The 42,244-nt window shown below is 31.1% G+C and carries 25 protein-coding genes (1 of these 25 running past the window's edge); 8 read left to right on the top strand and 17 right to left on the bottom strand.

The window, feature by feature from the left end; all coding sequences use genetic code 11:
• The 8 genes from ACTG3V_RS04355 to uxuA all read left to right on the top strand — a co-directional run.
• Positions 1–529: SDR family oxidoreductase (locus tag ACTG3V_RS04355; protein ID WP_439130916.1), on the top strand; the 529-nt coding region annotated here is incomplete at its 5' end.
• Between the two features lie 85 nt (positions 530–614).
• Positions 615–1,895 (top strand): sugar isomerase, encoded by a 1,281-nt coding sequence (locus tag ACTG3V_RS04350; RefSeq protein ID WP_439130915.1) that lies wholly within the window; start codon positions 615–617, stop codon positions 1,893–1,895.
• 10 nt (positions 1,896–1,905) lie between these two features.
• Positions 1,906–3,279, top strand: a complete 1,374-nt coding sequence (locus tag ACTG3V_RS04345; protein ID WP_439130914.1) for an FGGY-family carbohydrate kinase — start codon at positions 1,906–1,908, stop codon at positions 3,277–3,279.
• A gap of 1 nt (position 3,280) precedes the next feature.
• The gene (locus ACTG3V_RS04340; protein WP_439130913.1) at positions 3,281–4,570 is read left to right on the top strand and encodes a class II aldolase/adducin family protein; all 1,290 of its coding nucleotides are present in this window, start codon (positions 3,281–3,283) and stop codon (positions 4,568–4,570) included.
• 13 nt (positions 4,571–4,583) lie between these two features.
• Positions 4,584–5,729 (top strand): alpha-hydroxy acid oxidase, encoded by a 1,146-nt coding sequence (locus ACTG3V_RS04335; protein WP_439130912.1) that lies wholly within the window; start codon positions 4,584–4,586, stop codon positions 5,727–5,729.
• 19 nt (positions 5,730–5,748) lie between these two features.
• Positions 5,749–7,167 (top strand): purine-cytosine permease family protein, encoded by a 1,419-nt coding sequence (locus tag ACTG3V_RS04330; RefSeq protein WP_439130911.1) that lies wholly within the window; start codon positions 5,749–5,751, stop codon positions 7,165–7,167.
• A gap of 413 nt (positions 7,168–7,580) precedes the next feature.
• On the top strand, positions 7,581–8,408 hold the full coding sequence (locus ACTG3V_RS04325; protein WP_439130910.1) for an SDR family oxidoreductase: 828 nt from the start codon (positions 7,581–7,583) through the stop codon (positions 8,406–8,408).
• Between the two features lie 35 nt (positions 8,409–8,443).
• A complete protein-coding gene (uxuA, locus tag ACTG3V_RS04320; protein ID WP_439130909.1) occupies positions 8,444–9,631 on the top strand; it encodes a mannonate dehydratase in 1,188 nt (395 codons plus the stop codon).
• Between the two features lie 507 nt (positions 9,632–10,138).
• On the opposite strand, the gene ACTG3V_RS04315 is transcribed toward uxuA, so the two are convergent.
• From ACTG3V_RS04315 to ACTG3V_RS04235, 17 genes are all read right to left on the bottom strand, one after another.
• The gene (locus tag ACTG3V_RS04315) at positions 10,139–10,390 is read right to left on the bottom strand and encodes a DUF7222 domain-containing protein (protein ID WP_439130908.1); all 252 of its coding nucleotides are present in this window, start codon (positions 10,388–10,390) and stop codon (positions 10,139–10,141) included.
• Positions 10,391–11,338: 948 nt separating this feature from the next.
• Entirely contained in the window at positions 11,339–11,518 is a 180-nt protein-coding gene (locus tag ACTG3V_RS04310; protein ID WP_439130907.1) for a hypothetical protein, read from the bottom strand.
• A gap of 29 nt (positions 11,519–11,547) precedes the next feature.
• Positions 11,548–14,091: a T9SS type A sorting domain-containing protein gene (locus tag ACTG3V_RS04305; protein ID WP_439130906.1), complete on the bottom strand. Its 2,544-nt coding sequence runs from the start codon at positions 14,089–14,091 to the stop codon at positions 11,548–11,550.
• A 272-nt stretch (positions 14,092–14,363) separates the two neighbouring features.
• A complete protein-coding gene (locus ACTG3V_RS04300; protein WP_439130905.1) occupies positions 14,364–15,863 on the bottom strand; it encodes a T9SS type A sorting domain-containing protein in 1,500 nt (499 codons plus the stop codon).
• Between the two features lie 3 nt (positions 15,864–15,866).
• Positions 15,867–16,202 (bottom strand): hypothetical protein, encoded by a 336-nt coding sequence (locus ACTG3V_RS04295; RefSeq protein WP_439130904.1) that lies wholly within the window; start codon positions 16,200–16,202, stop codon positions 15,867–15,869.
• Positions 16,203–16,357: 155 nt separating this feature from the next.
• A complete protein-coding gene (locus tag ACTG3V_RS04290; protein ID WP_439130903.1) occupies positions 16,358–17,194 on the bottom strand; it encodes an alpha/beta hydrolase in 837 nt (278 codons plus the stop codon).
• Between the two features lie 4 nt (positions 17,195–17,198).
• A complete protein-coding gene (locus tag ACTG3V_RS04285; RefSeq protein ID WP_439130902.1) occupies positions 17,199–19,025 on the bottom strand; it encodes a sulfatase family protein in 1,827 nt (608 codons plus the stop codon).
• Positions 19,025–20,614: a RagB/SusD family nutrient uptake outer membrane protein gene (locus tag ACTG3V_RS04280; protein ID WP_439130901.1), complete on the bottom strand. Its 1,590-nt coding sequence runs from the start codon at positions 20,612–20,614 to the stop codon at positions 19,025–19,027. Before ACTG3V_RS04280 ends, ACTG3V_RS04285 begins: the two co-directional genes overlap by 1 nt.
• A gap of 12 nt (positions 20,615–20,626) precedes the next feature.
• A complete protein-coding gene (locus ACTG3V_RS04275) occupies positions 20,627–23,851 on the bottom strand; it encodes a SusC/RagA family TonB-linked outer membrane protein (RefSeq protein WP_439130900.1) in 3,225 nt (1,074 codons plus the stop codon).
• The gene (locus ACTG3V_RS04270; RefSeq protein WP_439130899.1) at positions 23,851–26,307 is read right to left on the bottom strand and encodes a T9SS type A sorting domain-containing protein; all 2,457 of its coding nucleotides are present in this window, start codon (positions 26,305–26,307) and stop codon (positions 23,851–23,853) included. The genes ACTG3V_RS04275 and ACTG3V_RS04270 overlap by 1 nt, the downstream gene beginning before the upstream one ends.
• A gap of 116 nt (positions 26,308–26,423) precedes the next feature.
• The gene (locus ACTG3V_RS04265) at positions 26,424–30,218 is read right to left on the bottom strand and encodes a T9SS type A sorting domain-containing protein (RefSeq protein WP_439130898.1); all 3,795 of its coding nucleotides are present in this window, start codon (positions 30,216–30,218) and stop codon (positions 26,424–26,426) included.
• A gap of 1 nt (position 30,219) precedes the next feature.
• Positions 30,220–31,452, bottom strand: a complete 1,233-nt coding sequence (locus ACTG3V_RS04260; RefSeq protein WP_439130897.1) for a hypothetical protein — start codon at positions 31,450–31,452, stop codon at positions 30,220–30,222.
• A gap of 1 nt (position 31,453) precedes the next feature.
• Positions 31,454–32,737 carry a hypothetical protein gene (locus ACTG3V_RS04255; protein WP_439130896.1) on the bottom strand — a complete coding sequence of 428 codons (1,284 nt, stop codon included), beginning with the start codon at positions 32,735–32,737 and terminating at the stop codon, positions 31,454–31,456.
• A 187-nt stretch (positions 32,738–32,924) separates the two neighbouring features.
• Positions 32,925–35,714 (bottom strand): sulfatase-like hydrolase/transferase, encoded by a 2,790-nt coding sequence (locus tag ACTG3V_RS04250; RefSeq protein WP_439130895.1) that lies wholly within the window; start codon positions 35,712–35,714, stop codon positions 32,925–32,927.
• Positions 35,715–35,831: 117 nt separating this feature from the next.
• On the bottom strand, positions 35,832–39,650 hold the full coding sequence (locus ACTG3V_RS04245) for an ATP-binding protein (protein ID WP_439130894.1): 3,819 nt from the start codon (positions 39,648–39,650) through the stop codon (positions 35,832–35,834).
• A gap of 69 nt (positions 39,651–39,719) precedes the next feature.
• Positions 39,720–41,192 carry a sulfatase family protein gene (locus tag ACTG3V_RS04240; RefSeq protein ID WP_439130893.1) on the bottom strand — a complete coding sequence of 491 codons (1,473 nt, stop codon included), beginning with the start codon at positions 41,190–41,192 and terminating at the stop codon, positions 39,720–39,722.
• A 12-nt stretch (positions 41,193–41,204) separates the two neighbouring features.
• A protein-coding gene (locus tag ACTG3V_RS04235) for a sodium:solute symporter (RefSeq protein ID WP_439130892.1) crosses the window boundary here: on the bottom strand, positions 41,205–42,244 show its 3' portion. 589 nt of this gene lie beyond the right edge of the window; 1,040 of the gene's 1,629 nt are visible here — the last part of the coding sequence; its start codon lies beyond the right edge, outside the window; it ends in the stop codon at positions 41,205–41,207.

Below are 42,244 nucleotides of genomic sequence, written 5' to 3'. Positions count from 1 at the left end.
TGCAGGTTTGGCAATTTCTAAAGCTTTAGAAGACACTACAGATAAAGACTGGAATATTTTACAAAACATATTGGTAAAAGGTCAATTTGACTTAGCCAAACAATCTGCAGCAATTATGCGTAAGCAAGGTTTAGGTGGTAATTATATTGCTATTGCAAGTAAAAACGGATTAGTTGCAGGCCCAAATAACGTAGCTTACGGAACTGCAAAAGCAGCGCAACAACATATGGTACGTTTATTAGCTGCAGAATTAGCAAAAGATAAAATTAGAGTAAATACAGTAAACCCTGATGGTGTTATTGTTGGAAGCAAAATTTGGGAAGGTGCTTGGGCAGAAGGTAGAGCAAAAGCAAACGGAATTACTGTTGAAGAATTACCAGCTTTTTACGCAAAAAGAAACTTACTAAACGAAATAATTAGACCAGAAGATATTGCTAATGGTGTATTCTCTTTAGTAGGAATTTTAGATAAATCTACAGGAAATATTATTAATGTAGATGGTGGAATGGCAAATGCATTTGTAAGATAATTACAAAAATCAATCTTATATTTACGTATAAAACTTCCATAGAGAATGTAAAATTTATGGAAGTTTTTATTTAAAACAATATTTTATGAAACTAAGCAAACAACATATAGAAGACGATAATAAAAAAAATCTTGCTTCACAAAATAAAAATTTTAACTTTTTAGCAGATTCATTGACTTCTAACGGTATTGATGTTCAAAAAATTTTATCAAAATTATCAGAATTTCAAGTAGCCATTCCTAGTTGGGCTTTAGGTGCTGGAGGTACTCGTTTTGGACGTTTTGGGTTTTATGGAGAGCCATCAACTTTAGAACAAAAAATAGAAGATGTTGGTATTTTACATGCTTTAACACAAACTGCTGGAGCTGTTTCGTTACATATTCCTTGGGATATTCCATCAGATTATGCTGCAATTAAAGAAAAGGCAACTGCTCTAAATATAAAATTTGATGCGGTAAACTCAAACACTTTTCAAGACCAGACTAATGCAAAAGAGAGTTATAAATACGGTTCTTTAAGCAATATAAGTAAGGCCGTTCGCGAGCAAGCAATTCAACACAATATTGATGTTATTAAAATTGGAGAAAAATTAGGATCGAAAGCCTTAACAGTTTGGTTGGCAGATGGTTCTTGTTTTCCTGGGCAAAATAATTTTCAAACAGCATTACAAAACACACAAGACAGTTTAAAAGATATCTATAAAGATTTGCCAAATGATTGGAAAATGTTAATAGAATACAAACCTTATGAACCTAACTTTTATAGCACTGTAATACAAGATTGGGGAACATCTTTTATGTTAGCAAATGAATGTGGCGAAAAAGCATTTTCTTTAGTAGATTTAGGCCATCATTTACCAAATAGCAACATTGAGCAAATTGTATCAATTTTAATGTTAAAAGGTAAATTAGGTGGTTTTCATTTTAATGATAGTAAATACGGGGATGATGATTTAACAGTTGGTAGCATTAAACCTTATGCTTTATTTTTAATTTTTAACGAGCTAGTTTACGGAATACAAAACAATCCTCAAAATCCAGATTTAGCGTGGATGATTGATGCAAGTCATAACGTAAAAGATCCTTTAGAAGATTTAATTCAGTCTTTAGAAGCAATCCAAGAAGCCTATGCAAAAGCTTTATTGGTAGACCAAAAAGCATTAAAAGCAGCGCAGTTAGAAAACGATGTTGTAAAATGCCAAGAAATTTTACAAGGTGCTTATAGAACAGATGTAAGACCACTTTTAGCAGCTGCAAGGTTACAAACTGGTGGCGCAATTAGTCCAATACAAAGTTATAGAAATTTAGCAGTAAGAGATGGTTTAATTAAAGAAAGAGGTAAAAATACTGTAGCAACAGGATTGTAAAATTAAAACCATGAAACAAAAAGTAACTGCCGTTTTTGATATCGGGAAAACCAATAAAAAGTTTTTTCTTTTTGATAAAAATTACAAAGAAGTTTACAGAGAATATGCTTCTTTTGATGAAATTAAGGATGAAGATGGTTATCCAACAGAGAATCTAAAAGCTCTACAAACATGGTTAAAAGAACTTTTTAATAAAATTATAAAAAGTGAAGAGTTTACAATAAAAGCAATTAACTTTTCTACTTATGGTGCAAGTTTTGTTCATATTGATGAAAATGGAAACCCGTTAACACCTTTGTATAATTATACAAAAGAAATTGATAAGGATATTGTTGATGGTTTTTATAAAAAATATGGGCCTGAGTTAGAAATTACAAGAACAACAGGCTCACCAAAATCTGGACTTTTAAATTCTGGTATGCAATTGTATTGGATAAAACACACCAAACCAGAAATATTTAAAAAGATTAAATATTCCTTGCATTTACCACAGTATTTAAGCTTTATTTTTACAGGAATTCCTTTTAGCGAATATACAAGTATAGGCTGTCATACATCATTATGGAATTATGAAACCAAAGATTATCATAATTGGGTGTATCAAGAAGAAATTCATAAAGTACTTCCTCCAATTGTTTCTACAGAAACCAGTATAAATATGAATTACAATGGTAAAAGAATTAAAATTGGTGTTGGTATTCATGATAGTTCATCTGCTTTATTGCCTTATGTAAGAAGCATTAAAAAACCTTTTGTTTTAGTTTCTACAGGTACTTGGTCTATTGCTTTAAATCCTTTTTCTGATGTTCCGTTAACGAAAGAAGAAACCATAAATGGCTGCATCAATTACATGAGGATTAATGGAAAACCCGTAAAATCATCAAGATTATTTTTAGGAAACGAGTATAAGCTACAAGTAAAAGAATTATCAGAAAAATTTAATGTAGACAAAGACTACCATAAAGCTGTAGACTTTGATTATGATGCCTATTTTGAAATTATAAAAGAATTTCATTATTGTTTTAGATGGAAATCTTTTTCAGATAAAAATATGCCTGAAAAAACTAAATATTATTACAATAATTTCGAGCATGCCTATCATCAATTAATGATTGAGTTGGTACAGTTACAAGTGCAAAGTATTAAAAGAATTGCAGATACTACAGAAATAGATCGTTTGTATGTAGACGGTGGTTTTACAGATAATGATTTGTATATTAAATTGTTATCTCATTATTTAAGAGGGATGAAATTAAGAACTACAAAAGCTTCTTTAGGATCTGCATTAGGGGCAGCAATTGCAATTTCAGACACAAAATTAAATTCAAAATTCTTAAAAAAGAATTATGCATTAAAAAAACATGTCCCTGTTATAGTTAAATAAAATGTCAAAAAAAATAAATTTAGTTCATCCACGAAATCAGATTACAGAAATTATAGATCGTATTTATAAACGCGGAATGACTACAACATCTGGAGGTAATATTTCTGTAATAGATGGTTATGGAGATATTTGGGTTACACCTTCAGCCATAGATAAAGGTTCTCTAAGAGCATCAGATATTATTTGTGTAAAAAAAGATGGTACTATTATCGGTAAACATAAACCATCGTCGGAATTTCCATTTCATAGAGCAATTTATGAAGCAAGACCAGATATAAAATCTGTTATTCATGCACATCCACCAGCATTAGTCTCTTTTAGTATTGTACGTAAAATACCCAACACCAATATTATATCTCAAGCAAAACATATTTGTGGACCCATAGGTTATGCAAAATATAAATTACCTGGAAGTGAAGATTTAGGAACTGTAATTGCAGATGAATTTAAAAAAGGCTTTAAAGCTATCATCATGGAAAACCATGGCGTTGTTCTTGGTGGAAGTGATTTAACGGATGCCTATGAAAGATTTGAAACGTTAGAGTTCTGTTGTAGAACAATTTTATACGGTTCTCAAATAGGAACACCAAAATACTTAACAGATGCACAAATTGATGAATTTGAAGCACAAGATACCACTGTAAGACCAGAAAAAAAGAAAAATAAATTTCCATCAGATGAAATCGAAAAAAGATTAGAAATTTGCAATATTGTAAAGCGTTCTTGCCAACAAGGTTTAATGATAAGTTCTTACGGAACAGTATCAATGAGATGGAAAAACAATGACTTTTTAATAACACCAACAGATGTAAATCGTTGGGATTTAAAAATTGAAGACATTGTACAAATCAAAAAAGGAAAAAGAGAATTGGGTAAAACACCAAGTAGAGCAACTTATTTGCATGAAGAAATTTATAAAAATAATCCAGATATCAACTCTATAATTATGACTCAATCTCCTTATTTAATGGCTTTTGCAGTTACAGGAGAATATCTAGATGTAAGAACCATTCCAGAAAGTTGGATTTTTTTACAAGATATTCACTCCGTAAAATATGGAACTCATTTTAAGAAAAATACAGATAAAAGTATCACCAAAAACTGCAATACAGCATTAATTATTGAAAATGATTCGGTTATTATTACCGGAGATAAACTATTACAAACGTTTGATTATTTAGAAGTTGCAGAATTCAGTGCAAAATCTATAGTTTTAGGAAATTCTCTAGGAGAAATGATCCCTATTAATGACAATCAGGTTGAAGAATTAAGAGATAAATTTTTATCATAAAAATAAAGAAATTATGGCTTTAAAGTTTGATACAAGGTATCCATCTATTGATGATTTACGAAACAAGGCAAAAAAGAAAATACCAAAATTTGCTTTTGAATATTTAGATGGTGGTTGTAACGAAGATGTAAATTTAATCAGAAATACATCAGAATTAAGAGAGGTGCAATTAAAGCCAAATTATTTAAGAAACCATGGAGGTTCATCAACAAAAACCAAATTATTTGGTATAGAGTATGATGCTCCTTTTGGTATTGCTCCAGTTGGTTTACAAGGATTAATGTGGCCAAACTCACCAGAAATTTTGGCTAAAGCAGCTTTTGAGCATAATATTCCTTTTATTTTAAGTACAGTAACTACAACCAGTATAGAAAGAGCTGCAGAATTAACAGAAGGTAAAGCTTGGTTTCAGTTATATCATCCAACAGAAGATACATTAAGAGACGATATTATCAATAGAGCAGCAACTGCAGAATGTCCTGTTTTGGTTATTTTGTGTGATGTGCCAACATTCGGAATTAGACCAAGAGATATTAGAAATGGTTTGGCAATGCCGCCAAAAATGAATATTTCTAATATTTTACAAGCATTTGGTAGACCTCATTGGAGTTTACAAACCCTAAAACACGGTATACCAAATTTTGCAAATTTATTGCCCTACATGCCTAAAGATTTAGATTTAACCCAATTGGGTAAATTTATGGATCAAACATTTTCTGGTCGATTAAATGAAGAAAAAATTAAACCAATTCGCGATATGTGGAAAGGTAAATTGGTTTTAAAAGGTGTAGCATCTCATTATGATGCAGAACAAGCAATTCGTTTGGGTTTAGACGGAATTATTGTGTCGAATCATGGAGGAAGACAACTTGATGCTGGAGAATCTACCATTAAACCATTAACAACAATTGCGGAAAAATATGGCGATCAAATAGAAGTAATGATGGATAGTGGAATTCGTTCTGGTGTTGATGCTGCAAGAGCATTGGCTTCTGGTGCAAAATTTACGTTTATGGGCAGATCTTTTATGTATGGTGTTTCTGCTTTAGGAAAAAATGGAGGAAATCATACCATATCATTGTTAAAAACAGAATTACAACAAGTAATGGAACAAATTTGCTGCGAACGTGTAGAAGATTTTCCAAATCACTTAATTTAATAAACCAAAAAAGTTATTTATGAGTCAAGTTAGCATAGAGTCAGATCAAATAGAGGAAGTTGCTGGAGGAGAATTTGAAAGAGCACCTGTGCCAAAATCTAAACTAAAAGGGTGGAAAAGTTTTATTGGTATGTACGCAGGCGAACATGCTGCAGGTACTGAGTTTATGATTGGTCCTCTTTTTTTAACGGCTGGTGTTAGTGCTTTCGATTTAATAATTGGTTTGTTGTTAGGTAATTTATTAGCAGTACTTTCTTGGCGTTTTTTAACTGCAGAAATTGCTGTTAAAAATAGATTGACTTTATATTTTCAATTAGAAAAAATTTGTGGTAAAAAATTAGTTACAGGCTATAATTTAGCAAACGGAGTATTGTTTTGCTTTTTAGCAGGTTCTATGATTACAGTTTCTGCAACTGCAGTTGGTATTCCTTTTGATATGCCAATGCCAAAATTAGATGATACGTTACCTAATGGAATGACTTGGATTATAATTGTAATCGCTATTGGAGCCGTAATTTCTATAATTGCTGCAAAAGGTTATGATACAGTTACCAAGGCAGCCAATTGGATGTCGCCAATTATTGTACTGGCATTTGTTGCTTGTGGAATTGTAGCTCTAAATCAATTAGGTGTAGATAGTTTTTCTAAATTTTGGGCAATTTGGGGAGAAGGTGGAGAACCTTTTCCTGGTCAAATTAAATTTACTTTTTGGCATGTAGTTATTTGGTCTTGGTTTGCTAATGGTGCAATGCACATTGGTATGTCTGACTTATCTGTTTTTAGATTTGCGAAACAAGCAAAAGCAGGTTGGGCTACTGCAGCAGGTATGTATGTTGGGCATTATATGGCTTGGATAGCAGCAGCACTTTTATATGCAGTATATTTAAAATCGCCAGAAGCATTATCATTTTTAAATGAAGGTAATGCACCACCAGTTGCACCTGGACCAATGGCTTATAATGCTCTTGGAGTTTTCGGAATTATAGCAGTAGTTTTAGCTGGGTGGACAACAGCAAACCCAACAATTTATAGAGCAGGTTTAGCTTTTCAGGCAATTTTACCTAAATTAACTACTGCAAAAGTTACTATTTTAGCAGGTGCAGTGGCAACAATAGCAGGTTTATTTCCTGCATTTGCCATGAAATTATTGGGTTTTGTTGCTTTATATGGATTTATTCTAGCACCTTTTGGAGCAATTATTGTTTTTGAACATTTCTTCGCTAAAAAATTCGGCATTCAAAAAAATTATGCAGAAATAGCAGGCATTACAATTAATAATGCAGTTTTATTTGCTTGGGCAATTAGTTTTGGATTGTTCTATTTTATTTCTATTCAATTTGATGTGTTCCTGTCTTTTGTTACTTTACCTGCTTGGTTATTGTGTGGTATTTTATTTTTAGTTTTTAGTAAACGTTTTCAAAAAAAAATAGATTGTTAATTTTGAATATCATCAAAAAAATAAAAGACTTTTTTTATATTGTTTTTTTAATCATAACACTTCCTTTTGAACTAACAAATGGAAATAAAAGTAGGGTTAAAAAGAAGATTAAAAGTTATTTTTATGACTAGATTTTATAAAAATAAATAAAATAGTACCTATACTCCTTTCATTAAATTACTTAATTTAATGAAAGATTTATTAGAGGTTTTGCATTTTAGGCGTGTTCTTTTGATGAAATGATGTAAAAAAATCACCAACAATCAATTTTATAACAGTTGATTTTTATTACTTTACCTTAGGTGAAATATTCTACAACTTTTTTAAAAAGACAGTATTGTACAGGATGTTTCTATGTATTAAAATAGTTATTTTTATCTTTTAAAAAAAGTCAACTAAATATCAACATATTAATGAGTAAAACAATAGTATTAACAGGAGCAGGAGGCGTTTTGTGTAGCACAATGGCAAAGGCACTTGCAAATCTAGGAAACAAAATCGCAGTTTTAGATTTAAGAGCAGCAGCAGCTAATAAAGTTGCACAAGAAATTAATGATGAAGGTGGTGAAGCCATAGGAGTTGAAGCCAATGTTCTCGAAAAAGATTCTTTAGAGAAAGCAAAACAGGTTGTAAATGATGCTTTTGGTAAAGTAGATATTTTAGTAAATGGAGCAGGAGGGAACCATCCATTAGGAACTACTTCTAATCCGTTTTTTGCCTTAGAAGATTTAAAAAATACAACAGAAGGTTTTAAAACTTTTTTCGATTTAGACCCAAAAGGAATCGAATTTACATTTAATTTAAACTTTTTAGGAACGTTAATTCCTACTCAAGTTTTTGCAACAGATATGGTTGGTCGTGAAGGATGTTCAATACTAAATATATCTTCTATGAATGCCTTTACACCATTAACAAAAATACCAGCCTATAGTGGTGCAAAAGCTGCTATTTCTAACTTTACGCAATGGTTAGCAGTGCATTTTTCTAAAGTAGGAATTCGTGTAAATGCTTTGGCGCCCGGTTTTTTCTTAACCGATCAAAACAGAGCTTTATTAACGAATGAAGATGGAAGTTTAACACAAAGAGGACAGCAAATTATAGATCAAACACCTATGGGACGCTATGGAACTCCAGAAGATTTAATCAGTTCTACACTATTTTTATGTGATAATGCATCAGCCTTTGTTACAGGAATTGTAATTCCTATTGATGGTGGATTTTCAGCTTATAGTGGTGTATAACAATGGAGCATGCTCCATTGCAAAAAATAAATAAAATGACTCAAAACTTAGAACAAACTTGGCGTTGGTATGGACCCAAGGATCCAGTATCTTTATCAGATATTAAACAATCAGGAGCAACAGGAATTGTTTCTGCCTTACATCACATTCCGAATGGAGAAGTTTGGACAATAGAAGAAATTACCAAAAGAAAACAAACCATTGAGAATGTTGGGTTAACATGGTCTGTGGTAGAATCTGTACCTGTTCATGAAAATATTAAGACCAAGTCTGGTGAATATCAAAAATACATTGAAAACTACAAACAAACACTTTTAAATTTAGGAGCTTGTGGTATTGATATTGTTTGTTATAATTTTATGCCGGTTTTAGATTGGACACGAACCAATTTAGACTATGAAGTATCAGATCAATCTACAGCATTACGTTTTGAAGCGGCTGCTTTTGCTGCCTTTGAATTGTATTTGTTAAAAAGACCAGGTGCTGAAACGCAATATTCTGATGCACAAAAACAGAAAGCTGCTGAATTTCTCAAAAATACATCAGAAGAAGAGCAAACTACATTAATCAGCAATATTATTGCAGGTTTACCAGGTGCTGAAGAAGGCTATACTTTAGAAGAATTCAATGCAATTTTAGCAACCTATAAAAATATAGGTCCTAAAGAATTGAAAGCAAATTTATTTTCATTCTTATCAGAAATTATTCCAGCTGCTGAGCAAGCAGGCGTATTAATGTGTATTCATCCTGATGATCCGCCATTTCCAATTTTAGGTTTACCAAGAGTCGTATCTACAGAAAAAGATATAGAAGATATTTACAATGCTGTACAATCTCCAAACAACGGATTAACATTTTGTACAGGTTCTTTTGGAGTTCGATATGATAATGATTTAGTAGGTATGGTAGAGCGTCTTGGAGATCGAATTCATTTTATTCATTTACGTGCTACAAAACGAGATGGAGAAGGGAATTTCCACGAAGCAGATCATTTAGAGGGTGATGTAGACATGTACGCAGTAATGAAAGCTTTAGTTTTAGAGCAACAAAAAAGAATTGCAGCAGGTAGGCAAGACCTAAGAATGCCTTTTAGACCCGATCATGGTCATAAAATGTTAGACGATTTAAAAAAGAAAACTAATCCTGGATATTCTGGAATAGGACGTTTACGTGGTTTGGCTGAATTACGTGGCTTAGAATTAGGTATTAGACGTTCTTTATAAATTTCTAATAAATGTCAGTTCGAGCGCAGTCGAAATCTAAAAAACTTTCGACTACGCTTAAGATGATAATAAAAATAAGTCAAAAAATAAAATAGCTAACAAATCTAGTACCCTGAATATTTGTGTAATTATTTCTTTGGATTAAGCTAATTTGTTATCATTAGAAAACGTGAGATAGAAAACATCTATTTTAACTTTAATAATGATAGCAGATACAATTGTTGTAGAAGTTTCCATTAACAATTAAATCTTGAATCAAGTCCAAAAGTTGTGTGTAAATTGATATGAAATTTTGTTTTTTGTGCAAAAAAATTAAGGTTTAGGCTTGGTCCCAAATCTTGATTAGTTTTAGCTATTTTATACCCAATAATAAAAGACTGTCTTTTCAGACAGCCTCATTTTTCTCTATATCTCTACAAAAGAGATCACTTCACTCATTATAGACTCCCAAGCAAACCAGGCAAGCCAATTAAAATATTGAACCTCATCAGTTGGACTAGGTTTATTTTATAGTTTACCACAATCAGATTCAAATTCATCTAATATTTGCAATATTGACAAATGATACTTTTTTGCAAAAGCTACTGTATCTGTATAATAAATCATACCAGGAACTGAGCCTGAGTTTGCAGCATAATAATCTTCTGGATTTTCTTTTAAGAGCTTCCATTCTACATCTCCTTGTTTTAATACTTTTTTGTGGAATTGTGGAAATGAACTGTGGTTTTCTAAAAATCTTTTTTTACTTAATTTAGACATAATATTTGTTTTTAATAAGGCCACTAAACCTTAAAAAAGACGTCTCACAATTAACGAAAAACTTATTTTCAATAGACTTCACCAAATTTTAATATACAAACACCCTCATCAAAGTGTTTTTTTTAAATAATTTAGTCCTAATAAATTTTATTATAACAGTACATGTGGAGTATGAGACTTATCAAAAAACTGAAATAGCTTTTCATGTTAATAATTTAAATTCTATCATACACAAGAAACTTAAAGTAATAAAAAATAGAATTTATTATTTTCAATTTTTGATATTTTTTGGTAATCTAGGAAAATCATTTAAACATTTTTGTTCCAAATCTTTTAGAATCTATTAAGATAAAAACTCGTTACTAAAAAGATTTTACGAATTCACCTAATAATAGTAGGCAAGACTATTGAAGTAATTAAAAGTTAAGTCATAATATTCAAAGTAAATATGTTGGTAATAAAAAACAAACTAAATATAAAAATATTAAACTACTCTTCCTGAGGTAATTTAATATTTAATTTATTATTTATGATTTAAAACATTTTACTCTATACTCTTGAACTATTAGAAAGAAAACTTTCTATATATCTATATAAGGTCGCTAAAACTTCAATTTAATATCTCAAAAATCAAATATACATGTAGAAATATTCAGATTATCACAATTTTTGCCTTAACTTAACTTTGTGTATTGATACATTGGTCCCATATACTCACTGTAAAAAAAAAGAAAACATAAAAAAACGAATTGTGAGACACAATTCGTTGATTTAAATGATGTTATCCTTAGATTGAGAGCTGAAATCGAACAAGTGACTATCTGGATATGAGTTCAACAAAAAAACGTTTATTAACCTTTTTAGCTTTTGTTTCATTAAGTAGTGAACTGAAGTTTGTTCTCAGATTTATAATTATTTTTGAACAGAAAATAATTATATTTATTAAAACTAAAAACCACTACCTGGATCACTTGGAATAGAACTTGCCTGAGCTTTTTTAGGATTTAAAATCATATAGGTACCCAATGCTGTTAAAGCAGCATATTTACCATAGTTTCCTATTTTCTTCATCGCTTCTTTACGAGAGATGTTGTCTATATTTTCTTGTTTTTTATTCTTGTTTGTCATGATATGCTTTATTATATAACGTTACTCGATTATTCCAATATAATTTTCTTGCTAATTTTACCTTTCTCAGTAGTAAGATTTACAATGTAAACTCCTAAACTTAACTTAGGCAATCTAATATCTGTACTACCTCTAGAAGAAAAGTCTTGGTCTAACACTTTTTTACCTAAGATGTTGTATACTTCTACACCAGCTTCTGTACTGTTAATACCAGTAATTCTTAAGCTATTGTTAACAGTATATACGTTAACGCCTGTTAAAACCACATCATCTGTGCTAAGCACACTACTACTTGTGTGTAAAAAGAAACGACCAGAACCGTTTACAGCAGTATCTAGGGTAACAGTATACTCTCCATTTTCATCTAGTTTGGTAAAGGTATTGTTTGGTCTATCTTCTAGGTATACACTAAGCTCAGTAGGTAAATTAGTAACTAAAGCAGAAAAAGTAATGGTTTTACCAGCCTCAGCAGTAACTCCAACAGGAATTACCAGATCTTCTAAATCAGTGTTAGGTAAAGCTTGAATTTGGTATTTTTCACCCTCGCTTTTAGCCACTAGGTTAGTGTAAACATCTAAGTTATTAGCAATGCCTTCAAATGCTTGACCATCATAACCGTTATCGAAATCAGTAGTTGCATTTTCAGTATATAAAATTCTAGCAAATCTATCAGAGCTACCATCAGTCATAAGTAAATGAACTTCTTGCTTGCCTGCTTTTTGAAAAGTACCTCCTGATAATGCTTGGTTAGATTTTGCAAAGTTTACATTAGCATTTGCGCTAGCTTTTACAAAGAAACCTTGAGTAGGAGCTAATATAAAAGCTTCAGCAGTTACATGAGTTATATAATTACCTGCAGAACTATCCCATACCCAAATAGTTTCGCTTGCTAAATTAGCAGTATTATCGGTTAAAAAAGTAGCAGTGTTTATGTTTGCAGGATAAGGATTTCCTAATAGGTTAAACCCATTACCATCTGTTACCACAGCTGTGCTTACATCTGCTGTATTAAGATCTCCTTCAAATCCAAGAGCATTATCAGCATACTCACCACCACCAAGTGCAAACGTAATTCCGTCTGGAGTAATCTTAGCAGAAAACCCTTTACCTGATGTAGCGTTTATAGCAGTTCCATTGAAGTATGTCCAGTCATTAGAAGCAGCATTATAGGTTGCAATACCTCTGTTAGAACCTGTACCAGATGCAATATCGTTTTTATCTGCAAAAGCGGTATCAAAAACTTCTCCTGTTAAAGGGGAAGAAACTAAATACCATGCTTTGGTAACATCTGCGTCATTTTGCAAATCTCTAAAATAACGAACAGTTCCTGTTATATCTGATGTACCATTAACAATAAATACGTTACCATTTTGAATTCTTAATTGAGAGGTAACTTTAATATCGTTTATAGCTACATCATTAAACATATTACAAATAGATAATACTGCAATATCTTCAGTTCCATCTCCAACAGGTGCAGTTCCACTAGACCAATTTGTAGCTACAGACCAAGTTTGGTTGGTTGTTCCTTCAAAAATATTTATTTCAGAATCCCAAGCACCAACGTCTTTATTATCGCTCCCAAAATCAATAGGAGTGTCATCTGATATATCTTCTGGTGCTGTAAACTCTACTCTATTTTCTGTAGCATTCCAAGCTAAATTTGAGTTTGTTAAATCTGCTGTAGCATTAGAGTTTGTAGCTGAAAAATTGGTTTCGTATTGTGCCAATGTATTCTCAATAGATGCTGTTGCACCAGAACTAGCACTTATATCAGCTGCAGTATTGTTACCATCTAAATTATTATAAAATAAAGAATTGGTGATAGTAATTGTATTATTATTTGAGTTTGCTCTAATTCCACCACCATCAAAAGTAGCTGTACTACTTGTACTATTATTAAAAAAAGTAGAATTACTTACTGTACAACTAGCTGTACTAATCATTCTTATGGCACCTCCTTGTGTTGTGCAAGAATTATTGTAAAACGTAGAACCTGATACATTTAAGGTTCCTGAACCATTTACAGCAACTGCACCAGCACCCCCCGCTGTAGCTGAATTGTCTTTTAAAACGGAGTTTGTTAACGTAACTGTTACTGAATTTCCTATAAAAATGGCACCACCACCATTACCACCAGTAGCACTATTATTAGATAATATACAATTGGTAAAAGTTATATTTGCAGCAGCACCAAATGCGTTTAATACACCTCCAGCACCAGTATTACTTATACCATCAAAAGTAATATCAGTAAATGTTATGTTTATAGCAGCTCTAACATCAAAAAGATTTCCTGCAGCTGTTTGTGTGACACTAGCAGACGATTGCCCTGTAAAGGTTAAGTTTTTATCTAGTAATGTTTTTTGAGTATCGGTAACTGAACCATTAATAATAATGTTATCGCCTGCTGTTGCTGCATTAACAGCTGCATTAACAGTAGTAAAAGCTGTTCCAAGAGTTAGGCCATCACTATTGTCTCCAGAAGCACTTACGTAATAATCTGTTTGTGCCATTAACCCAAAGGTTACAAAAAAACACAGTAGTGTTGTTAAAAAGAATTTTTGTTTCATCATATAAAGTTTAGATTAGTTAATTGTTAAAAATCTACGCTGTAAACGTAAAAATTAAGCTTTTATAAATAGTTTGTTAATTGTTCAAAAAAGTTTGTTAGTTGCTTATTCTAAAAATAAGGCTGTCTAAAAAGTATTAAATTTTGTCATTTTGAGTGAAATGCAATGGATCCGAAAAATCTATACAACTAAATTTTAGTAATTTAGATTTCTCTATAAAGTCGAAATGACAGGTTTAAAAAAGTTTTCAGACAGCCTCATTTATGTTTTATTTACTCTACCAACAAACGTTTAGAAACTACGTTGTTTTCTTTTAGTATAGTTAGTAAATACATACCCTTAGGTAATTCTGCTACAGAAATAGTATTTTGTTTGTTTACTTTTTTAACAAGTTTACCTAAAATATTGAATACTTTTATAGAGGCTATATTATCTACACCATTTATAGTAACCTTATGCTTTGCTGGGTTTGGGTAAATACTTACTGTATTTGCAAGTTCAAAATTTGTAGTACTTAGTGTACCACCCAATTCAAAAGCACCAGCATCTGGAGTTCCTGTTCTTGTTGCTCCTCTTTGGTCTACATTGGGTAAGGTTATTCCGTTTACAGTTGCTGTACAGAAATTTACTCCATTACTCCCTTCAGTTAGGGTAATAACTTGTGTACTGCCCCCTTCGTCTGCAAGTGTTCCTGTTAAACCTGCTTGAACAGAAGTTCTCCCTTTCAAATTATTTTTGGCTGTATCGTCTATAATTGATAAAGCAGAAGCTGCATTTTCTAAACCTCCCAAAATACAATTGGTAATGTCTGTGACATCAGCACCTAAAAAGTTTATAGCTCTGTTTGCAATTACATCGTCGTTTACAATGATAGAGTTGTAAGCGCTAAAAAGAGTATTAGAAGAACCTCCAAAACGAATTCCGTTTTTTGGAGCTCCTGCATGACTATTCTTAAAAAATGTAGCATGCACTAATTGTAAACTAACATTAGCACCACCACCTGTTCCTTGAAAAGTTGCAGATCTAGACCAGATAGAACCTCCACCATTTCCTCCTGATGGACTTGTTGCTTGATTGTTAGAAACAGTAGTGTTTTCTATAGTAACAAACATTTTATTATTGTCACCAAATTGTGGGTTTCCATTCAAATACATTGCACCTCCATTTCTACCAATATTATTATCTAGTAATGATTGCTCAATTTTTACATTGCTATCAACTGTTACTCCATTATTAGGAGCAGCTAATAGTCCACCACCATCTAATCTAGAATTATTATCTTTAATAGTACATGAAGTAATATCTACATTAGAACCGGCTAAACTTAAACCACCTCCATTCTTATCAGAATAATTGTTTTCTATAATCAAATTATTAAGAGAAAGAAGTCCAGTTACTTTATCAACATTGATACCACCACCATTTTCGGCACTATTCCCATTCCTAATTCCTAAATTCTCAATTGTTACTGTTAAAACATCAGCATCTTCTGCTCTAATAACATTAATTACGCCTGTTCCTGCACCACTAGTTTCTGGTGTAGCAGCTTCTTGAATAATATCAGTAGTTGGGTTTGTACCTCTTAGCGTAATACTTTTACCAAAGGTTATGGCTTCTGTATGAACGCCTGTAATATCGATTATATCGCCATCGCTGGCAGCATCAATAGCTTCTGTTATAGAACTGTAAGTGGTTGCCCCTATCTGTACAGTTTGTGCTTGTATACTAACAACGGTTAGTAACGTAATAAAAAGTAAAGTAATTTTTTTCATAATTTAGTTCTTTTTAGATTTTCTATATGCTTTCCATTTCTTTATTTGTTCTTTACCTAAGGCATTTTTCATTTGGTTGTAAACTTTTTTACCTAGATTTTTTAACGCCTCTTTTTTTGCTTCATCATCATCCTTGTATTTCTGTCTGATTTCTTTTCCTTCATTAAAGCGCTCTACTTGTATTTTGTAGACCTTTTTTTGATCTGCTTTAGAAAGGTCTAAGGCTTTTGTAATTCTTGCTGTAAACTTTTCTGCTTTCTTTTCTGCTTTTTGTGCATTTAGAGAAATACTAAATGAAAAAATGAAAAGAAAAAATAAGATTTTAAATATTTTCATCATATTGTTTTTATTTGGTTAATCAAAATTAAAATATCTATTAGATTATAAAGTTTTTTGACAAGTCAGATAAGTTTAAATTTCAACCAAAATTTACATAAATAGAGGAAAAATAAGACTTTAGCGCCCTTTTTTTACATCCATAATAAAAATGTAGATTACTCAATTATAATTTTTGGAGTACTTTTTAAATGTGTTAACGACACCAAAAAAGCATCCATTTTAGCTATTGTTTTTTTATAATTTTCAAATTTTCTATAGTTAAAAAACCCATGGTTTTTGCCTTCATAAAAAACAACGTCACATCTACTACCCACTTTTTTCATCTTTTGTTGATAGGTTTTAATCATGTCTACAGGTATTAAATTATCATTAGTACCTGTTAAAATTAGTGTAGGAGGTGTGTCTTTTTTAATATTATGTAATGGAGAAAAGTTTAAATAATCATTTTTTACTCTTTCGTATCCAACACCTGCTGGACCATTATCTAATGCAGGATTAAACAAAACCAAAGCATTAGGTTTTGGACTAATACTTAAATCATCAGTATTTTGGTTGTATTTTTCAATAAGCGCAGCAGCTGCAGCTAAATGACCACCAGCAGAACCTCCTGAGGCTATAATTTGATTTGGGTCAATATTAAATTTTTTGGCATTTTTTCTAATAAAACGAATTGCCGATTTTGCATCTTTTAAAGATTCGAAAGGAGTAGTTTTTTGTCTACTTTTTACTCGGTAATCTACTAAAAAACAAACAGCGCCTCTTTGAGCAAAATACTTTGCATGTGGCTCAAATTGTTTTAGTGTTCCTTTTTTCCATCCACCTCCAAAGAAAAAAACAATTGCGGGATGTTGTTCTCCTTTTTTTGATTTATTAGGATGAAAAACTTCCATGTGTAAGTTAACATCTTTTACCTTTTTATACAGGATGCTTTCTTGAGAGTATGTAATATTTATAGCTATCAGAAATAAAATTGTTACTATTGCTTTTTTCATTTTATTACAGAATTGAAATTACTTTAGAAATTGGGAGTTCTTTATGGTATTTATCGATGGCTACAGGAGTATTATTACCATAAAATTTAGACGTTTTAACTAATTTTGGTTTTGCAACTAGCCAATAATACCCTTTGTTTTTAGTTTTAAAAGAATTGGTATATATATTGTTTTGCAATAATTTAGCATTATCTATATCTTTCGTTTTTGAAAAATAGACTGCATAACTCTCGTATTTTTTAGATAAATCCCAACTTAATTCTATGTTTTTTACCTTAACTTTAATAGGGTTGTATTCTTGAAAATGCCAACCTATCAGTGTTTTAAAACGCATAGTATGGTAAATATCTTTGTGTTTTTTACTAAAGATTAAATTATTAAGTTCATCTGGGTCTTCTTTTAAATTATAAAGTTGATCTATAATACCATGAGTGTAAATAAATTTAAAATCTCCTTTTTTCATCATTCTCGATGGCACATTTTTAGCACCTGGTAAGAGTAAATAATTAGCGCCCCTAAATTCTGAATAAACAGTTCTGTCCTTTATTACTTTTCCATTTTTTAGTGCAGGCACTAAAGATATTCCTTGTGCTGTTTTAGGCTTTTCTCCATTAATTAATTCAGCAAGAGTTGGCATAATGTCAATAAAACTAACATTAGTGCTGTTTACCACATTTTGTTGAAACAATTTTGGATAAGAGATTATAAAAGGAACATTAACTGCGTCTTCATTCATATTATGTTTACCTCTTAAGCCATGTTCAAACAAATGCTCTCCATGGTCTGTGGTATAAATTATTATGGTGTTTTCTAACAAACCATTATCTTGTAATGCTTGTATTACTCTACCAACCATATCATCCATCTGAGTTACACAGGCATTATAAGCAGCCATTACATTTTGTGCTTTTTCTAAATCTTTAGGAATCCCAGAATGAATCCAGTTAGGAGACCATGGGTATTTGCCTTTCTTATACCAATCATTATACGTTTTTGGCATGACATAATCTTTAGGATTATGCATATCTAAGTATTTTTGGGTGGTGGTAAAAGGAGCGTGTGGCTTTTCGAAACCAACGTGTAAAAAGAAGTTTTTACCATCTTTAGCTCTTTTATTGATAAACTCTACACTTTTCTTGGCCACAACCATATCAAAATTATCCTCGTCATTTTTTACTAAAGTAGGCTGATATTCTGCATTTAAATGCATAGCTCCTTTTGGATACACATTTTTATATTTTTTAAATTGCCGATAACGCATATAGGTGTCTTCGCCAACTTCATCTTGATAATGACCTCCAGGAAAGTAGGTATAGTAACGTAGACTAATTTCATCGAAACCTAAATTATTGCCTTCTTTGTAATCTTCGTCTACATTTTTTTGCAATTCTCCATGTACGTGCATTTTGCCTGGGGCAGCAGTAACATAACCTTGCTGTTTAAAAATCTCAGGGAGTGTTGTAATATCTAAATGATAGCCTGTTTCTCTTAAATAACCACTGCCTAAATTTTTTATTTTACCATTTGGTAATTGTATAGGTGCTTTATGATAGATAGCTCCATTAGCATATGGATACATTCCTGTAATTAAAGAAGCTCTTGCTGGGGCACAAACTGGAGCTGGTGTATACGCATTGGTAAATTTTACTCCAGTTTTTGCTAAGGCATCTATATTTGGTGTTATGGCTAATGAGCTTCCATAAGCACCTGTGGCTTCTAACTTATGCTGATCTGATATTATAAAAACCACATTAGGCCTATCATTTTTTTCTTGTGCACTACAGGCCAAGAAGAATAACCCTAAAATAAACAGGATTTTATAACTTCTCATTAGTCTATATTTTCGTTGGCAGACGATTCAATTAATGGAATTGGCCACGTATAATCTTCTGCTCCTCTAGCACCAACATTATTTCCATAAGTTCTTCTACAATACTCATCGTAAATACCCATTCTTGTTAAATCAAAAAAGCGATGACCTTCCATAAATAATTCTACCCCTCTTTCTCTTAATAATGCTTCTCTAAATTCTTCCATGGTTAGACCTGCACCATCGAACATAACCGCCATTTCTACACGAGATCTTAATATATTTATATCTGGATTTGCTAAAGCAGGATTTTGATTAAGCTCTGCCAATGCTTCTGCACGAAGAAGATAAACATCTGCTAAGCGAATTACATGCCAATTTTGCTGACTAGTATATTCTGTAGAAGCACCAGTATCTATATATTTACTCGTAAATACTCTAGATAAGTTTCCATTTGGAGCTCCTGTGGCTGTAATAGTTCTTATATAGCCTGTTAAGCCAGGGCCTAAAGTGTAGGTTCTAGTTTCATCTTGGTAAAAATTTATAATAGTATTAATATACCTTGGGTCTGTTTTATCTATACTTTCATTAATAAACTGAGGCTGCAACCTATTAACACCACCAAAACCACCACCAGCTAAACCTGAATTTCTAGGAGAAAATAAGTTAGAAACTGCTGTTCCTTCTCCTGCAATTGATGCTCCTTGAATATCAAATAACATTTCTGAATTATTACCCTTATCTGCATCAAAAATTACTCTAAATTCATTTAAGTTAGAACTCAATACATAAGAAGGTTGTTGTAAACAAAGGTCTGCCTGCTCTATTGCCTTTTGATAATAAAAGTCTGGAGACTGAGTAAGGGTAAGGTAAATGGCATTACCTGCTTGCCCTTCTATTGCTGTTCTTAAAGAAGAGGCCATTTGTACGTACACTTTTGTTAAAAGTCCATGAGCAGATGCTTTGGTAACTCTTCCAATATCGTTAGTAAAACCATTTCTATTTTCATTAAACCCCCAGCAATGTTCTGCAGCAAAACTTAAGTCTTCTGTAATTACGTTGTAAATTTCTTCTAACGAAGATTTTGGCAATCCAACTTCGCCAGGCTTAACAGGTGTAGTTCTTAACGGAACTTCTCCATAGCATCTAACTAAATTAAAATAGTGTAATGCTCTTAAAAAACGAGCCTCTCCTAAAATTCTTAACCGAAGTTCTTCGTCTATTTCTGGAACTCCAGGTACTCTTGATATAACATTATTAGCATCTTTGATGGCAGCATAAATATCTAACCAAGAACGCTCTATTAATGGGTGAGAATTGATTATGGTACCAAACCTAAAATCTCTGTGATTAAAACTACTTTGGCCTTGATCTGATGCTGCATATAAATTTGATAAAAATTGTTGTCTGTAATATCCATTTCCTCTTTTTAGCTGTGCATAGGCTGCTGTTAATCCTGCTAAAGCATCAGATTCATTTTGATAAAATGCGTCTATATCTACTTGAGTTAGAGGTCTTTCTTCAAGATAATTTTCGCACCCTAAAACTAGGAATAATAAAAAAAGTATTAGTCCAATTCTTGTTATTTTGTTTGTATGTAAAGTTTTCATATTGCGTATTTTTTAGTAATTGAAATTTAATCCAAAAGAATATGTTTGTACCCCTGGATAACCTCCAAAATCTAAACCTCTTCGTCGAGGATCTTTGTTAAACGTTGAAACTTCAGGGTCAAAACCAGGATAATTAGTAATTGTAATTAAATTCTGAGCTGTAGCATACAGTCGTAAGGTTCCACTTGTTTTAAAATTAATGGTATAGCCTAAGTTAATATTTTTTAGTCTTACAAAAGACCCATCGTAAACATTTCTATCTGAAGAAATAGCCCTAGGACCATTAGAATCTATAAGTGGTGCTGGGTTTCCTACATTAGAAGTACTTCCTAAAGCTTGGTCAAAGAAAACTTGACCACTAGCATCGACACCTATGGGTGCATTCCAAGAATCTTCAAAAGCTGCAGTTAATCCATTTCTTGAATTGGTATTCCCTCTAATTGGCCAAGCATCTACCCAAAAAATATCGCCTCCTTTTTGTCCAGTAATAAGCATGCTTAAATCCCAATTCTTGTAGTTAAAATTATTTGTGATAGCAAAATTAAAGTCAGGGTTAGGGTCGCCAATTTGTACAAAATCATCAAAGTTTATTACTTGATTCCCATTACTATCTAGAGTATTTGTATCGTTATTTATATATTTAATTTCTCCAGGGGCTGCTCCAACAATTCCACTTGCTATAGCTTCATCCCAATCTTCATAAATACCATCAGTTTGCGCTCCCCAGTAAATACCTAAAGGACTTCCTACCTGAAATAAAATTGGATTTTCTTGAGCAAAACCAACACTTGGGCCTAATTGAAAATCTAAGTTAGAGTTTAAGCTTTTTAAGTTATTTCTGTTTAAAGTAAAGTTTGCTCCAATATTCCATTGGAAATCCTTATTGTTTATAGCCTCTGCATTTAAGCCTAACTCTAAACCATAATTCTCTACTTCACCAAAATTGTCTAAAACTCTTGCAAAACCATTAGATGCTGGTAAAATTACATTCTGTAATAAATCGCTTGTAAGTTTATAATAGGTATCTATAGTTAGGTTAATTTTACCTTCTTTTAGTCCTGCGTCTATACCAAAATTAAATTGATCTGTAAGCTCCCATTTTAAATTGGGGTTTGGTAAATTAGTTTCAACAATACCTGTTGCAATTTGACCGTTAAAATTGTATCGAATGGCTTCTCCTAATGATAAGGATTGGAAAGGAGGTATCGCATCATTACCAACTCTACCATAAGATAGTCTAAACTTTAGGTTTGAAATAAAATTGGATTTTCTTAGAAATGGTTCTTCTGAGGCTCTCCATGCTAAAGCAACCGATGGAAAAAAGCTGGCTTTATTACCTGCTGCCAGTTTTGATGATGCATCTACCCTAGCATTTACATCTAAAAAATATTTTCTTTTGTAATTATATCCAACTCTTACTATACCAGAAGCTAACCTAAAATCGTTGAAATTAGATACAGGAGGTAAAAGATCTGTTCCTGCACTTAAATCGTAAAATTCTAAAATATCGTTTCCAAAGCCAAATGCTCTATTAAACATAGTTCTAATACTTACATCTTCTAGTGTTCCTACAGCCACAGCGTCTATTCTGTGTTTACCAAAACGATTTCTATATCTTAAATTAAATTCTCCATATAATTTTCTGTATTGTCTTGTTGCTTGAGATGCTTCTCCATTATTTCTAAAACCTCTTGTTGTAGTTGAAGGATAATACATGTCTCTATTACTTCTTTGCAAATTAAAAGCTCCTCTAAGTATAGCTGTTAATTTTGGCGTAATTTTACTTACAATGCTTAAATTTTGTAACACATTGTAACTTTCTTTTATATCGATAACATCGTTAGCTAATGTAAATGGGTTAGAAACTATATTTCCTTCGTTTAAACCTGAATAAACTTCATCTCCTTCCCCTGGTTCCAATAAACCAAAAATAGGTTGAAACTGTAAGGTTTGTGAAGTAACACTTCTATTTAACAATAAACTTCCATTACCAACAGAAGCAGCGTTACCTTTATTATAGGCTACATTAGTTTTCGAAAAAATGTTTATTTTATCGTTAAATGCTTTTTTTCGTCCAGTAACGTTTAGTGTCATTCTTCTATTACTCGTGTTAATTATAACTCCTTCTGTATCTATTAAACCCATACTGATTAATAAATTACTCTTAGGATCTCCTCCTCTGTAGGATACGTTGTACGAATTAGAAACTGCCTGACGAAACACCTGGTCTTGCCAATCTGTGTCTATACCCGAACTTGTTAAATAAGGCACTGTAAAAGTGTCTAACTCTGGATAATTAGCAGCAGTTAATGCTTGAGTCCCATTAAATGGACCAGCTGGACCTGCGTAATTTGGATTCGAAATGTTAAGATAAAGTTGATTTATTGATCTCCTGTTCATATAATTTTCAAAGGTAGGCCCATCCATAACATCTATTCTATTAGTTACGTTTGTTAAGAATGTATCTACAGTTACATTTAGGTTGTCTTTACCATCTCCAGTACCACCAGATTTTGTAGTTATAAGCACTACACCATTGGCTCCTCTTGCACCATAAACAGCTGTTGCAGCAGCATCTTTAAGGATTTCAATTTTTTCTATATCGTTTGGATTTAGAAAACTTAACGAATTTTGACCAGCACCTGCACCTCCATTACCTTGAGCATCTTGAACTGGGTCTATTGGTAATCCATCTATAATGTAAAGTGGCTGTGTGCCTCCTAAAAAAGAATTTGTACCTCTAATAGAGATGGAAACACCTCCACCAGGTTCACCATTTTCTGTTACTAAAACACCAGATACTTGACCTTGCAGTAGCTGTTCTACAGTTTGTGTTCTTTGTTTTTTTAATGTCTTTTCATTCACCTTTGTAATGGCTCCAGATAAATCTTTTTTATTTACATCAAACAAACCTACACTTACTGTAATTTCATCGAGTTGATTTACATCAGTTTCTAAAAATACACTCATAATTCGAGTTGCTTTTAACTCTATAGTTTTCATCCCTAAATACGAAAAAACAAGAGTTGCATTGGCGTCTACTGTTAAGGTAAATTCACCATCAAAATCAGTTTGTGTTCCTTTTTTTGTATCCTTAACCATAACCGTTACTCCTGGTAAGGTTTCTTTGGTTTCATTGTCTATTACTACACCTTTTACATTTATCTCTTGAGCTAAAAGTACTGTTGGTATAAAAAATAGAAATGCTATTAACTTTTTAATTCGTGTTAAATCCATTACTTAATTATTAGTTTTTTTATGTTAATTGATTGGTTTTTCTCTTGTATAGCAATAAAGTATATTCCACTTTTTAATTGACTAATATTTACAGTATCATCTGCTAAAACGTTGGTAGCCTTTTTAAGTATAATGGCTTTACTGTCTATAATTGTAATTGTATTTTTAGCATCTAGACCTTTTATTTTAATGAATTCTGAAGTTGGGTTTGGATAAATTTCTACTTTAGAATCATTAAAAGTATAGCTATCTGTATCCAAAACTGACGCCCATTGCTCCATTAAAAATTGTGCTGCAAAACCCCAAGAACCATCTGGTTCTATTAGCCATTTTCCTATAAGGTATTGGTAAAGAAATGATTCTTGATATTGTGTATTTCTTTCCCATGTAAAATTTTGAGGACCACTTCTATCATTTCCATATAAATTCCATAAATAAAAATTGGGTATGCCAAGACCTAAAGACACACCTATATATTTACCATATCTGTTACGAATAACTGTTTCTGAATTAACTCCATTATAAGGTGGATTTTCGTTGATGCCAAATTCACCAATTTGCACAGGAAAATTGGAGTCTAACTCCTTTGTTTCTGTTGTAAAATATCTTGCAATTTCTAAGCCTCTCCACATAGCATGGCCTTGAGGGAAATTAACATTTTCCCAGCCACCATCGTAAGCAGACCAAGAAGATAAGTCTATTCTTGTATGGGGTATTACATTTTCTACTACAGAAGGTGTATTGTTCTCTATCATGGTAATTCTGCTGCCGTTTTTTAGCATCCATAATTTATTAAATTCAATGGCATGATATACTTTGGCTGTTGAGTTTACAAACTCATTTCTCGCTCGTTCAGTACCTCTTTGTCTAGCTCTAAACAAACGAGCCATTCCTTCTGTTAACCATTCAATATCGCCTGGAATTAGACTTGGGTTGTTTTCCCAACTAACACCTTGCCCTCTAAGCATCCAATCACCTTCCCAGTTTTGATAAACAAATTTTTTATCTAAATCTCCATAGGTTTCTAATAGATGTTTGGTAAGCTCATAAAACTGCTGTTCTTCATTTAAATAACTAGCGTGCTCAAAATCAGGTCCTTTTTTGTAATCTCCTCTATTTTTTGTGGTTGTCCAAAACGTATGTGTTTTTATATGATTTCTTTTAAATAAAGAATCTACAAGTGGTTTTTGTGCAACATCTTTTAGTGTTTGTACATTAGTCCACTCTGAATTAAAATGATACTGATCTCCCATTTTTCCATTAACCGCGGTTAATGTTGTTTTAAAAGCAGTTGAACCAAACTCTTTGTAAAAATCTAACCCTTCTAATAAGTAAGGTCTTTCTGTAAAATTATACCAACCAGAAATATGTGATGACCCAAAAACATCTATTATGTTGCTAACATCGGCACCTTTGTTGGGGTCGTTTGCGTTAATTAAGTTAGTAACTTCTGTTTTAGTTTTTCTTGAAATGGAAAAATGTACTCTTAGCTCACCATTATTGATAAAATTAAAATTAGGGTTATTAGTAGTTAAATTTTTGAAATTAATATCTTTTCCTAGTCGAAATAAACCCCCAGAATTAATAATTAAATTAAAACCTGCTGCTGCTGCTTTTCTATCTAAAAGGCCTTTATTAATTTTTTGAGTATATAAACTGCCTTGGTTTTCGATGGTAATTGAGGACGATTCTCCTGCTGAAGTGTTTTTTGTAAATAGACTAACATCGTCTGTAACCACAATGCCATGTATTGTTAAATCTGCTTTTGCAGTTGGTGAACTAAATTGAAAATCGCTACCTGTAATTCCTAAGATTTTTTTGATGCGAACGTATGAAAAATGAGATACGGTAACCTGAACTCGATTATTTGATTTAATAGCAAAATTATCGTCGGTCATTAAATTATAGATATCTATTTCAAGGCTTTTGTTTTCGAAATCGCTTGCAATACTTAGCGATCTTGGGTTAAAAAATCCTGACCCAGAGATGTACGTTTTATCTTGGATGAGGTTCATAAAAATTCTACTATTGAAATCATAAATTAAACCATCCCCATTTCCAGAAGGCTGATTTCTTCCTGAAGAAAAAGTGCCATTACACAATATGCTTCCGTTAATTCTTAGGTCTTTTTGAAAATTAGTTTGATTATGGCCCATTTGCAAGATGGCACCTTGCTCAATTTTTAAATTATTACATAAATCAACTATTTGTTGAGATGTTGCTCCTTGTTTGTCAATATAAATGGTATGATTATCTGAAATGATTACGTCTGTATTGGCATCTGGAACTTGATTATTACTCCAAACAGAAGTATCTGTCCAATTTCCACTTTTAACAGTAGTTATTGCGTTTGAAAAATCTATCTGCTGGCTACTAACTATTGTTAATTGAGCAAAAGTAGTTGTAGAAACTACCATTTTTAAAATAATTAATAAAATTGCTTTTTTTAATAACATTTAGTGTTTGAATTTTAATCTAAATTGCAATAAAAGTAACTTTAATAAGTTTAAAATTAAATCAGATAAGTTTAAAATTAAATCAGATAAGTATTAAGAGTTCTTATCAACGAGTTTTACTCTAACATAATTTTTTTGGTGAGAATTCTATTTTCCAAAATTGCTTTAATTATGTAAACACCATCGCTAAATATGGATTTATTGAGATGTAAAATTTGATTACTTTCTAACTGTTTTGATAGTATTTTTTGACCAACAATATTGTATATCTCAATTTTTGCAATAGTATTTGAGTTAGTAATACTAACTTGTCTGTTAAAATATATAATTTTATTATTTAACCTCGTATCAAGATTTTCTGAACTTAACGTGTTAGCATTTTTAAAATGTAGAAAAAACCGTTCTTTACTTACATTTTTCCCTTCTTCTATAAATACTGAATACGAGTTTTCTGGACTTGTAATATCCACTTGTTTTTTTGCTTCTTTATCTTCTAAAAAAACTCGAACTGTTTCTGATATATTTAATAATTGAGCAGAAAATATAATTGTTTCATTATTCGCAAATACCCCTAAAGGGACTTGTATTGATTCTAAAGAATTCTCAGGTAAAGATTGAATGGCGTAGTTAATGTTATTAGAGCCGTCGGCTAAATAAGAAAAGATATCAAAACTTGAGTTACTAAAATTACCTATATCTAAACCAACATCAAAACCTAGTGAAGCTTGTTCGAAAAACTTAATTTCTGTGGTTACATTATAGGTACCATTGTTGGCTTTTAAAATAACACTGCTTCGTGAGCTTTTATTAAAAGTAGTATTCCCTTCTAAAGGTTTTTTAATTCTCTTGGCTTTTTTAAAAGGCATACTTGTAATACCTTCTTTAACTTTAACAAAAAAACCTTGACCTGGTGTAAATGTTGTATGTTGTGCGTCTAATTCTGATACTACAACAAATTTATTTTGTGTGTTATCCCATACATAGACAGCTTTAAAGTTGTCATCTAAAAGGTTGTAATTATCATTTAAAAAGCTGTTATTTGTGTTTTTATTGGTTGGGTAATAGGTAGTATAAGGGTTACCTATTGCGTTCCAAGAGCCAGCAATAACTGTTTTACTAACATCGTTTAAATTCATAGTACCTCTAAATGTTACAGAACCATTAGTATCTCTAGAGATGGCATAACTTCTACCAGTAGTAAAGGTTTGTGAATCTTCTATCTGATTTGTAAAATAAACCCACTCATGGCCTTCTTCTTGTAAATCATCATAATATCCAATTGCATACTTATCGTTATTATTGTCATCTTTTTTTACTCGAATAGCATTGTTAGCGTCCTCTGCAAACTCTTTAACTTTTTGATTATAAATTGGAGAACTGATCAAACTCCATTTGTTTGCTTCTAAACCTCCCCTAGTATAATTAACATTACCCACAGATGTTGTATTTACGATTAAAACTGCGCTATTAGTTGCATTTGATGAAAGGTTTATACTACCATTATTAATTAGACCACCTTGTACTTTTAAATAGGACGTTTCGTCTAAATTTATAGTTCCAAAATTATTAACACCATTTACGTCTGCTTCTATAGCTGAAATTGTTAGCGTTTTTCCAGTTGGTATTATAATATTTTCTTGACTTGTTGGAACTGTTCCTTTAGACCAATTTGAGGCTGTATTCCATGAGCCACTGTTTGGTAAAAACTTATTATTCTTATTCCATTGATTCATAAAGAAATTTGCAGTAATACCCCAAGAACCATCTGGTTTAACTAACCACTTTCCTATTAAATAATCATATAAAAAGGCTTGTTCGTATTGGGTATCTTTCTCCCAAGTAAAATTATCAGGACCATTTCTATCATTTCCATATAAATTCCATAAATAAAAATTTGGGATACCAAGACCTAATGCTACACCTATAAATTTACCATATTTATCATGTAAAACTGCCTCTGTATTATCTCCATTAAAAGGAGGGTTTTCGTTGATACCAAATTCTCCAATTTGTACTGGAAAACTTGAGTCTAGTTCTTTAGTTTCTGTGGTGAAATATCTTGCAATTTCTAACCCTCTCCACATGGCATGACCTAGAGGGAAATCAGTATTTTCCCAATCACCATCATAAGCAGACCAAGAAGACAAGTCTATTCTTGTATGAGGAATTACATTTTCTATTACAGAGGGTGTATTGTTCTCAATCATGGTAATTCGATTACCATTTTTTAGCATCCACATTTTATTGAATTCAATAGCATGAAACACTTTTGCAGTTGCATTTGTGTGTTCGTTTCTTGCACGTTCAACACCCCTTTGTCTAGCTCTAAACAAACGAGCCATTCCTTCTGTTAACCATTCAATATCATCTGGTATTAAACTTGCATTGTCTTCCCAATTAACACCTTGTCCTCTTAACATCCAATCTCCTTCCCAATTTTGATATATAAAGGATTTGTTCATAGAGCCATAGGTTTCTAACAAGTATTTTGTTAAGTCGTAAAACTGCTGCTCTTGATCTAAAAAATTCTGGTGATTAAAGTCTAAACCTTCTTTATAAAAAGATTGGTTTTTTGTGGTGGTCCAAAATGTATGTTTTTTTATGTGATTTCTTTTAAAAAGTGAATCTACGTTTTGATGTTGCGCAACTTCTTTCAGATTTTGAAAATTTGGCCAATCTTGGTTAAAATGATACGCAGATTCCATGTTACCATTTTGTGCTGTTAATGAAGTCTTTAATGAAGTTGCCCCAAAATCTTTATAAAAATCTAAACCCTCTAATAAATAAGGTTTGTCTGTAAAATTATACCAGCCAGCAATATGTGAAGACCCAAAAATATCGACAATTTCGCTAACGTCAGCACCTTGGTTAGGGTCGTTGGCATCAATTAAGTTACTTACTTCTGCTTTTGTTATTCTTATTACAGAAAAATGTCTTCTTAATTCACCATTATTAGTGAAATTAAAATTAGAATTATTTGTGGTTAAATTATTGAATTTTACATTTTTACCTAGTCGAAATAATCCTCCATAGTTGATGGTTAAATTAAATTCTGCAGCTTCCGATTTTCTATCTAAAACCTCATTATTAATTTTTTGAGTAAATAAACTTCCTTGATTTTCTATGGTAATAGATGAAGATTCCCCAACTGTTGTGTTTTTGGTGAATAAACTTACATCGTCTGTAACTACAATACCATGAATTGTTAGATCTGCTTTTGCAGTTGGCGAACTAAATTGATATTCACTACCTGTAATTCCTAAGATTTTATTTATACGAACGTATGAAAAATGAGTAATAGTAACAGAAACTCTATTAGTAGACTTAATAGCAAAGTTTTCATCTGTAATTAAATTATAGATATCTACTGTAAGATTTCTATCTGCAACAGGGCTAGAAATACTTAATGATTTTGGGTTAAAAAACCCAGAACCAGAAATAAAAGTTTCTTGTTGAGAAAGATTTAAAAAAACACGACTGTTGTTATCGTAGATTATACCATCTCCACTTTCAGTGGGTTGATTTCTACCAGAAGAAAAAGTTCCATTACACAATATGCTTCCGTTAATTCTTAAATCTTTTTGAAAATTAACTTTATTATGACCCATTTGTAGAACAGCATTTTGCTCTATTTTCAAGTTATTGCACAAATCAACAATTTGTTGAGATGAAGATCCTTGTTTATCAACATAAACAGTGTGACTCTCTGAAATAATTACATCTGTATTGGCATCTGGAACTTGATTATTACTCCAAACAGAAGTATCTGTCCAATTTCCACTTTTTACGGTACTAACTGCGTTTGTAAAATTTATTTGCTGATTACTTACTAAATCTAATTGCGCATAATTTATGTTATATACAAGAAATAAAGATAGTGACAAAAAATATGCAACTTTTTGAAATCTCATTTTAATTTTTTTCTGTAATAGATGCTAAAATAGTTGGTCTAATTTCACTATAAACTATATCCAAAACTTCAAGCGCTTTGTTTTTAAAATCTGTCTGCGAGGGATATGTTTTGTTTTGTTGTTTGTAGTTTTTTAAATAATCATTAAGTTGTATATAATAATTTTGATGCAAGAAATACATTGGCCTTTTTTTTCCTTCTTCATTTATCAAAGACATATGTTTGGATTTACCATTTTTAGCATATTCGTTATTGTATAGTTGCCAATGTAATGCAAATGGCAAATCTTCTTCAATGGATATTTGCATAATATCTTTAACATTATCAAATTGTCTTAAATGTGTTTGTGGTCTGTCATCAAAAGCATGTCCACCATATTCTCCAATAAAAACTCTTCTTTTAAAAGGTAGACCTTTTTTTGGTTTTAGTTGACTTTCTATATAGTCTAATACTTTTGTAAGTACTTTTTTATTGGTTTGGTAATCTTTTTTCTTGCTGGATTCGTAGCTAGAATAAGAGACAAAATCAACATCAACATTTGGTAAAATATCTTTAGTAATACACGTTCCGCCATCCATACCTTTTAAGGCTAGGTTTACTTCGATGTAATAATATACATTCACGTTTTTTGATTTTGATTTGTTTTTAGCATCTGCAATGGCGCGTTGTCTAATTTGTAACCACTTTGTCATATTTGCAACAGTTTCTTTAGATGGATTAGATTTTTTATTTCCCTCACCATGAAGCAACCAATCTCCTTCCCAATTTCCAATAAAAAATGTTTTACCAGTATTGTTATATTCTTTCAAAAGGAATGAGGTAAAGTTGAATATTTCTTTGTACAATCTCTTTTCCTGCTGTTTACTGATTCCATTTTTCCATTTTATTTTTGTTGCAGTATGCACCCAGAAAAAGAAGTATTTAAAATCCATATTAAAGATTTTTTGATAGTCTGGAATGAGATCTAAAACATCCATAATATTATCTACATCCTTAGGTTTATAACCATAATCTTTTAATTTCTTTTCTGAAATAGTAGTTTTAAAAATATTTGAACCTAAAGCTTTGGTTTGTTTGGCTTGTTCAATAAGTTTAGTATAGTTTGTAAACTGATACTTTGTAGGAAAGCTATTAGTCCCTAATATAAAGTTGTAATCTTCCATTGAAGCCAAATTTTCATTTTGTCCAAAAACAGATATACCTGTAATACATAATAAAAAGAATATTTTTTTCATCTTAATTTGGATTTAAACTTTTAAAGTTGACTGCATTTTTAGAAAATGTATTAAAATCTGGTGTTTTTCCATTTTCTTTGATGTAGTTTTTTATAAACAACTTTCCTTCTTCATAAAAATTATGATGTGTATACCAAATGGGTTGCTTTTTACCTTTATCATCAATCAACCAATAACCAACTTGTTCTTGAGTTTCTTTTTTAATTTCGTTATTGTACATTTCCCAATACAAAATAAAAGGAGTTCCCCATTCTAATGCAGCCTTAATTGTCCAAATTGATCTTAGGTTTTGCGTTTTGTCATCAAACTTAATGCTTGGGTTTCCATATTCTCCAATCCAAACTCTTTTCCCTTGGGGTAAATTTTGTTTTGGAGACAATTGCGATTCCATAAAATTCAAAGATTTTTTTAAATTTTTACTAAGTGACTCCTCATTTTTGAATGGATTTGTAGCATCGTAAGATGAGTATGACACGTAATCTGGATTTACTTTATTTACTATGCGATTAATTACGAAATTTCCTTCTGGTTCGTTTAATGCTTTTCTTACCAAATTTACTTCTATGTAATGGTAAACTTCTACGTTTTCATGACTAATGTTTTTCTTAGCATCATCTATAGCTTTTTGCCTAACTTTTGCCCATTTTGTCATACCTGCTAATGTCTTAAGGTTCGCAGGATTATCTCTTTTGTAATCAGATCTTAAATGCCAATCACCTTCCCAATTACCTAAGTAGAATACTTTTCCTGAATTGTTGTAGGTATTTAATAAATATGCTGTAAACTCATAAATTTCTTTATAAAGTGCCTCTTCATATTCTTTTGGGTAGCCATTAATAAATTTTATTTGAGCTGTATCATCTTTTTTACCTTCTGGTTCTGTTGAATATTGAGAGAATCCATAAACCCAAATATGATAAAATTTAAAATCCATATCTAGCACATGTTTCACGGAAGGTTCTAAAGTTGCTAGCTTAGTTAAAGAAGTTATTTTATCGTTTTTTGGGAGGCCATAATTTTCTGTACAATATCTTGGATGCATAGAAAACTTGAGTAAATTAGAACCCATGTTTTTAATTTGCTTAGCCGTTTCAACTAGCATTGTCTCCTCTGTAAACTTATATTTAGAGCCAACTGTTTGTGTGCCTATTGCATAGTTATATGCCTCTAATATACTATCTATTTTTTCTGGACCTTTAGAATTAAATGCACTTATAGCAACATACATTCCAGCACCTAAAATAAATAGTAAAACAATAAAAAATATGGGTGCTCTTTTTTTCATCTTTTGAATATTTAAAACTTGTAGCAATATTTAAATTAATTCGAAAATCTAGGTTTGTTTACCATTCAACTAGGTTTAAATAATAGTCAAATGCATAACCTTTACTAAAATACCATCTTAAATTATTATCCTACAATTTTTTAACTACTTGTTAAACGAAAAAACCTCTTTTTAATAAGATAAGATTTTACTCAATTTCTATAAAAATACCTTCTTGTTTAATAAAATTCAGCAATTTTATATCAATATAATTACTGTTAACTGTAATGAATTCTTGAAAAGTAATTTTTGGTTCAGGTAAATGATTCCATTTACTGTTTTGAATGTTTTTTATAGTAACCTTTAGTTTTTTCTTGTTTTTTAACCAAGAAACTTGGTTTAAGTTTTTAACTCTAATTTTTAGTTTTTTAAAACCTAAATTGCCTGTTCTACCCAATAAAACACGAAGCTTTTTGTCTTGGTTGTCTAAGTTTGCCATACCATCAAACAGCATTCTTTGTGGCAAATTTTTTACATACACCAAATCTCCTTTCATAGCTCCATAATATCTATAAGGCCAATAAGTGGCTCTTGGTTTAAAATCTTTGGCTGTTAATAAACCATTAAGCATGGCAGACCAACCGTTAAAAATATTGTTATTTTCTTTTTCGCGCCAACAAGCTCTGGCTGCACTATGCACTTTTGCTTTTTCTAGGTTAGATAAGTATAAAATTTGCTGAGAAACACTAGTTTGTCTTTTTTCGGAAACAAATTTGTTAATTTGAATCGGAATTTCAGTAATACCATTTTGTTTCATAATAAAGCGAATTTTGTTTACGTGAATTGGTATCTGCTGAGGGTAGTGTTGTTCAATGATTTCGTGCCAAGCTAAATAATTGGGCAATACGTTATTTTTTTTAGCATATATAAGAAAGTCTTTTAGATAACTTGGGTCAAATTTATTAATGCTTGGGCCAACAATAATGGCATTTGGGTATAAGCTTTTTACCTTAAGAACTCCTTTTTTATAGGTTTCAAAAAATCTTTTTTTATTCAATTCAAGATGATTTTCTATTTTTCGAGAATAAGGTCTAAACCAACCAAAATGATTGGGTTCTTCCCAAAAATCCCATTGAATATCTTTTGCTAATCCTACTGATTTTAATTTTTGATAGCATTCCTCAATGGTATCTTCCCATAAAGACCAATCTTTCTCATCTCCTGGCCATTTGTCAATTTTTCCATAAGAAAATCCACTTATGTTCGGGTTTCGTTTGTTATGCTGAAACTTTTGATTGTACTCATCAGACACCACCAATTGAATTGCTGCACCAAGATTTTTCATCCTTTTTAAAGCAGAAATTCCTGGGCTTCCATTTTTTTCTGTAATTCTTCCTCTATAAAGTTTGGGTTGTAACGGTTTTAATAGAGTATCGTGAGGCGCGTTTTTATGAATACCCCACAAAAAACCACTTGCTTTGTGGTTTGCAATACCCACTTTATTGCTTACATCTATAATTCCTTGATAGGTGTTAAAACCATCCAATACCCCTTTAGGTTTCAGTTTAGTGGTATCTAAAGGAAATTTTTCTGAAACAGCTCCTTCTCCTCTAAGCCAATTTTTACTGTTTTGCATTTTCTCTGCACCAACATCTTTTAAGTAATTTTCTAAATACAATTCTAATTGTTGTGCTACTTTTATACGTGTTTGTTTTAAGTTCGTTTGCTCAGCTACATCATTTTTAATATCAAAAAGGTAACTTTTTTTTGAAGCTCTCATTTTAATTAATTTATAATTATCTTTAATTATAACAGAATGAGGCTCTCCCAATCCAAAATGGTTGTAATGTGGATAATGAAAAATAAGTTTTCTGTCCAAATTTATTTGGGTTTCATTGCCTTTTAAAAGCGATGCAAAACTGGTACCGTCTATATTTTTTGGAATGATTTGGGGGTTTCCAGAAAGTTCTAAAATTGTCGGCAATATGTCGTAACCTACAACTGGAATATTAGTTTGAGAATTTTGCTTAATGCCTGGTCCAACCACAAGAAAAGGCACTCGAATTCCACCTTCTGTTAAATCCCATTTTCCTCTTTGCAAAGGATAATTTAAGCTTGTTTTATATTGATTTCTATTTGGTGGAAGTCTTGGAACACCTCCATTATCTGAAGTAAAAATGATGTAGGTATTGTTTTCAATACCTAGCTCTTTTACTTTTTTTAATAATAAGCCAATTCCTTCGTCTAAATCTGCAGTCATTGCTGCATACATTGCATTTTTTTGAATTTTTCCTCTTTTTTGTTTCTTGAATTTTGCTAACGTTTCAGGTCTTGCCATTAAATGATCGTGATTAGCATAATGAGATACTTGCATAAAAAATGGCTTGTTTTTTTTAACTTGATCAGCCATAAATTTAGTAGCAGTTTGGGTTAAACTAAAAATACGTTTTGGGTCTTTGTGCGTAAACCCTTTCCAACGTAAATTTCTTTGTTTACTAAAAAAACTGCCATACATGTTTTGTGTGTTGCCATCACTAACATCGTATCCAAATTCTTTTGGATGAACCTCCATGTGCCATTTCCCAAAATGGGCTGTTGAATAATTTTTATTAGCCTTTTTTAGCAATTTAGCTATTGTTTTTTGCTGATAATTAACGTCACTTTTATAAGAGCCAATAATTGAGGTATAGTTTATTCTTGCAGTAGTTTTACCAAACTGAATGGCAAATCTAGAAGGGGCGCATACTGGAGATGCAGCATATCCTCTACTAAAACGCATTCCTTGTTTACCTAATTTTTCTATGTTTGGGGTTTGAAGAAAATCACTTTTAGATGCTGGATTATTTTTATCCATTTTTAGTGAAGTGTGAGACCAACCTTGATCATCTGTGAGTATTAAAATGAAATTAGGTTCTTTTTGGGCATAAATTTTAGAAAATTGTATAGTAAAAATTATTAGCCAGAAATACTTGATATAATTTAACTTATATAGATTCATTTATAAAAATTTTATGAAATATAAAGATTGAGTATCACAACTATGTTTTTCTATCATTCATATACGTCTAAAGTTTGATCATAATTATAAATGAAACTTTAAATAATGATATAAAAATTACACCTTTTCCATATACTCTTTAGGTGTTTGTTGGTAGTGTTTTTTAAAGAGTGTACTGAAGTATTTAGGATCGTTAAAACCAGATTCGTAAGCAATATCAGAAATACGTGTCTTTTTTTTGCTTTTCATCATTTCTTCTGCATGACTTAATTTTATTTTTATAATTAAATCTGATGGTGACATTTGAATTAATCCTTTTAGTTTTCTAAACATATTAGATCTACTCAATCCCATTTTATCACAAAGTGAATCAATTGAAAAATCATTAGAAGTAAGATTTTCTTTTATGGTTTCTATTACTTCAGATAAAAATCGCTCGTCTGGAGTTAGCTGCTTTTCTACTTTTTTATCTTCTAAAAGATTGCTTAAATTTTCTCTACTTTTTATAAGATTATTAATTGTTGCTTTTAATATTTCTAAATTAAACGGCTTTTCTATGTAAGCATCTGCACCAATTTTTAAACCTTTTAATTTATCTTCTTCATTAACCAAAGCAGTTAACATAATAACTGGTATATGGCTTGTTTTAAAATTTGTTTTAAGCAGATTACATAATTCTTTGCCGCTCATTTCTGGCATCATTACATCTGTAATAATTAAATCGGGGTTTTTAGATAATGCAATTAACAATCCTTCTTTACCATTGGCTGCTTCTATAACTGTATAATCTTCATCTAATTCGGTTTTAATAGCTTCTCTTAAAGCTAGAGTATCTTCTACCAATAAGATTATTTTATCTTTAGTGATTAATTTTTCTACAGATTTGGCATCTTTATCTTCGGAAATATTTTCTTTAATTATTTCGTCTTTTTGATAGTGCTCTGAACCTAAAGGTAAAATAATAGTAAATGTAGAACCAATATTTTCTCTACTTTCTATGGTTATTTCTCCACCATGTAATTCAACAATTTTTTTAGAAAGCATTAAACCAATTCCTGTTCCTGGAATTCCTTTGTTGGTTACATTTGTTCCTCTGGTAAACCTTTTAAAAATTATAGCTTGTTGTTTTTCAGGGATTCCAATTCCATCATCTATAAAAGCAAGTTTTAAATGTTTTTCGTTTATGCTCGCATTAATGTTTATTTGACCACCTTCATTACTATATTTTATTGCATTTGAAATTAGATTGTAAAAAATACGACTCATTTTTGCTTTATCAAACCAAACAAAAACTTTATCGATATTAATTTCAATATCAATAGAGTTTTTTTCTAGTAACGGACTAAAATCACTTGTAATATTGGTAATAACCGACTTCAAATCTACTCTTGATACTGCTAATTTTAATTGATTTCTATCAATCTTTTGAAAGTCTAAGAGTTGGGTAACATATTCGTTTAGGTTTTCAGTATTTCGCTGAATCAATTCTATTGATTTTTTCACCTCTTTTTGATTTGCTAATTGCTTAACCAATAACTGAATTAACGAAACTGGAGTTCTAATATCGTGAGCAACTTCTACAAAGAATTTAATTCTATCTTCATCTGTTCTTTTTCTATGTTTTGCTTTTGATATGAAATATATTAAATAAAGAAATAGTACGAATAAACAAATGTATAGAGAAATCGCTGTCCAAGTTTGCCAAAAAGGTTTTTTGATAATTATTTTTAATTGATAAGGTTTTTTGCTTTCTATACCATCTGCATTATATCCTAAATTAAAAAGTTCGTATTTCCCTGGCTTTAAATTCGCATAGGTAATTTTATTATTATTCCCACTTCTCTTAAAATCATTTTCATATCCTTTTAGTTGATATTTAAAAGTATTTCTTTTAGAACCATGAAATTTGATAGTTTGAAAATTAAAAGAAAAAGAATTCTGATCATAATTTAAAGTTACCTCATCTACAAAATTGATGTTTTTTTTGAGTGTAAGACTGTCTGGTTTTTTACCATTTACCTCAAAATTTGTTATAAAAGTATCTGAAATAAGATTGTCTTTTTCTAAATTATAAGGATTAAATATTACTGCTCCTTGAGAGCCACCAAATGCAAATCGACCATCTTCAAATTCTGATCCTTCCCCAACTCCAAATTGATTGATATGCAATCCATCTTGATCGTCATATTTGCGAAATAATTTATTCTTAATGTCAAATCTCCAAAGTCCAGAAATTGTGGCAAGGTATAAGTTTTCTAAATTATCCTTTTTAATAGAAAATACAGTACCAATTTTTTTATTTGCAGTTTGCCCAATATTTTCAAGAGATTCATCACTTAAATTAAACTTATAAATTCCATTTGTACTACCAATCCAAATAGCATTATTTATCGGGTCTAACTCTAAAGAGTGTACTTCATTTACGCTATTAAAAACATGAGGTTTAATTTTTCGCAAACTTTTATTTCTCTTATTTATTTCAAAAAAACCATTAGTTGCTCCAGCATAATTTAAATTGTTAAATCCTTTAATAATTGTTCTGGCCAGTCCAATTTTATATTGACTGACTAATTTCTTTTGATAGTAATGATGTAAAGGTCCATCTATTCCAGAAACCCAGAGATTGCCATCAAAAACAGAAATATTAAAAACAAAATCTAGTTGAACTTTTGGATATAAATCAGGTTGAGATAAACTTCCTGTTTTTGGATTTATTTTGAGTACCCCTTGACCATAACTCCCTAAAAGTAGCTCATTATTGTATTCGTTGATGGATAAAATTGCAGTGTTGTAGAGTTCTTTTTTTTGGTTGTAATTAGTCCATTTGTTATTAGAAAGTTTACTAATTCCGTTTTCTGTACCAAACCAAAGATCACCATTTGCTGTTTCATGAATAGATCTTATGGTGTTATTACTTATACTTTCTTTACTATTAAGAATATGATTAACATGATTAAAAACGTTACTTTTTTGATAAATAACATTTACACCACCTTCTCTTAAACCTAGCCAGTATGCATTTGATTCATCTACATAAATTTCGTAAATACTATTTTGACTGATAGTTGTTGGTTTGTTTATATCATGACTAAAGGTATTTAGAACTTTTAGATTTTTATCAATTACAAATAAGCCAAGTCTATCAATTGCAACTAAAGCATTATTGTTTTTATCAAATTCTATTTTACGAATTGCATTTGTTTTTTTACTGATTTCTTTAATTGCTACTTTTTTGATTTTATCATCATTAAGTAGATAAAGTCCACCAACTTCTGTCCCTATCCATAATTTTTTATCATCATCAATAGCGATATCAATAATATCACTATAGCTCAAAAAATCCTTTTTTAAAACAAGTGTATTTTCTGAATCATTAAAAATATAGTGATCGCACCCTCTTGCAGTTGCTACATAAACATTACTACCGTCAACAATTAATTCTCTGTTGATAAATGTATCTGGAAATAGAGTTTCGGATGCTTGTTTAGTTTCAATATCATAAATAATGAAACCACGAGAAAGGCCAATTAAAAATTTTCTATCATTTAGCTTGGCTAAAGAAAGTAGCCTTTTGTTTTTTATGTATAGGATTTCTTTAAATTGATCAAAATCATATTCATATCGCATCAAAACGCCACTAAAGCTGGATACAAATAAATTACCATTTAAATTTAGGATATCAGAAATCCAAGAACTTTCTTGACTAGAAACATCTTTAATATCGTATTTCCTAAACTCAACTCCAGAATATCTACTGATGCCTTTACTGGTTCCAATCCACAAAAAACCTAAACTGTCTTTTTCAAATTTATTTATTCTTCCTCTTAAAATTCCTTCGTTAGTATTTAATCGTTTTACTTCTTGGGTAAAGGAATTGGTAGTTCCAAAAATTAGAATTACAAAACCGAATAAAAAATATTTAGATATAAATTTCATGAATAAGATTGGCTGATAAGATACTAAAATAAAGAAAAAGTCAATGAGTTTGGTCACTGAGTTAAAATATCAATGTTTTTGTGGGATTTGAGTCCTTAACCACCAATCTCTATCTGGATTATAATTGTATTTTGTTTTTAAATCCTCTAACTTTTTTCGCATTCTTTGCTCAACTTCATCATATTCAGGATTATTGATGAGGTTATTCATTTCACCAGGATCATTTTTTAGGTTATACAATTCGTCTATATCACTGTCTAAAAATGCATCAACTAATTTATAATCTTCAGATTTTATAGCTAACATATTTGGCCCGGCATAAGGATAAGCATCATCTACATAATATTCAAACATAAAAGCTTCTCGCCAATTTTCGTCTGGGTTGTTATCAAATAATTTTACCATTGAATCTCCTTGCATATATTCTGGAGTTGAAACTCCTGCCAAATCAAGTATTGTTGGAGCTAAATCTATATTTAAAGCATTTTTATTGATTACAGTACCTGCTTTAATTTTTTCTGGATATCTAATCAACATCGGAATTTTCATAGAACTCTCATAAGCAATTCTTTTATCCCAATATCCATGCTCACCCATAAAATAACCGTTGTCACTACTATAAATTATTACAGTATTGTCTAATTCGTCCATTTCTTCTAGCGTTGCCAAAACCTCACCTAAAGATTCATCAACAGCACCCAAAGTTTCTAATAATTTTTTAAACTTATCACCTTTTATTGGCCAAGGTTTTGGTTCGATAGTTTCTGTAGAAACATATTCTTTCCATTTAGAGTCCCAAGCTTTTATTCTTTGCCATTCTGGTTTTCCTTTAAAATCTTCTAAATGCATATCATATGGTGGAACTGGTAATTTATCATCAGCATACATATTTTTATGTCTTGGTGCTGGCGAATGATTTTCATGAACAGCTTTATGCCATAAATTTAAACTAAAAGGTTTGTTAGGGTCTCTTTTTTCTGTTAACCAACTCACTGCTTTTTCAGTAAGAATATCTGTCATATATCCTTTTTCTTGATATTCTTTTCCATTATCATTCACTTTTGGATCAAAATATTCACCTTGCCCAATAAAGCTATACCAGTAATCAAAACCTGGTCTTATGTGTTTTTTCCCTTCGTAATGCGCCATATGAATTTTTCCAATATGTGCAGTTTCGTATCCAGCTTTTTGTAAATGAGAATTGTAAGGTTTGTAGGTTTCCCAATCTGGATCTACATGTCTGTTATTTTGATTTACACCATGAATATGAGGATATGTTCCTGTTAAAAAACTTGCTCTAGATGGAGAGCAAATGGATTGTGTAACATAATAATTGTTAAAAGTAACACCTTCATTTTGCAAACGCTGCATGTTTGGCGTTTTTAAAAACGGATACCTACCACTTGATTCTAAAGCATCAAAAGGTTGATCGTCTACCAAAACAAATAAAAAATTAGGTTTTTTTTCTTCTTTTTTTTGATTACAATTTACCAGTGAATATGTTAAAAAAAGAAATAGAATATAAAATTTTAAATTTTTCATAATTAATTATTTTTACCAAAAGACAACCAAAATTATTAAACAAAAAGAAATCAATAAATAAGATAAAAATCGATAACTTGTATAAAATGGTTTATCTTTTAAACTAAGTGTTTCTTCTTTAAACTCTTTCATAGAGAACGTAAGTTGGTCTGTTTTTTCTAAAGGCGGTTTTTTGGTAGCTAAACTCACTACAACCATAACTAAACAACTCCAAACAAAATAAAAAGGAACTGTAATTAAAAAGTGCATGTCTCCAAAAATTGAAGTTCCTGTTTTTACAGTAGATATAATATTTACAATACCTAATAGTAAACCTGCCATTAAACCAACAAAAGCCCCTGTTGCATTAGTTCTTTTCCAAAAAATACCTAATATGAAAGCTGCTACGATTGGTGGAGCCATCATTGATAACATTTCTTGATAATACTTTAATAAAGTTCCGAATTGTTTTCCAATTTGGGGTGCCCACATCACAGCAATCACTAATACAGTAATAGAAGCCATTTTACCAACTCTAACTTTATTTTTTGAAGTGCTTTCAGGAGCAATTTTTGTGTAAAAATCCATTGTAAAAAGTGTGGCTACTGAGTTTAATAAACCACTTAACGAAGATGTTAAAGCAGCAACCATTGCAGCCATCATAAACCCAATCAAAACGTTAGGAAGTAGTTTCATTATTAGATTTGGGTAAACCATATCTGGTTTTGGTAAACCTGGAAACAAGTTAATAGACATAACTCCTGGAATAATGATTAAAAATAAAGTTAGCATCGTTAAAAAACCAACTAATAAAACACCTTTTCTACCTTCGTCAATAGATTTTGCTGTCAATACTCTCTGTACTAATTGTTGATTATTTCCCCAGAAAAACAATCCTAAAATAGGAATACCTAAAACCATACCTAACCAAGGTACAGAGGAGTCATCATTTGGTCTGACGAGTTTCATTAAGATGTTCCCCTCTTGAAATAATTCTCTTACATAATCTGCACCACCATTGTATGAAGCATAAAAAGTAAGCACAATTGAACCAACTAACAAAAAGATACCTT

It is taken from the genome of Polaribacter sp. (assembly GCF_965660385.1).
Taxonomy (GTDB): Bacteria; Bacteroidota; Bacteroidia; order Flavobacteriales; family Flavobacteriaceae; genus Polaribacter.
This window is presented reverse-complemented; position numbering and strand designations above follow the sequence as displayed.

Excerpts from the sequence above, each read along its gene's own strand:
- ACTG3V_RS04325 (WP_439130910.1), top strand. The coding sequence starts at position 7,581 with ATGAGTAAAACAATAGTATTAACAGGAGCAGGAGGCGTTTTGTGTAGC.
- ACTG3V_RS04295 (WP_439130904.1), bottom strand. The coding sequence starts at position 16,202 with ATGATGAAAATATTTAAAATCTTATTTTTTCTTTTCATTTTTTCATTT.
- ACTG3V_RS04290 (WP_439130903.1), bottom strand. The coding sequence starts at position 17,194 with ATGAAAAAAGCAATAGTAACAATTTTATTTCTGATAGCTATAAATATT.
- ACTG3V_RS04315 (WP_439130908.1), bottom strand. The coding sequence starts at position 10,390 with ATGTCTAAATTAAGTAAAAAAAGATTTTTAGAAAACCACAGTTCATTT.
- uxuA (WP_439130909.1), top strand. The coding sequence starts at position 8,444 with ATGACTCAAAACTTAGAACAAACTTGGCGTTGGTATGGACCCAAGGAT.
- ACTG3V_RS04285 (WP_439130902.1), bottom strand. The coding sequence starts at position 19,025 with ATGAGAAGTTATAAAATCCTGTTTATTTTAGGGTTATTCTTCTTGGCC.
- ACTG3V_RS04250 (WP_439130895.1), bottom strand. The coding sequence starts at position 35,714 with ATGAATCTATATAAGTTAAATTATATCAAGTATTTCTGGCTAATAATT.
- ACTG3V_RS04255 (WP_439130896.1), bottom strand. The coding sequence starts at position 32,737 with ATGAAAAAAAGAGCACCCATATTTTTTATTGTTTTACTATTTATTTTA.
- ACTG3V_RS04245 (WP_439130894.1), bottom strand. The coding sequence starts at position 39,650 with ATGAAATTTATATCTAAATATTTTTTATTCGGTTTTGTAATTCTAATT.
- ACTG3V_RS04300 (WP_439130905.1), bottom strand. The coding sequence starts at position 15,863 with ATGAAAAAAATTACTTTACTTTTTATTACGTTACTAACCGTTGTTAGT.
- ACTG3V_RS04260 (WP_439130897.1), bottom strand. The coding sequence starts at position 31,452 with ATGAAAAAAATATTCTTTTTATTATGTATTACAGGTATATCTGTTTTT.
- ACTG3V_RS04270 (WP_439130899.1), bottom strand. The coding sequence starts at position 26,307 with ATGTTATTAAAAAAAGCAATTTTATTAATTATTTTAAAAATGGTAGTT.
- ACTG3V_RS04275 (WP_439130900.1), bottom strand. The coding sequence starts at position 23,851 with ATGGATTTAACACGAATTAAAAAGTTAATAGCATTTCTATTTTTTATA.
- ACTG3V_RS04350 (WP_439130915.1), top strand. The coding sequence starts at position 615 with ATGAAACTAAGCAAACAACATATAGAAGACGATAATAAAAAAAATCTT.
- ACTG3V_RS04265 (WP_439130898.1), bottom strand. The coding sequence starts at position 30,218 with ATGAGATTTCAAAAAGTTGCATATTTTTTGTCACTATCTTTATTTCTT.
- ACTG3V_RS04240 (WP_439130893.1), bottom strand. The coding sequence starts at position 41,192 with ATGAAAAATTTAAAATTTTATATTCTATTTCTTTTTTTAACATATTCA.
- ACTG3V_RS04305 (WP_439130906.1), bottom strand. The coding sequence starts at position 14,091 with ATGAAACAAAAATTCTTTTTAACAACACTACTGTGTTTTTTTGTAACC.
- ACTG3V_RS04345 (WP_439130914.1), top strand. The coding sequence starts at position 1,906 with ATGAAACAAAAAGTAACTGCCGTTTTTGATATCGGGAAAACCAATAAA.
- ACTG3V_RS04335 (WP_439130912.1), top strand. The coding sequence starts at position 4,584 with ATGGCTTTAAAGTTTGATACAAGGTATCCATCTATTGATGATTTACGA.
- ACTG3V_RS04310 (WP_439130907.1), bottom strand. The coding sequence starts at position 11,518 with ATGACAAACAAGAATAAAAAACAAGAAAATATAGACAACATCTCTCGT.
- ACTG3V_RS04340 (WP_439130913.1), top strand. The coding sequence starts at position 3,281 with ATGTCAAAAAAAATAAATTTAGTTCATCCACGAAATCAGATTACAGAA.
- ACTG3V_RS04330 (WP_439130911.1), top strand. The coding sequence starts at position 5,749 with ATGAGTCAAGTTAGCATAGAGTCAGATCAAATAGAGGAAGTTGCTGGA.
- ACTG3V_RS04280 (WP_439130901.1), bottom strand. The coding sequence starts at position 20,614 with ATGAAAACTTTACATACAAACAAAATAACAAGAATTGGACTAATACTT.